The 44,598-nt window shown below is 63.5% G+C and carries 43 protein-coding genes and 1 pseudogene; 27 read left to right on the forward strand and 17 right to left on the reverse strand.

From position 1 onward, the window contains the following. The coding region (locus ACMV18_RS01330) for a PA2778 family cysteine peptidase (protein ID WP_420816392.1) at positions 1-737 on the forward strand (737 nt) is incomplete at its 5' end. On the opposite strand, the gene ACMV18_RS01335 is transcribed toward ACMV18_RS01330, so the two are convergent. Next, positions 726-1,892, reverse strand: a complete 1,167-nt coding sequence (locus tag ACMV18_RS01335; protein ID WP_420816393.1) for a GGDEF domain-containing protein — start codon at positions 1,890-1,892, stop codon at positions 726-728. The genes ACMV18_RS01330 and ACMV18_RS01335 overlap by 12 nt on opposite strands. Before the next feature lie 45 nt (positions 1,893-1,937). Between ACMV18_RS01335 and ACMV18_RS01340 the strand changes: the two genes are divergently transcribed. Beyond that, the gene (locus tag ACMV18_RS01340) at positions 1,938-2,726 is read left to right on the forward strand and encodes a 2-keto-4-pentenoate hydratase (protein ID WP_420816394.1); all 789 of its coding nucleotides are present in this window, start codon (positions 1,938-1,940) and stop codon (positions 2,724-2,726) included. A gap of 20 nt (positions 2,727-2,746) precedes the next feature. Here the strand turns inward: ACMV18_RS01340 and ACMV18_RS01345 are convergent, their stop codons facing one another. The 4 genes from ACMV18_RS01345 to ACMV18_RS01360 are packed head-to-tail and all read right to left on the reverse strand — an operon-like array spanning position 2,747 to position 5,169. Beyond that, entirely contained in the window at positions 2,747-3,208 is a 462-nt protein-coding gene (locus ACMV18_RS01345; RefSeq protein WP_420816395.1) for a putative zinc-binding protein, read from the reverse strand. Between the two features lie 32 nt (positions 3,209-3,240). Continuing rightward, positions 3,241-4,368: a hypothetical protein gene (locus ACMV18_RS01350; protein ID WP_420816396.1), complete on the reverse strand. Its 1,128-nt coding sequence runs from the start codon at positions 4,366-4,368 to the stop codon at positions 3,241-3,243. A gap of 4 nt (positions 4,369-4,372) precedes the next feature. Continuing rightward, entirely contained in the window at positions 4,373-4,726 is a 354-nt protein-coding gene (locus ACMV18_RS01355; RefSeq protein WP_420816397.1) for a metal-sulfur cluster assembly factor, read from the reverse strand. After that, the gene (locus tag ACMV18_RS01360) at positions 4,723-5,169 is read right to left on the reverse strand and encodes an Rrf2 family transcriptional regulator (RefSeq protein WP_420816398.1); all 447 of its coding nucleotides are present in this window, start codon (positions 5,167-5,169) and stop codon (positions 4,723-4,725) included. Before ACMV18_RS01360 ends, ACMV18_RS01355 begins: the two co-directional genes overlap by 4 nt. A 116-nt stretch (positions 5,170-5,285) precedes the next feature. Between ACMV18_RS01360 and ACMV18_RS01365 the strand changes: the two genes are divergently transcribed. From ACMV18_RS01365 to ACMV18_RS01390, 6 genes are all read left to right on the forward strand, one after another. Then, positions 5,286-8,909: a DUF748 domain-containing protein gene (locus tag ACMV18_RS01365; protein WP_420816399.1), complete on the forward strand. Its 3,624-nt coding sequence runs from the start codon at positions 5,286-5,288 to the stop codon at positions 8,907-8,909. 123 nt (positions 8,910-9,032) lie between these two features. After that, positions 9,033-9,332: a flagellar basal body protein gene (locus tag ACMV18_RS01370; protein WP_420816400.1), complete on the forward strand. Its 300-nt coding sequence runs from the start codon at positions 9,033-9,035 to the stop codon at positions 9,330-9,332. Between the two features lie 79 nt (positions 9,333-9,411). Beyond that, positions 9,412-10,632 carry a DNA polymerase IV gene (gene dinB, locus ACMV18_RS01375; RefSeq protein WP_420816401.1) on the forward strand — a complete coding sequence of 407 codons (1,221 nt, stop codon included), beginning with the start codon at positions 9,412-9,414 and terminating at the stop codon, positions 10,630-10,632. A 22-nt stretch (positions 10,633-10,654) separates the two neighbouring features. Then, entirely contained in the window at positions 10,655-10,876 is a 222-nt protein-coding gene (locus ACMV18_RS01380) for a hypothetical protein (protein ID WP_374257238.1), read from the forward strand. Positions 10,877-10,883: 7 nt separating this feature from the next. Next, positions 10,884-11,159 carry a 2Fe-2S iron-sulfur cluster-binding protein gene (locus ACMV18_RS01385; protein WP_374257240.1) on the forward strand — a complete coding sequence of 92 codons (276 nt, stop codon included), beginning with the start codon at positions 10,884-10,886 and terminating at the stop codon, positions 11,157-11,159. 75 nt (positions 11,160-11,234) lie between these two features. Further along, complete coding sequence (locus ACMV18_RS01390) at positions 11,235-13,097, forward strand: polysaccharide biosynthesis protein (protein WP_420816402.1); 1,863 nt, start codon at positions 11,235-11,237, stop codon at positions 13,095-13,097. Here the strand turns inward: ACMV18_RS01390 and ACMV18_RS01395 are convergent, their stop codons facing one another. Further along, the gene (locus ACMV18_RS01395) at positions 13,098-15,866 is read right to left on the reverse strand and encodes a CHASE domain-containing protein (RefSeq protein WP_420816403.1); all 2,769 of its coding nucleotides are present in this window, start codon (positions 15,864-15,866) and stop codon (positions 13,098-13,100) included. 161 nt (positions 15,867-16,027) lie between these two features. On the opposite strand from ACMV18_RS01395, the gene ACMV18_RS01400 reads away from it, so the two are divergent. From ACMV18_RS01400 to ACMV18_RS01450, 11 genes and pseudogenes are all read left to right on the forward strand, one after another. Beyond that, positions 16,028-16,996 (forward strand): MBL fold metallo-hydrolase, encoded by a 969-nt coding sequence (locus ACMV18_RS01400; protein WP_420816404.1) that lies wholly within the window; start codon positions 16,028-16,030, stop codon positions 16,994-16,996. A 198-nt stretch (positions 16,997-17,194) separates the two neighbouring features. After that, positions 17,195-18,634: a S41 family peptidase gene (locus tag ACMV18_RS01405; protein ID WP_420816405.1), complete on the forward strand. Its 1,440-nt coding sequence runs from the start codon at positions 17,195-17,197 to the stop codon at positions 18,632-18,634. A 37-nt stretch (positions 18,635-18,671) separates the two neighbouring features. Then, positions 18,672-19,460, forward strand: a complete 789-nt coding sequence (locus ACMV18_RS01410; RefSeq protein ID WP_420816406.1) for a HesA/MoeB/ThiF family protein — start codon at positions 18,672-18,674, stop codon at positions 19,458-19,460. Positions 19,461-19,486: 26 nt separating this feature from the next. Continuing rightward, entirely contained in the window at positions 19,487-20,392 is a 906-nt protein-coding gene (locus tag ACMV18_RS01415; RefSeq protein WP_420816407.1) for a TIGR00730 family Rossman fold protein, read from the forward strand. A 105-nt stretch (positions 20,393-20,497) separates the two neighbouring features. Then, complete coding sequence (gene rocF / locus ACMV18_RS01420) at positions 20,498-21,391, forward strand: arginase (RefSeq protein WP_420816424.1); 894 nt, start codon at positions 20,498-20,500, stop codon at positions 21,389-21,391. 47 nt (positions 21,392-21,438) lie between these two features. Beyond that, positions 21,439-22,680: a patatin-like phospholipase family protein gene (locus ACMV18_RS01425; RefSeq protein WP_420816408.1), complete on the forward strand. Its 1,242-nt coding sequence runs from the start codon at positions 21,439-21,441 to the stop codon at positions 22,678-22,680. Between the two features lie 52 nt (positions 22,681-22,732). Next, complete coding sequence (gene rplU / locus ACMV18_RS01430; protein WP_420816409.1) at positions 22,733-23,044, forward strand: 50S ribosomal protein L21; 312 nt, start codon at positions 22,733-22,735, stop codon at positions 23,042-23,044. 45 nt (positions 23,045-23,089) lie between these two features. Continuing rightward, positions 23,090-23,347 carry a 50S ribosomal protein L27 gene (gene rpmA / locus ACMV18_RS01435; RefSeq protein WP_374255878.1) on the forward strand — a complete coding sequence of 86 codons (258 nt, stop codon included), beginning with the start codon at positions 23,090-23,092 and terminating at the stop codon, positions 23,345-23,347. A gap of 159 nt (positions 23,348-23,506) precedes the next feature. Then, positions 23,507-24,613, forward strand: a pseudogene (cgtA, locus tag ACMV18_RS01440) (Obg family GTPase CgtA); the annotation flags it as partial. A gap of 607 nt (positions 24,614-25,220) precedes the next feature. Then, complete coding sequence (proB, locus tag ACMV18_RS01445; protein WP_420816410.1) at positions 25,221-26,339, forward strand: glutamate 5-kinase; 1,119 nt, start codon at positions 25,221-25,223, stop codon at positions 26,337-26,339. A gap of 111 nt (positions 26,340-26,450) precedes the next feature. Continuing rightward, the gene (locus tag ACMV18_RS01450) at positions 26,451-27,506 is read left to right on the forward strand and encodes a putative solute-binding protein (RefSeq protein WP_374255881.1); all 1,056 of its coding nucleotides are present in this window, start codon (positions 26,451-26,453) and stop codon (positions 27,504-27,506) included. Between the two features lie 100 nt (positions 27,507-27,606). On the opposite strand, the gene ACMV18_RS01455 is transcribed toward ACMV18_RS01450, so the two are convergent. After that, on the reverse strand, positions 27,607-28,221 hold the full coding sequence (locus ACMV18_RS01455) for an RNA pyrophosphohydrolase (protein ID WP_420816411.1): 615 nt from the start codon (positions 28,219-28,221) through the stop codon (positions 27,607-27,609). A 101-nt stretch (positions 28,222-28,322) separates the two neighbouring features. Between ACMV18_RS01455 and ACMV18_RS01460 the strand changes: the two genes are divergently transcribed. Both ACMV18_RS01460 and ACMV18_RS01465 read left to right on the forward strand, forming a co-directional pair. Then, positions 28,323-30,083 (forward strand): proline--tRNA ligase, encoded by a 1,761-nt coding sequence (locus tag ACMV18_RS01460; protein ID WP_420816412.1) that lies wholly within the window; start codon positions 28,323-28,325, stop codon positions 30,081-30,083. Positions 30,084-30,135: 52 nt separating this feature from the next. Beyond that, positions 30,136-30,816 carry a lytic transglycosylase domain-containing protein gene (locus ACMV18_RS01465; protein ID WP_420816413.1) on the forward strand — a complete coding sequence of 227 codons (681 nt, stop codon included), beginning with the start codon at positions 30,136-30,138 and terminating at the stop codon, positions 30,814-30,816. Positions 30,817-30,822: 6 nt separating this feature from the next. Here ACMV18_RS01465 and ACMV18_RS01470 read toward each other — a convergent pair whose 3' ends face one another. The 6 genes from ACMV18_RS01470 to hemA form a co-directional block, all read right to left on the reverse strand. After that, positions 30,823-31,392, reverse strand: a complete 570-nt coding sequence (locus tag ACMV18_RS01470) for a UbiX family flavin prenyltransferase (protein WP_420816414.1) — start codon at positions 31,390-31,392, stop codon at positions 30,823-30,825. Between the two features lie 6 nt (positions 31,393-31,398). Continuing rightward, a complete protein-coding gene (gene grxD / locus ACMV18_RS01475; protein WP_420816415.1) occupies positions 31,399-31,716 on the reverse strand; it encodes a Grx4 family monothiol glutaredoxin in 318 nt (105 codons plus the stop codon). 99 nt (positions 31,717-31,815) lie between these two features. Further along, positions 31,816-32,559 carry a hypothetical protein gene (locus tag ACMV18_RS01480; protein WP_420816416.1) on the reverse strand — a complete coding sequence of 248 codons (744 nt, stop codon included), beginning with the start codon at positions 32,557-32,559 and terminating at the stop codon, positions 31,816-31,818. A gap of 139 nt (positions 32,560-32,698) precedes the next feature. Further along, positions 32,699-33,514: a peptide chain release factor N(5)-glutamine methyltransferase gene (gene prmC / locus ACMV18_RS01485; RefSeq protein WP_420816425.1), complete on the reverse strand. Its 816-nt coding sequence runs from the start codon at positions 33,512-33,514 to the stop codon at positions 32,699-32,701. A gap of 7 nt (positions 33,515-33,521) precedes the next feature. Continuing rightward, positions 33,522-34,622: a peptide chain release factor 1 gene (prfA, locus tag ACMV18_RS01490; RefSeq protein WP_374255977.1), complete on the reverse strand. Its 1,101-nt coding sequence runs from the start codon at positions 34,620-34,622 to the stop codon at positions 33,522-33,524. Between the two features lie 8 nt (positions 34,623-34,630). Continuing rightward, entirely contained in the window at positions 34,631-35,980 is a 1,350-nt protein-coding gene (gene hemA, locus ACMV18_RS01495) for a glutamyl-tRNA reductase (protein WP_420816417.1), read from the reverse strand. Positions 35,981-36,142: 162 nt separating this feature from the next. On the opposite strand from hemA, the gene ACMV18_RS01500 reads away from it, so the two are divergent. From ACMV18_RS01500 to ACMV18_RS01520, 5 genes are read left to right on the forward strand one after another with little or no spacing between them, the layout of a single operon-like run. After that, positions 36,143-36,412: a hypothetical protein gene (locus ACMV18_RS01500; RefSeq protein WP_374255888.1), complete on the forward strand. Its 270-nt coding sequence runs from the start codon at positions 36,143-36,145 to the stop codon at positions 36,410-36,412. A gap of 1 nt (position 36,413) precedes the next feature. Continuing rightward, positions 36,414-37,076, forward strand: a complete 663-nt coding sequence (gene queE, locus ACMV18_RS01505) for a 7-carboxy-7-deazaguanine synthase (RefSeq protein ID WP_420816418.1) — start codon at positions 36,414-36,416, stop codon at positions 37,074-37,076. A gap of 18 nt (positions 37,077-37,094) precedes the next feature. After that, positions 37,095-38,477: an adenosylmethionine--8-amino-7-oxononanoate transaminase gene (gene bioA / locus ACMV18_RS01510; RefSeq protein WP_420816419.1), complete on the forward strand. Its 1,383-nt coding sequence runs from the start codon at positions 37,095-37,097 to the stop codon at positions 38,475-38,477. A gap of 37 nt (positions 38,478-38,514) precedes the next feature. Next, positions 38,515-39,237 carry a dethiobiotin synthase gene (gene bioD / locus ACMV18_RS01515; RefSeq protein WP_420816420.1) on the forward strand — a complete coding sequence of 241 codons (723 nt, stop codon included), beginning with the start codon at positions 38,515-38,517 and terminating at the stop codon, positions 39,235-39,237. A 13-nt stretch (positions 39,238-39,250) separates the two neighbouring features. Further along, complete coding sequence (locus ACMV18_RS01520) at positions 39,251-40,294, forward strand: NAD(P)H-dependent flavin oxidoreductase (protein ID WP_420816421.1); 1,044 nt, start codon at positions 39,251-39,253, stop codon at positions 40,292-40,294. A gap of 28 nt (positions 40,295-40,322) precedes the next feature. Here the strand turns inward: ACMV18_RS01520 and ACMV18_RS01525 are convergent, their stop codons facing one another. After that, positions 40,323-40,973: a Bax inhibitor-1/YccA family protein gene (locus ACMV18_RS01525; RefSeq protein ID WP_374255979.1), complete on the reverse strand. Its 651-nt coding sequence runs from the start codon at positions 40,971-40,973 to the stop codon at positions 40,323-40,325. A gap of 158 nt (positions 40,974-41,131) precedes the next feature. On the opposite strand from ACMV18_RS01525, the gene nhaR reads away from it, so the two are divergent. After that, positions 41,132-42,037 carry a transcriptional activator NhaR gene (gene nhaR / locus ACMV18_RS01530; protein ID WP_374255893.1) on the forward strand — a complete coding sequence of 302 codons (906 nt, stop codon included), beginning with the start codon at positions 41,132-41,134 and terminating at the stop codon, positions 42,035-42,037. Positions 42,038-42,100: 63 nt separating this feature from the next. On the opposite strand, the gene miaB is transcribed toward nhaR, so the two are convergent. The 3 genes from miaB to ACMV18_RS01545 all read right to left on the reverse strand — a co-directional run. Next, a complete protein-coding gene (miaB, locus tag ACMV18_RS01535; RefSeq protein WP_374255894.1) occupies positions 42,101-43,459 on the reverse strand; it encodes a tRNA (N6-isopentenyl adenosine(37)-C2)-methylthiotransferase MiaB in 1,359 nt (452 codons plus the stop codon). Between the two features lie 13 nt (positions 43,460-43,472). After that, entirely contained in the window at positions 43,473-43,856 is a 384-nt protein-coding gene (locus tag ACMV18_RS01540; RefSeq protein ID WP_420816422.1) for a hypothetical protein, read from the reverse strand. Positions 43,857-43,926: 70 nt separating this feature from the next. Next, on the reverse strand, positions 43,927-44,598 hold a 672-nt coding region (locus tag ACMV18_RS01545), incomplete at its 5' end, for a nucleotidyltransferase family protein (protein WP_420816423.1).

Consider the following 44,598-nt stretch of genomic DNA (forward strand, 5'->3'; position numbering starts at 1 on the left):
GTGCCGTGTTTTTGCCGGCGCGGCAGGGGAGCTTGCAAGTCGAGATGCTGGCGGCCGCGCGGCGTCATGCGTTGGTCGCGACCCGCATCGGCAGTGATCTGCCTTCTTTGCTTCGTGAAGTGGCTGCGGGCCATGCCCCCGTGGTGCTGCTCAATCTGGGCTTGAGTGTTCAGCCACTGTGGCATTACGCCGTGGTCGTGGGATACGACCTGCGCGCGGGTGAAGCGGTGCTGCGCTCCGGTACCACCGAACGACAGATCCTGCCTTTGTCGACCTTGGAGTTCAGTTGGGCGCGTTCGGGGAACTGGGCATTTGTGGTGTTGCCGCCAGGGCAGTTGCCCGTGACGTCGGACGAGGCGGCGGTCACCGAAGCACTGGTGGCCTTTGAGCGCGTGGCGCCGGCGACCGAAGCTGCGCGTGCCTATGAGCCGGCCCTGACCCAGTGGCCCGACAGCTTGCTGCTGGGCTTGGGGCGCGCCAACAGCCTCTATGCGGCGGGGCAAACAGACCTTGCGGCGCAGCAATACCAACGCGTGCTGCAAAAGCATGACAGTGCCGCAGCCTGGAACAACTGGGCCACCTTGCTCAGCGAACGCGGGGATTGGGACGCAGCTCACGATGCGGCCATGCGCGCCGTGTCGCGTGCACGCACAGCAGAGCCAGAGTGGCTGGGCGCAGCACAAGCCACCTTGGCCGATATCCTGGCGAAGCAGCCTGCCGCGGCCTCAGTGCGCTGACATGGGGGTGGCCATGACCACCTGGTCGCGGCCCATGCTCTTGGCAGAGTAGAGCGCTGCATCGGCGGCACGGATGAGGTCCTGAGGCTCCGATTGCGCTGCAGGATGGTGGCAATACATGCCGATGCTGACGCGCACGCCGATGTCTTCGCCGTCGTGGTGAACGTTTTGCTCGGCGATGGCTTCGCGCAAGGTTTCTGCCAACAGCTTGCCGCCCGCCTCATCGGTGTTGGGCAGCACGATGAGGAACTCTTCGCCCCCCAGTCGTCCGACCAGGTCTTGCGTGCGCAGGCGTTCGCGGATGGTTTGCCCGACGGTGGTCAGGACATGGTCGCCCGCGAGGTGTCCGTAGGTGTCGTTGACCTGTTTGAAATGATCGACGTCCAGCATCAGGATGGTCAGCGGATGCTGGCTCCGCTCGGCCAGTGCGAGCTGACGGCGCAAGGCATCCAGGATGGCGCGCCGATTGGGCAAACGGGTGAGGACATCCTCCATCGCCAGGGTGCGTGTGGATTCGCGGGCACGTTCCTCGGCCATCAAGATGAAGCCGGTCATGTAGAGCGTCAACGTCACGAAACTGGATGCGAACGTGATGATCAGGAGCCAGTCGCTGGTCAGCAGGGTGAACAAACGGGCCGGACCGGTGATGGCGGTGGAGATGCGTACCAGCAAGCCTACGCTGATCACCAGGGTGCCCAGCGCCACCAGATTGGCGCCGCGGCTGGGTTGCTGGCGCCCGTATTGAAACAGGGTGGCAAGGATGGCCAGGTGCTCGCACAGCACCACGGACGAGGTCAGGATCACCCGGTTGGGCGCATCGTCCATGAGTAGGATCAGGCCGGGCACCAAGAACAGAAGCGGGATGCCCACGATGGGAAGACGCCGGGGGCGCTGACCGTAGAACAGTCGCAGCGAGACCAGAATGCCGCTGACCGCCATGGCCAGCACAGTGTTGCCCACCACGATGGACAAGAAGTCCGGGATCTGGTCTCGGAGGATGAAGAGGATGTACGCCACGGCATTGCCCAGCATCGCCCAGGCGATCGGGGTCAGGCTGCGGCGAGCAGGCCCCCGCAACACATAGAGCAACGCCAAACCCACGGTCAGGCTGACCGTGATCTGGAGCAGCAGCAGGGTTGGCAGATGCAGTGTCATCCGGTCAGTCTCGCATAATCCTTCATGAACGGTTGAAGGTGATACATGGCTTACACGATCGAAATGGCAAACCAGGCCGCACAAGTGTTGGTGGCGCGTCGTCGCCACGGTATGGCTGGTGACGTGTTGCCGCCAGCTTGCCGCCCTCAGACGCTGGAGGCAGCGCTGCAAGTGCAGGCTGCCGTGACCGACTTGCTCGCCGCTGAAACGGGTGATGGGGTCTGCGGCTGGAAGTGCGGCCTACCTTCTCCCGATAAGGTGGTGGTTGCCCCGATTTACGGACACAGTCTGCAACATCACGAGCCTTGTTTGGTGTGGGCCACGCAGTCGCAAGTGAAGATTGAGCCAGAGTTGGCATTTCTGATGGGGCGCGACTTGCCGCCTTGTGGGCGAGCGTACACACCGCAAGACATTGACGCTGCCATTGCCTCCACGCACCTTGCCCTGGAATTGATCCATGACCGCTATGCGGCCGATGCCGGCGCACAGTTTGCGGATCGCCTGGCCGATGGTTTGGTCAATCAGGGCTTGTGGTTGGGGCCAGCGATTCCATCCGAACAGGGCGTGCAGGCGCATCAGATCGACATCCGGATGGATGTGGACGACTGCCCCGGAGAGGTGGTGAAGGGCGTGCATCCTGCCCCGCAGCCAAGGGACCCTCTGTATTGGCTGGTCAACCACCTGTGCGAACGGGGCCTGACCCTGAAGGCCGGGCAAGTGGTCATCACTGGTTCATACGCCGGTGCGCCTTGGGTGCCTGTCGATAAGTCAGTGCAAGTGCATTTCATGGGGTTGGGCGTGGTGTCCACGCGCTTCGTGGCGCGTGGGGCTTGACCCGGCCCTTAACCAAGCCCTTAACCGCTGCATCGGCACTGTCCTGTGCCTCCACATCCGCCAGAGGCCTGGCTGTGGTGTGGGTGTTGGTACAGCTCATTCATGACTTGTACGCGGTCACGCAGGTCGGCCAGAATGTCCTCTGCCTGCTGCGCGTCAAAGTCCGCGTGATACGCCTTTTTCACACCTTCCTGGCCAAGCTGGATGTGGACGGTTGGCCGGATGTCGTGACGCGCCAGGCAGGCGCTGGCGCATCCGAGGATGCAACCGTCGATGGCCATCACCGGTCTGCCGGTTTGCTGCGCTTCCTGGGCTTTGCGTACCAAGCTGGGGACGCCTCCGCCGACACCGGCGATGCATGACATTTCGGCGTAGCCCTCGCGGTCCAGCCGGACGGCCAGATGATTGGCCAATTGCGCGGCGCTGGAGCAACCCGAGCAGGCGTAGACCAGTGTGAGTGAATCGGTGTTGGCGGACGACATGGCAGGAAACTCCAGGCAGGTGTCAGGGAAGGCTAGCGTGGGTGTCGCTGTTGCCAAGACCGGGCTGCACTGGCAACCGTGAGGGCAAATAGCAGCAGCGACAATGCGTTCAGCGTGGCGCCCATGGCTTTCCATTCGGGCCGGAGTGCGCCGCCCCCCAAACGCCACAGCAGCGACAAGTGAAGGGCGAGGAGCGGGACATAGAAGCGGCGATCAAAGTGCAGCTTGATGCCTGCCACCGCCGGAAGGATGACCGGCGCGTGTCCCATCACCATGCTGACGATGAACCCCAGGCCCAGCCCATGCAAAGCGGCGTCTCGGGTGGGGGCGCCGTTGGCGTAGGTCATCCAGCTCAGACCCGCCGCGAGCAGCCAGATGTAGCCGCCGAGCAAACAAATGGCCATGTAGCGACTCAGCCCGTGTGCGCGCACGGTTTGCCGGGCGATGTCGAAGCATCCCAGCCAGCCGGCAAGCGCCACGAGGCTGAGGCCAAAAGCGACGCCACCTTGCCTGGGGTCGTACAGTGTGGTGATCACGCTGAGGACCTGCATGGCAACGATCAGCATCAGCAGCGGTGATGCCCAGGCTGGCCGCTTGAGCAGTCGCGACATTTCCAGTCGCTCGGCGGCGATGGTCAGGGTCAGAAAGCTGAACCAACTGGCCACGGTGACATCCTGCAGTCCGAGCCAGGCAAAACACAGGTTGCCGGCGCCCCACATGCCTCCTGCGATCAGCAGCAACCAGGTGTGTGTGGCGGCTTGCTTGCGCACGATGGCGGCGTTGACCACGGCAAACATCCCGCTGGCAAGCAGGGCGGCGGTGGTGCCCAGTGTGACCTGACCGGTCAACCAGGCGCCTGCCGCTCCAGCAGTCAGGAGTGGGGAAGCAAAGGCCCAGGGACGGCGCAGGGCGACCGCACGCTCCACGCCGATCACCGTGCCGAAGAAGCCGCACATCATCAGGGCGGCATGCAGGGCCACGGCTTGCCCGCCCCAGGCGGATGAAGCCAGCGATGGCGGCCATGACACGCCCGCTCGAAGCAGGCCACCGATGATGCCGCTGAACAGACTGATGGCCACCCATGCCATCAGCACCAGGCGCCAGATCCCTGCATGCGCGTGGTGAGCGGGCTGGGCGCGACGTCGAGCAGTCTCCACCATGGCGTCACCACTTCATGAAGCGGCGGGCCTGGGCGCTCATGCGTTCAGGCGTCCAGGCTGGGTCCCAGCACAACTCGATCTCGATGTCCATGTCGAGCGGCAGGACCTGTTCCAGCTCGGCATAGGCGTCATCCAAAATCACGTCGGTCACCGGGCAGGCTGCCGACGTCATGGTCATCAGGATGTGGGCATGGGTCTCCTGTACGGTGACGCGATAGACCAACCCCACATCCAGGATGGACAGCGCCACCTCGGGGTCCACCACCTTGCGCAGCGCACGAGCGATGGGTTCTTGCCAGTGCTCAGGGCCTTCGTAGGCGAACCGCGGTGCGTCGGTGAGTGATGGGGTCTCGCTCATGCTGTTTCCCGAGGGAAGAAGAGCACTTCGTGCAGTGCCGCGCGGTTACGCGTGATGTCGGCCAGGGTGTAGTGATTCAGTTGGGCGTAAAAAGCCTGAGTGGCTTCGCGCAGGGCGCCACGCAGCAGGCAGACCGGATCAATCACGCAGGTGTGACGTTCCGGATCGAAACACTCGGCGGGCATGGATGCACCCTCGGTGCTTTGCACGACGTCGCCAATGCGGATGTCTGACGGTGCGCGCCCCAAACCCATGCCACCGCCTTTGCCGCGTACCGTGCTGAGGTATTGGCTCTTGCTCAGGTGGTGTACGACTTTGGTCAGATGGCTTTCGGACACCTCAAAAGCTCGAGCGATTTCGGCAATCGTGGCGCGACGCTCCGGGTCGGTGGCCAGGTAGATCAACACGCGCAAGCTGTAGTCGGTGAACTGGGTGAGCTTCATGGTCCGCATCATAAGATTCATTTGAAAAGAATCTTTTGAGTTGACTCAAGCTTCATCATGCGCACCGGGGGTGAGGGGTACCATTCCCAATCTGACTGTTTGCTGCTTGTGTGCCCATGCGTGCCCCTGAAAAAATCACTGCTTTGTCTGCCCGATGGGTCAAGCCACTGGCGTTGGCGGGGGCGTTGGCCGCTGTCTGGACCGTGGGGGTGGGTGTCTGGTTGCCTGGCTTTGTTCGTACCAAGGCCGAAGTGGCTGCCACCGACGCGCTCGGGACACCGGTACACATCGGTGCGCTGCACATTCAGCCGTGGACCTTGTCCGTGTCCGCCGACGATGTGGTCATGGGGCCGCCCGGGGCGGAGTGGTTCAAGCTCAAGCAGGCACACGTTCAACTCTCGCTGGAATCGGTGTGGCGTCTGGCGCCAGTGGTGCGTCGTGTTCAGCTGACGGCGCCCGAGTTCTGGCTGGAGCGGCAGTCCGCGCAGCGGTTCAACATCAGCCCGGTGATCGACAAGCTGATGGCGCCGTCACCCAAGCCGAAGCCGGCGGGTGAGCCGGTTCGGTTCGCTGTGTTCAATGTGGCGCTGACCGATGGCGTCATCCGCTACACCGATCGGGTGCTGAAGCAAGAGCATGTGATCGACCAATTGCACCTGGGCGTGCCCTTTGTGTCCAATCTGCCCAGTCAGATCGATGTGGAGGTGGTGCCGGAGTTGAAGGCGCGCATCGATGGCAGCCCGCTGAGCCTTCAGGGCAAGGTGCTGCCGTTCCAGGCAGGGCACCGCTCCGAAATCAAGCTGGACTGGCAGTCGGTGGACGTGGCGCATTGGCTGGGTGCGGCGCAGCCCTTCCTGCCTGCTGCACTGGGCCTGAAGCCTGGGCAAGGCAAGCTGGACACCGCCTTGACCGTGCGATTCGAGCAGCGCCCCGCGCCAGCCGTTGCCTCGTTGTCCATCCAGGGGGGCGTGCAGTTGAGCCAGTTGGCCCTGACCGTCGCGCATGCACCGGCTTTGGGTCAGGTGGAGGTGGGCTGGCGCCAGTTCAAGCTGGACGGTCTGGATGCGCGTCCGCTGGAGCAGCAGGCCCGCGTGGCCTCGGTCATGCTGGATGGTCTGACGTTGAAGGCGCGGCCCGTCGTGGGCGCTGTGTCGCCCGCGTCTGACAAGGCTGCGCCGGTGGTCTCGCCCCCGGCTTCCTCCTCCTCGCCGGCTTGGCGTTGGTCGGTGGCCAAACTTCAGTTGGTGACCGATGCGGTGGATGTGCAGACCGAGGCCGATGCGCCTTGGCCTCGTCTGGATCGCATTCAGGTTCAGGCCGGCGGGTTGACCTCGGATCCCAAGTCCGCCCCCGCCACTTGGCAGGTGGATGTGGCCGATCAGCATGGGGCCAAGCTGCACGGGCAGGGCCAGATTCAGGTGGCACAGCAGCACGTGGTGGCCGCGTTGGCGCTGGATCATGCCCACATCCCCGCCTGGCTGGCGCCCATCGCACGCGGCTTGGCGCTGCCGGTCCAGATTCAGCAGGGCGAGTTGGCCGTGCAGACCAAGGTGGATGCCCGCTTTCAGCGGGATCCAGCCATCCAGTGGGCAGATGGCGTGATCCGCCTGCAGAACGTGCAGACCCAAGCCTCGTCATCGCGTGTCAAGGACCAGATCAAAGTGGCGGGCTTGGCGGTCGATGGCCTGGCGGGTGAGCTGTCTCTGGCGTCGGAGGCCAAGGGCTTGAAGCGACTGGACGTGGCCTCGGTGACCTTGGACCAATTGGATGCTCAGCTCACACGCGGAGCCCAAGGAACGTGGCTGGGCATGCCTGCCAGCCCGGCCAAACCGGCCAGTCGTGCCGCCGCGAACAAGGCGGCTTCGCCGGTGGTGGCGCTCAAGTTGTTGCGCTGTCAGACCTGCCGTGTACAAGTGACCGACCAGACGGTGACGCCTGCAGCGGTGTTGTCGGTGCAAAAGACGGATCTGTCCGTTCAGAACCTGTCCACCGATTTGTCTCAGACGCTGACCGTGGACCTGCGCGCGCTGGCCCAAGGGCAGGGTCGCATCAACGTGCAAGGAGATGTGCGTCCGCAGCCCTTGTTGGTCAAGGCCAAATTGGGCGTGGCGGGCGTGGATTTGCGTGCTCTGCAGTCCTACATCGATCCCCACGTCAACATTCAACTGGCAGCGGCCAAGGCGCAAGCCGACGGACGCCTGGTCTTGCAGGACGATGCGCGCAAGGGCTTGTCTGCGCGCTACCAAGGGCGTCTGGGCTTGACCGATCTGCGCGTGTTGGACCGTGTGAACGATGCGGACTTTCTCAGCTGGCGCAGCCTCACCCTGGACAAAACCAATTTGGGCTGGGCTGATGGGCAGATCGATGCCGACCTGGGCAAAATGGCGCTGCAATCCTTCTACGGTCGGGTGATCATCAACCCGAACGGTCAGCTGAATTTGGCCAGCATCGCCAAGCGCGAGGCCGGTGCTGCGCCCAAGTCCCTGACCACGCCGGAGCCTGCCGCACCCGCCCCCGTAGCCGTGTCGTCTGCGTCTTCGGCCGCGGCGCCGGCGGTCCCTGCTGCCGCACCGATGAAGCTGCGCTGGCAAGGCATTCAATTGTCCAAGGGCCGCATTGACTTCACTGACAACTTCATCAAGCCCAATTACTCGGCCGACCTGACGCGCATCGAGGGGGCAATTTCTGCGGTGGCGTCCGACAAGCCAGAACCCGCCACCGTGAGTGTGGCGGGCGCCGTGGACGACGGAGCTCCCCTGCAAATCACCGGTCAACTGCATCCCTTGGGGCCTCGGCTGTACACCGATATTCAGGGCAGTGCCAAAGGCATTGAGCTGACGCGCCTGACGCCCTATGCCGCCCGCTATGCCGGCTACAACATCGAGAAAGGCTCGCTGTCGGTCAATGTCCACTACAAGGTGGACGGCGGCAAGCTGGAGGCCGACAACAAAATCTTCTTGGACCAACTGACCTTTGGCGACAAGACCGACAGCCCGGATGCCACCAAGTTGCCCGTGCTGTTTGCAGTCTCTCTGTTGAAGAACACGCGCGGCGAAATCGACATCAACCTGCCCATTTCGGGCTCGTTGGATGACCCACAGTTTTCGGTCGGCGGCATCATCTGGCGGGTGTTCGTGAACCTTATCACCAAGGCCGTGACGGCCCCGTTCTCGCTGCTTTCCGGTGGCGGGGGCGACGAATTGGGTTTCGTGCCCTTTGAGGCGGGTTCGGCGGTGTTGTCCGATGCGGCGCGTCAACGTCTGGATGCCCTGGCGGGCAAACTCAATGACCGTCCGGCGCTGAAGCTGGAGGCCACGGGTCGAGCCGATCCGGCCGTGGATGTGGACGGTTTGCGGCAAGCCCATGTGGACCGGCTGATGCGCGTGGCCAAGGCCAAGGCGACCGGGCAGTCGCCCGATGACGTGAGCGTGGGCGCGGACGAGCGTGACACGTGGCTGACCGCTGCCTACAAGGCGGCCGACATCAAAAAGCCGCGCAATCTGGTGGGCCTGGCCAAGTCGCTACCCTCGGCTGACATGTTGGCTTTGCTGAAGGCGTCTGCCCCGGTGGGGCCGGAGGTGTTGCGGGACCTGGCTGACACGCGGGGCAATGCCGTGAAGGCCTACCTGTCCGCGCGGATCTCGCCTGAGCGTGTGCTGCTGACCGCGTCCAAGGTCGGGGTCGAGGGATTGGCCCAAGACAAGGGGCCCAGCTCGCGGGTGCAGTTCGATATCAAATGATGAAATGACCGCCGGGCGTGGGGCGTGATTACCGCACGGCCCCTGTCGGGTCTTGCGGGGATGGGACTTTCCTCTTGGTGCGCCGCTGCCGATAATGACTGCAAGCCATCCCTTGGGGTCATCATGAGTGCCATTTCATCCATTGCCTTATCGGGTGTGCAGGCGGCTTCGACCCGGCTCGATGCGGCCTCGCACAACATTGCGAACACGCAAACCGAGCGATTCCACCGTCAGGTGGTCAACCAGCAAAGCCAGGAGTCGGGCGGTGTGACGGCAACCGTTGCACAGGCCGATGAGGTGGGCGCAGATCTGGCGGCCGACTTGGTCGAACAAAAGATGGCCAGCTACACCTACCGGGCCAATCTGCGCAGCATCCAGACCGAAGAACAGATGATGGGCAGCCTGCTCGACATCAAAGCTTGAGCCCGCGGTGCGGCCTCACCGGCGAGTTGCGCGGTGATGCGTCAGAATCGACAGCCTCATTGCTGTGAATGTCTGGCCCGTGACCGCGCCCCGCCGATTGATTGCTCACCTTGACATGGATGCGTTTTACGCATCGGTCGAGTTGTTGCGTTACCCCGAACTGAAAGGCCAGCCCATCGTCATTGGGGGCAGCCGTCGGCAAGCGGGTGGGGCATCGAGCCCGAGCGGCGAACCGGTTCAGCACGCACGGTTGCGTGACTACGCCGGGCGCGGGGTCATCACCACAGCCACTTACCCCGCGCGTGCGCTCGGTGTGCATTCAGGCATGGGCTTGATGAAAGCGGCCTTGTTGGCGCCGGATGCCATCTTGCTGCCGATGGACTTCGAGTCCTATCGTCACCACTCGCGCCTGTTCAAAGCGGCCGTGGCCGAGATCGCCCCCGTGGTGGAAGATCGGGGCATCGACGAAATCTACATTGACCTGACCGACGTGCCGGGCGCGCAGGACGCCATCGACGGTGACCCGCTGGGCGGTGTACGCCAACTGGCCCGACGGCTCAAGGACGCGGTGACCCGGGCCACCGGCCTGACCTGCTCGATCGGGGTCACGCCCAACAAGCTGCTGGCCAAGCTGTGTTCGGACCTGGATAAGCCCGATGGCCTCACGGTGCTGATGGCCGATGAGATCCCGTCCCGCATCTGGCCGCTGCCCGCCAGCCGCATCAACGGCATTGGTCCCAAGGCCAACGAGCGTCTGGCGGCCCTGGGTATCCACACGATCGGCGAGCTGGCCGCCACCCCGCTGCACACCTTGTTGGCCGAGTTCGGCAGTCAGTACGGACACTGGCTGCACGATGCCGCCCATGGGCGCGATGACCGGCCCGTGGTGACCTGGCGTGAGCCCAAATCCATGAGCCGTGAAACCACCTTTGAGCGCAACCTGCATCCCCGTGAGGACCGTGCCTTGCTCACGCCCATCTTCACCCGCTTGTGTGAACAGGTGGCCGCTGACCTGGCGCGCAAGGACTATGTGGGCCGCACCGTCGGGGTCAAGCTCAAGTACGACGACTTCCGCACGGTGACCCGCAGCCTCACGATGCCAACGCCCACTCGCGAGGCGTCGGTCATCCGGCAGTGGGCGGGGCGTTGCCTCAAAACGGTGCCCCTGGACCAGCGCCTGCGCTTGCTGGGGGTGAAGATGGAAGGGTTGCTCAAGGCCGATGCCGCACAGGCCGAAGCCGACGTGGACCCGACGCCCGAGTTGCCGTTGTTCGAGCCCGCCATGGGCGACAATCCTTGATTCCCTGGTGATCGGAGTTCCCATGAAACGACTGAGCTTGTGCCTGTTGATGTTGCCCGCCTTGTCAGCGTGCTCGGTCCTGAGCGTGGCCGATGCCGCCGTCAGTGTCGCGTCGACCGCCGTGAGCGTGGGGGCGACCGTGGTGGGCACGGCGGTGGATGTGACCGCTGCAGGCGTCAAGGCCGCGACCGGCACGAATGAGGCGCCGCGATCTGACGAACAGTCCCCGGCTGCAGCACACTGAGCGGGCGATGCCGGTGCGCCATCGGGTTCAGATCCTGCCGGCTGGGACGGTGTTCGAGGTCCAGCCCGGGCAGACCATTCTGGAGGCCGCGCTGGCCGCTGGCCTGAACTGGCCCCGCTCCTGCCGGTCGGGTGCGTGCCGTACCTGCATGTGTCAGATCGAATCGGGGCGTGTCCGCTACCGCATGGAATGGCCCGGCGTCAGCCCGGAGGAAAAGGAATGGGGCTGCATGCTGCCCTGCGTGGCCGAACCCGACTCCGATCTGGTCTTGCGGCAGGTCTGACGTCAGGCGCCTGCCACAGCAGGCACAATGGCAGGTTGGCGTTCGTGTTCTGAAGTCTTCACCCTCTTGTCCACCATGTTTTGGACCTCTATTGACCGTTTGCTGGATCATTTGCGTCCCCGTCGCCAGTTGGCGGTGATGCTGGCCGATGCCCTGTTGATCCTGCTGGCCTGGCACACCACCTACCTGTTTCGCATGGGGGTCGAGCGCTGGCTGTACGAGCGTCCGGCTTACGACTGGGCTGTGGTGCTGGGCGTGATCGCTGTCTACAGCGCCGTATCCTGGGCCCTGGGCGTGCCGCGTGCCAGCTGGCGCTACGTCGGCTTCCACGACATCACGCGTTTGGCCTGGGTGTGCTTGGGCGCGGGTCTGGCCAGCGCGGTGGTGGTGCTGATGGCGCAACTGGTCGAGGTGCCCCGTGCGGTGCTGGCCTTGCATCCGGTGCTCACCCTCATCAACCTGGCCTTGGCGCGCATGACGGTGCGCATGCTCAGCGAATCGTCTCGGGCGCGGCGCACCGGGGCGCACACCAACGGCCAGCGGGCACTGGTCTTGGGGGCTGGCGCTGCGGGGAAGTTGCTGATTGCCGGCATCCAGCACCGTGGCTGGACGGTGGTGGGCTTGCTCGACGACGATCCACGCAAGCAGGGCGCCCGCATTGCCGGGGTGCCCGTGCTGGGCGGCCTGGACCTGCTGACCGATGCCCGCAACCTTGAAGACGCCACCCACTTGGTCTTGGCCATGCCCTCGGCCAGTGTCGAGCAACGCAAGCGGGTGCTGGCGCTGGCTTCAGCCACCGGTTTGCCCGTGGTCACCGTGCCATCGGCTGACGAGTTGCGTGAAGGTCGCTCCCGCGTGGACCGGGTCCGCGACATCGAGCCTGAAGATGTCCTGGGGCGTGAGCCCGTCAAGCTCGACGAAAACGCGGTCTCTAGTCTGATCAGCGGCCGTGCTGTGTTCGTGACCGGGGCAGGGGGCTCCATCGGGTCCGAGTTGTGCCGGCAAATCGCCCGGTTCGGTCCGAGCCGCATCATCCTGTTTGAACTCAGCGAGTTTGCCCTGTACCAGGTCGAGCAAGACCTCGGCGAGCGCTTCCCGCACCTGCCCCTGGTGCGCCTGGTCGGTGACGTCAAGGACCTGTCGGCCTTGCGTCGCGCCATGCAATTGCATCAGCCGGATCTGGTCTTCCATGCCGCGGCGTACAAGCACGTTCCCTTGATGGAAGACGACAACGCCTGGATGGCCTTGCGCAACAACACGCTGGGCACCTACCTGGCGGCGCAGGCCGCAGCCGAGTGCGGGGTCAAGCGATTTGTGCTGATCTCGACCGACAAGGCCGTGAACCCCACCAACGTCATGGGCGCCACCAAGCGTGCCGCCGAAATGGTGGTGTCGCACTGGGCCACCAAAGCGCCCGGCACCCGCTACATGGCGGTGCGCTTCGGCAACGTGCTGGGCTCCAGCGGCAGCGTCATCCCCAAGTTCAAAGAACAGATCGCCAAGGGTGGACCCGTGACGGTCACGCACCCCGAGATCACCCGCTACTTCATGACCATCCCCGAAGCCGCGCAATTGGTTTTGCAGGCAGCGGCCCTGGCCGAGTCGGGGCAGGTGTTCGTGATGGACATGGGGCAGTCGGTCAAGATCGCCGACCTGGCCCGCGAGCTGATTCGCCTGAGCGGTCACACCGAGGCCGAGAGCCCCATCGTCTTCAGCGGCCTGCGCCCGGGCGAAAAGCTCTACGAAGAACTGCTGGCCGATGCCGACACTACGCTGCCCACGCCTCACCCCCGCCTGCGTCTGGCGCAGTTGCGCGGTGAGTTGCCTGCCGACTGGATGGAGCGTCTCATGGCGTTGGCGTCGGATGATGCGGCCGCCACACCCTCGGTGCTGCGTGCCCGCTTGCACGACCTGGTGCCCGAATACGCGCCTCGCTGATCAGTGATCCAGCAGGTCGTTGATTTGCGCCAGCAGCTTGGGCATGTTGACCGGCTTGGTGATGTAGTCGAGGGCGCCGGCCTGCTTGGCTGCTTCGATCTGGGCGGGCAGCGCATCGGCTGAAATCACCAGAACCGGAATTTTGCTGGTCTCCGGCTGGGACTTGAGGATGTGCAGGACCTCCATGCCCGGCACATCGGGCAGGTGCATGTCGAGCAGGATCAGGTCTGGCCGACGTGTCTGCGTGTGCTGTTTCAGCAAGGCCAGGCCTTCTTCTGACGTGGGGGTGACGGTGACCGTCAGGTCGGGGCGCGTCATCAGGGCCACGCGGATCAACTCGCCATTGACCTGGTTGTCTTCGATGTACAGCACATGCTTGGGTGCTGGCGCGGCACGCGGTGCGGTCGTGGCGTCCTGAAACACGGCTGTTGTGGCAGGCGTCTCTGGCATCTGCACGTTGGCAGCAGGCAGCGTCAGCGTGAAAGTGCTGCCAACATGATCTTGGCTGCTGACCTCCAGCGTGCCGCCCATCAACGCGGCCAGGTGCCGACTGATGACGAGGCCGATGCCGGTGCCATCCGGCGTGTTGCGTTCACGGCCCAGGCGGTTGAACGGCTGGAACAAGGACGACAGCTGCTGATCGCTCATGCCCAAGCCTGTGTCCGCCACGATGAAGTGTGTGAGCGGGTGTCCCTGGGCATCACGAGATTGTTGAACTCTGACTGTCACGGAGCCGTCCGGCTTGTTGTACTTGATGGCGTTGCTCACCAGATTGGTCAGGATCTGACGGAGCCGGGTGGCGTCCGCCTGCACGCCCCAACTCGCCGGGACCTGGTCGGGCCAATTCAGATGGATGCCTTGTTTGCGGGCCATCTCGTCAAACAGGTTGGCAACGGATTGCAGCGCCTCTGTCAGCGGGATGGCGGTGGTTTCCAGCCGCAAGGTGCCGGTGTCCATGCGCGACAGATCCAGGACGTCGTCGATCATGTCCAGCAAATGCCAACCGGCTTGCTGGATCTGCTTGGTGCGCCGCAACTGCGCGCCCTCCAGCGGGTTTTGCTTGTCCAGTTCCATCACCTGCGCAAACCCGAGCACAGCGTTCAGCGGCGTCCGCAGTTCATGACTCATGCGAGACAGGAAGTCACTCTTGGCGCGATTGGCGGCTTCGGCCTGACGTGCCAACTCCTTGGCCTCGTCACGCGCCTGTTCCAGTCGGCGCGTGTGACCGGTCATGGCCAGCAGCAGTGCCGCCAGTGCCGTGCTGAGAAATGCCCCTCCTGCCGCCGCCAACCAATAGGTGCCACCGCCACCCGGAATCGGGATCGGTCCTTTGGCCCAGATGTCCAATTCCCATGTCCGCTGCGCAAACGAAATGGGGACAACGGTGCGGTGAACTTTGGCACTGGCGGGAACGCCCGCATGGCATGCCGCATCGCCGCCCAGCAACTGGCGCTGACCTTCGGCGTACTCGAAGAGGCAGGCATCGATGTACGCCGGTGCGCCCTCCATCATCGATTGCATCATGTCGTCCATGCGCACAGCCAGAAACACCGCACCGATCGCCGCGCGACGGCGCTCTTCAATCGACTCTGTTTTCCCTTGGTAAATCGCTCGGTAGACAGCCATGCCCCGCTGATGCCCGCTTTCCTGCGCCAGTTTCATGGCCTGCGACGCCACCGCCATGCCGGTGTCACGCGCCCGCTCATAAGCCTCGCGGGAGGCAGGTCGTGACAGCAGATTGAAACCAAACGCGCGCAGATTCTTGTCCTGAGGTTCGGCGTAGGTGATCGCGACCACCTCATCGCCCGCCGGCGGCACCCGTCCTTCGTCAAAGGTCCGATAGTCCGGCAAGCCAGACTGTCGCTGACGCGCTTCAAACGAAGCCAATGCCGAGGCCGCGACCCGCGCTTCCCATCCCAGAGCTTGCACGCCGCCCAAGGAGTTCAGCCAATAGTGGGACGCTTGCTTGAACTCGCTGCGCGTCACCTCGTCCGATGCTTCCATCAAACCTGCCATGCTTTCCAAGGCATGCAGGTAGCCGGTCAGCCGCAGCTCCACCGCCTTGGCGGTTGAATCAACCGCTTGCGCAAAGACGGCATCCTTGCGTTCGATCTCCCAGTCTTGTACCTGCCGGATGGACAAGGTCAGGGCCAGCGCCGTGATGGCCAGTGGCAGGGCTACGCGCCGACGACGAGGTCGCCATACTTCAGCAGGCTGCGCCACCAAGGGCAACATGATGGGAACGCCGACCAGCACGCCCAAGGCATCGCCCGCCCACCAGCCGACAAAAATGTGCGGGGCAGCCTGCCAAGGCAAACCATTGAGCATGACCATGGTCATGCACGCCACGCTGGCACTGGTCAGACACGCTATCGGTCCGACCAGCAGCAGAAACCGCACGGCCCGTGAAGGTCGGGTCAAATCCAGGGGGCCTGGCTCCACCCAACGTGCCAGCGCGCGCGCCACCAGCACCTGCAGCGCAGCGCCGCCTCCGATCAGCAGGGCCTGCCACAACGGTTTACCGAGCAGATCCGTGGCGCCGCTCATCCAGCTGAAGTGCAGTGTGACGATCGTGCCGGCCAGCCAGACCGGCCAGAACATGCTGGCGCCCCAGCCCAGTGCATAAGCCACCCCCAGGCCCGCCGCCAGATACACCGGCGAGACGTAGCCGTTCGGGGCGGCCAGTGACACACAGACCATGCCCGTGGCAGCGCACGTCGTCGCGGCCATCACGAACCGAAATAGCTTGGAGTCGAACTTCGAGGGCATGCGGGGCGGTGCCATGTGCGGCGGCAAGGTGACTACCTGTTTTCAGGACATACCTTAGCACCTGTAACGGCCTCTCTTTGTAGGGATTTGAGGTGATAACTGACGCATATCACGTTAAACACCTAGACTGGGCCGCTCTGATTGAAGGAGGAGAAGCAAGCATGAAGAGATTCAACCGCAGTTTGTCCACGCTGATTCTGGCTTTGGCAACCATGGGGGCGCCTACCCTGGCCTTGGCCGACGCCGCCCAGATCAAGACGCAGGTGCCGGGCTGGTACCGTCACATGGTGGGGCAGTTCGAGGTGACCGCGCTCTACGACGGTCAAATCATGCTCGATACCAAATTGCTCAAGGGCGCGACGTCCGCCCAGATTCGCCAGCATTTGCAGGACGCCTTCCGCACGTCGCCGACCCCCACGGCCGTGATTGCCTACCTGGTCAACACGGGCGACAAACTGGTGTTGGTGGATGCGGGCGCGGCCAAGGTGTTTGGTCCGACCTTGGGGAATGTGCTGGCCAATATCAAGGCGGCAGGTTACGACCCCGCTCAAATTGATGCCGTGTTGCTGACCCATTTGCACGGTGACCACGTGGGTGGCTTGCTCACCCCCGAGGGGCAGGTGGCGTTTCCGAAGGCACGTGTCTTCGTTGCCAAGACCGATGCAGATTACTGGCTGAGCGCCGACAACATGGCCAAAGCCCCTGAGTCTGCGCGAGGGTTCTTTCAGATCCCGCAGACCGCTGTGGCCCCCTACGCCAAAGACGGTCGCCTGACCACCTACGAAGGGACGGCTGAGATCCTGCCTGGCATCAAGCCCATCAGTACCAACGGCCACACACCTGGACACACCAGCTACCTGTTTGAGTCCCGTGGACAAAAGTTGCTGGTCTGGGGTGACATCGTTCACAACGTCGCCGTTCAGATGCCGCAGCCGGAGGTCACCATCGAGTTCGACACCTATCCCAAGCAGGCGTTGGCGACCCGGCTGAAGGTGTTGGGTTGGACGGCCAAGGACGCGCTCATGGTGGCGGGGGCGCATTTGCCGTTCCCGGGAATCGGGCACGTCCGTGCCGACGGACGTCATCGCTTCAGCTGGGTACCGGCAGATTTCGCACCGATTCAGCCGTGACCAGCGGGGCGCTTGGCGCCCCTTTGCCGCGCCTGCGCCCCCAATGCAGCGTCCGAGCAACGTGAAACTTTGCAACTAGGGGCAAGTTCTCTCGTTATTCCTCTGTGAGGGGCGCAGCGCGGTCCTATACTGACCGCTCAAGAAGACGGGCTCGTGCGGACAGCTCGTTGCGCGGGTTCCAAAGGGCTGACAAACGCCATGACTTCCAAATTGAAGATTGCAGGCTGGGTTGCGCTGGGTGCGCTGGCCGGTGGTTTGACCACCATGCAGTTCGGGGCGACCGCCCGAAATTCTGTGGCCCCCCTGCCGCTGGAAGAAATGCAGCAGCTCGCGGCGGTCTTCGGCATGATCAAGACCGACTATGTCGAACCGGTGGATGAGAAGAAGCTCATCAGCGATGCCATCGGTGGCATGGTGTCGGGGCTGGACCCGCACTCGGTCTATTTCGACAAGAATTCGTTCAAGGAATTCCGTGAAGGCACCACCGGCAAGTTTGTCGGGGTTGGCATCGAAATCGGGATGGAAGACGGTCTGGTCAAAGTCGTCTCGCCCATTGAAGGCTCCCCGGCTTTCCGTGCAGGCCTCAAGACGGGCGACCTGATCACCAAGATCGACGACACCTTCGTCAAGGGTCTGACCATGGATCAGGCCGTCAAGCGCATGCGCGGCGAGCCCAACACCAAGGTGATCCTGACGGTGTTCCGCAAGGCTGAAAACCGCAGCTTCCCCGTGACCATCGTCCGCGAAGAGATTCGTGTTCAGAGCGTGCGCGCCAAGATGGTCGAGCCCGGTTATGGCTGGGTCCGTGTCAGTCAGTTCCAAGACCGCACGGTGGAAGATTTCGTGGCCAAGGTCAATGCCTTGTACAAGGAAGATCCCAAGCTGAAGGGCTTGGTGCTGGACCTCCGCAATGATCCGGGTGGTTTGCTGGAAGGGGCGATTGCCATTTCGTCGGCTTTCTTGCCCAAGGATGTGCCCGTGGTGTCGACCAACGGCCAATTGCCAGAGTCCAAGGCGATCTTCAAGGCGCGAGCCGAAGACTACTCGCGCCGCTACGGCTCTGACCCGCTGGCCAAGCTGCCCGCCGCGTTGAAGTCCATCCCGCTGGTCGTGCTGGTGAACGAAGGGTCTGCTTCGGCGTCCGAAATCGTTTCCGGCGCGCTGCAGGATCACAAGCGCGCCGTCATTATGGGTGGCCAGACCTTCGGCAAGGGCTCGGTGCAGACCGTGCGTCAACTGACGGCCGAAACCGCGCTCAAGATCACCACGGCGCGTTACTACACACCGAGCGGCCGCTCCATTCAGGCCAAGGGCATCGTGCCTGACGTGATGGTGGATGAAAGCGCCGACGGCAATCTGTACTCGGCCCTGCGCGTGCGCGAAGCCGACCTTGAAAAGCACATCGGCAGCGGCCAAGGCACCGAAGTGAAGGATGAAGCGCGCGAAAAGGCGCGTGAAGAAGCCATCAAGAAGCTGGAAGAGTCCACCAGCAAGAAGGCCGAACCCAAGCCTCTGCCTGAGTTTGGCTCTGCCGAAGACTTCCCGCTGCAGCAAGCGTTGAATCAACTCAAGGGCAAGCCCGTTCAGGTGTCCAAGACCATGACCGAGCGCAAGCCTGAGGACAGCAAGGCTCAGTAATCACCATGGACCCGTGCCTGCGCACGGGGTGAGATTGTTGGACGACGATCAACAGCTTCGATACAGCCGCCACCTCCTGTTGGATGAGTGGTCGGAGGCCGCGCAAGAGCGCCTGTTGTCCGCGCATGCGCTGGTCATCGGTGCGGGCGGCCTGGGTGCTCCGGCATTGATGTATCTGGCGTCGGCCGGTGTGGGACGTATCACGGTCATGGATCCTGATACGGTCGACCTGACCAATCTGCAGCGACAAATTGCGCACACCACCGACCGCGTGGGGCAGGCCAAGGTGCTGTCTGCGCAGTTGGCCATCGCGCAACTCAATCCGGGTGTGCGGGTGCATGCCATCGCGCAAGCGGCGGATGACGCCTTGCTGGCCGAATGGGTGCCGCAGGCCGATGTCGTGCTGGACTGCACCGACCGTTTCGCCATCCGTCAGACCATCAACCGCGCCTGCCGTCAGGCGGGGGTGCCTCTGGTGTCGGCGTCTGCGGTGCGCTTTGATGGGCAAATCAGTGTGTTTGACCCGCGGGTGCCCGAGGCCCCTTGCTACGCCTGCCTGTTCCCTCCTGACGCGCCACCGGAAGAAACCCGTTGTGCCATGTTGGGCGTGTTCGCGCCCGTGGTCGGCATGATGGGCGTCATGCAGGCGGGCGAGGCCATCAAACTGCTGGCTGGGTTGACCGAGGCGGGGGCGCCCGGTCATCACCAAAGTCTGGCGGGCCGATTGTTGATATTCGATGGACGCGATTGGTCCTGGACCGCCATGCGCGCGCGCCGGAACCCCATGTGTCCGGTGTGTGGCACGCCGCCGCCCACCCGAGACTGACTTCACTACAAGAAGAGAGGCAGACGATGAACAATCCCAAAGAACTGCACGGCCGCAACTTCCCCACCGCTGGCCAGGATGCGCTCAACGCCAGTCGCCCTTCTTTGTATGGCGGTGATGACAGCAGTTACGAGTTGGCTTTCACGGACAGCGACTTTCTGCTTCACCCCGATCTGCGTCCTGTGCGCATGCAACTGGAGTTGCTCAAGCCAGAAATGGTTCAGCGTGAGGAGGGGGTCGAGTCCACCATCGTGGTGTTTGGCAGCGCACGCATCCTCCCCGCAGACGAATCACAAGCTCGCTTGCGTGCGGCCATGGATCTGCCGGACGGACCTGAGCGAGATCTGGCTGTTCGTCAGGCACAGCGTCAGGTCGACATGTCGCGCTACTACGAGGAGGCCCGAGCCTTCTCGGCGCTGGTCACCAACAACTCCGCCAAGCTCGACAACCCCATCTACGTCGTGACGGGCGGGGGGCCAGGTGTCATGGAGGCGGGTAATCGTGGCGCGCACGAAGTCGGTGGCAAGAGCATTGGGCTCAACATCGTGCTGCCCCACGAACAAGAGCCCAACCCTTACATCACCCCCAAACTGTGCTTCCAGTTCCATTACTTTGCCCTACGCAAGATGCACTTCCTGATGCGCTCGGTCGCGCTGGTGTGTTTCCCAGGTGGCTTCGGGACGCTGGATGAGCTGTTTGAAACCCTGACCCTGATTCAAACCGGCAAATGCCGCAAGCGTCCTGTGCTGCTGTTCGGGCGCGAGTTCTGGACCAAACTGATCAACTTCGATTACCTGGTCGAAACCGGCATGATCAGCCCCCAAGACTTGGGACTTTTCCACTACGTCGAGACCGCCGACGAGGCTTGGGCAACGTTGCAGAAGGTCTACGGCCTGGGTCAACCCGATGCGGATATCGCCTGCGGCTGGTAAGGTGAAGGCGTCTTGACTGAGACGTCCTGCGCCGTGACACAGATCCACTTGCCAGACGCTGCCAGCGTACGATTGATCGGGGTGCCGACAGACATCGGCGCGAGCATGCGCGGGGCCTCGCTGGGGCCCGATGCGTTGCGCGTGGCCGGCTTGCCGGACGCACTGGCCCGGCTGGGCCTGTCCGTACAGGACGCAGGCAATGTCCAGGGCCCCCCTAATCCATGCCACCCGCCCCAGGACGGCTATCGCCATCTTGCTGAATGTGTGGCCTGGAATCGGGGCGTCTATCAGCAAGTCGCAGAAGCTTTGGCGGCCCGAGACATCCCCATGGTGCTGGGGGGCGATCACAGCGTGGCGGTGGGCTCCATTGGCGCGGTCGCGCAGCATTGCCGCGCCACCGGGCAACACCTGCGGGTGATCTGGCTGGATGCGCACGCCGACTTCAACACCAGTGACATCACCCCCAGTGGCAACCTGCATGGCATGCCAGTGGCCATTTTGTGTGGGCATGGCCCGCGTGAATTGCTGGCTGTGGCGGCGGGTGTGATGGACCGGGATGCGGATTTGTCGCCTGCCTTGGCGGCGGAGCAGATCCGGCAGGTGGGTGTGCGCAGCGTGGATCCGCTGGAGCGCCGCTTTGTGCATGCGGCAGGGCTCGAGGTGTTCGACATGCGGCATCTGGATGAAGTGGGCATGCGCCACGTGATGCAGCAGGCTTTGCTCGGCGTCGATGAGCACACGCATCTCCACGTGAGTTTCGATGTCGACTTTCTGGATCCGGACATCGCGCCGGGGGTGGGGACGCCCGTGCGAGGCGGGCCGACTTACCGCGAAGCGCAGCTCTGCATGGAAATGCTGGCAGATACCGGACGGGTGGCGTCGATGGACATCGTTGAATTGAACCCGGCGCGTGACATTCAGAACCGAACGGCGGAACTGGTGGTGGATTTGGTGGAAAGCCTCTTCGGCAAGTCCACCTTGATGCGTCGTCGATCCTGAGGGGCGTTCCCGATTCAGTTCGGGCTGGCCGACCCGATTCAAACAGCATGCACTCAAATACCAAAACAGCCCTTGTACTCACTGGTGGTGGGGCGCGTGCGGCCTATCAGGTCGGGGTCTTGCAAGCATTGCAACTGATTCGCCGTGACGTGGGTGAGCGTCGGCGGGGCAACCCCTTCCAGATCATTTGCGGGACATCGGCTGGGGCCCTCAATGGCATGGCCCTGGCGTGTCAGGCCGATCATTACGAATTGGCCTTGCGCACCATGGTGGATGTGTGGCGCGACTTCCGTGCCGAGCAGGTCTATCGGGCCGACTCGCTTGGCATCATGCAGACGGGTGCCAAGTGGCTGGCGCTGTTCTCTTTAGGGTGGGCGGTGGCGCGGTGGCGGCGCATGCGGCCTCGGTCCTTGCTGGACAACAGTCCCTTGCAAGAACTGTTGCCGCAGTTGATGCAGGTCGACCGCTTGCCCAAGCTCATGGCTGAGGGACACCTGGATGCCGTGGCCGTGTCGGCCTCCAGTTACACCACAGGGGAGCACGTCACGTTCTACGACTGCGCGAGCGAAGTGTCGCCTTGGACCCGATCCCAGCGCATGAGCGTGCGTGACCAACTGACCGTTGACCACCTGCTGGCGTCGGCCGCCATTCCGTTCGTGTTTCCCTCCGTGCCGCTGACGGTGGGCGGGCAGCCTCAGTACTTTGGCGACGGCTCCATGCGCCAAGCCGCTCCGATCTCGCCGGCCATTCATCTGGGTGCCGACCGCATCCTGGTCGTGGGAGCAGGGCGCTTGCACGAGCCGCCTGCCACCCGTCCCACCGTGGCCGAGTACCCCAACCTCGCGCAGATCGCCGGTCACGCCATGTCCAGCATCTTTCTGGATGCACTGGCGGTCGACATCGAGCGCATGCGCCGCATCAATCACACCCTGAGCTTGCTGACGCCTGAGCAGCGTGCGCAGACCAGCTTGCGTCCGGTGGACATCCTGGTGATTGCACCCAGTCAGCGCATTGACGACATCGCCGCCAAACATTTGTGGGCCCTGCCGCCAGCGGTGCGTGCCATGCTGCGTGCGGTGGGTGTGTATGGGCAGGGCAAGACCGCACGCGGCACAGCCCTGGCGAGTTACCTGCTGTTCGAGTCGTCCTTCACCCGCGAGCTGATGCACCTGGGCTTCACCGACGCCCTGGCGCGCCGCGATGAGGTGGAGCGCTTCTTTGGTTGGCGGCAGGAGCAGCCCCAAGGTGAGGCGGCCCCTTTACATGGGATTGAGACAGTGCTAAAGTAGAGAGCTTCGCTTTGTAAAGGCGAGGATTAGTTCTTTCCTGAAAGGTCTCAACATGTACGCGGTCGTAAAAACCGGTGGCAAGCAATACAAGGTTGCTGCTGGCGAAAAGATTAAAGTAGAACAGATTGCTGCGGAAGTTGGCCAAGAGATCGTGATCGACCAGGTTCTGGCAGTCGGCTCCGGCGCTGAACTCAAGGTTGGTACGCCTCTGGTGGCTGGCGCAACCGTCAAGGCAGTCGTGGTGGCTCATGGTCGTCACGACAAGGTCCGCATCTTCAAGATGCGCCGCCGTAAGCACTACCAAAAGCGCCAAGGCCACCGTCAGAATTTCACCGAGCTGCAAATCAGCTCCGTGAACGCCTGATCTCGCGCCTTCATCGTCTAACTTCAGTCACCAAGGAGCAGATCCATGGCACAGAAAAAAGGCGGCGGTTCCACGCGGAACGGCCGTGACTCGCAACCAAAGATGCTGGGCGTGAAGGCCTTCGGCGGTCAAGTGATCTCCGCTGGTTCCATCATCGTCCGTCAACGCGGCACCCGTTTCCACGCTGGTGCTAACGTCGGCACCGGCCGCGACCACACGCTGTTCGCACTGGTCGACGGTACCGTGTCGTTCGCGACCAAGGGTTCTCTGAACCGCAAGACCGTGATCGTGACCCCCGTCTGATCTCGGCGATCAAGTGGCCCTTCAGTGGGCTGCTGAACCAAAGCCCCGGCATGCCGGGGCTTTTGTGTTTGGGTGCCACGTTCTGTGGCATCGATTCTGTTTTCTCTCTGTCAGAGGCGGGATAATCCCAGCTTCTGCTCAAGCAAGGACACCCGTCTCATGAAATTCGTCGATGAAGCCACCATTGATGTGGCCGCCGGTAACGGTGGTAGCGGATGCATCAGCTTCCGTCGTGAGAAGTTCATTCCCTTCGGCGGCCCCAACGGGGGCGACGGCGGGCGAGGCGGGCACGTCTATGTGGTCGCAGACCGCAACATCAACACGCTGATTGACTACCGCTACGCGCGCCGTCACGAAGCCCGCAACGGCGAACAAGGCCGTGGCTCCGATCAGTTTGGTGCCGCCGGCGAAGACATCGTGCTGCGCATGCCCGTGGGCACCATCATCCGCAACGCCGAAACAGGCCAATTGATGATGGAGTTGCTGGAGCACGGCGAAAAGCGCCTGCTGGCCAAGGGCGGTGACGGCGGCTTCGGCAACCTGCACTACAAGACCGCCACCAACCGTGCGCCCCGCAAGAAGACGCCGGGCTGGCCTGGCGAGGCATACAAGCTCAAGCTCGAACTGCGCGTGCTGGCCGATGTGGGCCTGCTGGGCATGCCGAATGCCGGCAAGTCGACCCTGATCGCTGCCATCTCGAACGCCCGTCCCAAGATCGCCGACTACCCCTTCACGACCCTCCACCCCAACCTGGGTGTGGTGCGCGTGGGGCCGGAAAAGAGCTTTGTGGTTGCCGACATTCCTGGTCTGATCGAAGGCGCCTCCGAGGGGGCTGGTCTGGGTCACCAGTTCCTGCGCCACCTGCAGCGCACCCGCGTGCTGTTGCACGTGATCGACCTGGCTCCGTTTGACGACACCGATCCCGTGCAGCAAGCCCGCGCCATCGTCAACGAGCTCAAGATCTACGACGATGAGCTGTACAACAAGCCACGCTGGCTGGTGCTCAACAAGCTGGACATGATCCCCGAAGCCGAGCGCATGACGCGCGTGCTGGAGTTCGTGCGCCGCTATGGCTGGAAGGGCCCTGTCTTCCAGATCTCGGCCTTGACCCGTCAAGGTTGCGAGCAGCTGGTGCAGACCATTTACCAGCACGTGGCCAGCATGCAGGAGCACCATGAAGAAGCGGACATTCGCTTTGACGTGGAGGCCAGCCTGCCCATGGCCAGCGATCTGGTGGCGCGTGCCGGCTTGGAGTACGACGACGATCTGACCGCTCTGATCAAGCCGAAACAGGCAGCCGGTGCGACCAAGAAGGCCGCTGCCAAGAAGCCTGCTGCGAAGAAGGCGCCCGCCAAGAAGGTCGCGGCAAAGAAGGTTGCAGCCAAGACGGCAGTTGTCAAAAAAGCAGCGCCGAAGGCCGCAGCGGTGACCCCGGTCGTGGCCAAACCGGCTGCGGACAAGGCCCCGGCCAAGAAGGCCCCCGCCAAAAAGGTGGCCGCTAAAAAGGCCGCAGTGAAAACTGCTGTGGTGAAGAAGGCTGCCGCGCCGAAGGTGGTGGCGACCCAGAAAGCCGCACCGGCCAAAAAGGCGGCTGTGAAGGTGGCATCAGCCATCAAGAAGGCCGCAGCCAAGCCTGTGACGCCCGCCAAGAAGGTCGCAGTGAAGCCGGCTGCCAAGAAGGCTGTGGTGACCAAGGTGGCAACGAAAAAGGCAGCCGCCCCCAAAGTGGCCGCGAAGAAAGCCGTTGCAGTCAAGAAGGCGGCCGTGAAGAAGGTCGCTGCCAAGAAGGTGGTCGCCAAGAAAGCAGCCACCAAGAAGACCGCACGCTGATCCCCTGTCCCTGATCCTTGCCTGACCCGACCGAGTCCCGCCCATGAACGATGTGTTGAAGAACGCCCGCCGCATTGTGGTCAAGGTGGGTTCCAGTCTGGTCACCAATGAAGGCAAGGGCGTCGATGCCGAAGCCATCGGCACCTGGTGCCGGCAGATGGCGGCACTGGCCCACGATGGTCGCGAGGTCATCATGGTCTCCAGTGGGGCCATTGCCGAAGGTATGAAGCGATTGGGGTGGGCCACACGTCCCAAGGAAATCCACGAACTGCAGGCCGCCGCCGCCGTGGGCCAGATGGGGCTGGCGCAGATGTACGAAACCAAGCTGCGTGAACACGGCATGGGCAGCGCTCAGGTGCTGCTGACGCACGCAGACCTGGCCGACCGCGAGCGTTACCTCAATGCCCGTTCCACCCTGCTGACGCTCCTGTCGCACAAGGTGGTGCCGGTCATCAACGAAAACGACACCGTGGTCACCGACGAGATCAAGTTCGGGGACAACGACACCTTGGGGGCCCTGGTGGCCAACCTGGTCGAGGCCGATGCCCTCGTGATCCTCACCGATCAGAAGGGCCTGTACAGCGCCGATCCTCGCAAGGACCCGGCGGCCCGGTTCATTGACGTTTGCACGGCGGGGGACCCCGCTCTGGAGCAAATGGCCGGTGGAGCAGGCTCGCGTGTGGGCACGGGCGGCATGATCACCAAAGTGCTGGCGGCCAAGCGCGCGGCTGGCAGCGGGGCCTCGACGGTCATCGCCTGGGGGCGTGAACCTGACGTGCTGGTGCGCCTGACGCAGGGTGAGGCCATTGGCTCCCTGTTCGTGGCCGATACCGCCAAACTGACCGCACGCAAGCAATGGATGGCAGATCACCTGCAATTGCGTGGCGCGGTCATCGTGGACGATGGCGCGGTGCGCAAACTGCGCGACGAAGGCGCCAGCCTGCTGCCCATCGGCATGACCGAGGTCGTGGGCGAGTTCTTCCGTGGTGATGTCATCGCCGTGCGTAACAGCCAAGGGCAGGACGTGGCCCGTGGCTTGGCCAACTACGCCAGCAGCGAGGCACGCCTGATCGCGCGCAAGGCGTCGGGCGAGATCGAGGCGGCGCTGGGCTTCAGCCATGAGCCTGAAATGATCCATCGGGACAACCTCGTCCTGGCCTGATCCCCCCGGAACAGGGTCATATCAGGGTAGATCCTGCCCTGTGAGCGCCACTTCTCCACGTAAAAAGCCATCCGTGCTTATTTCACGTGATCCTGCCCGAGGAGGCTCTCCATGTCCCTGATGACCCGCGTTGTTCTTCGTTCGACTCCCTTGGCCTTGGCTGCTGTTGCGCTCCTGAGCGCCGGTGCCGCACAGGCCAAGAGCCTGGTGTGTGTGTGGGACGTGGCTGGTAAAACCGGTGACGTGTACGCTGGCGCCACCGACTATGCCGTGGCCATGCAAAAGAACGGCGCCGATCTGGAGCTCAAGAGCTACGTGGACGAACGCGTTGCCATCGAGGACTTCCGCTCCGGCCAATGTGATGCCGTGATCGCCACCGCCTTCCGCACCCGTCCGTTCAACAGCGTGGCTGCCACGCTCGACAGCATCGGCTCCACCACCATCGTCAAGAACGGCAAGGTGGACATCGACGCCGGCTACGAAGTCGTGCGCAAGGTCATCCAGGTGTTTGCTGATCCCAAGGCTGGCAAGCTGATGGTCGAAGGCAACTACGAAGTCGGTGGCATCTTCCCGCTGGGCGCCGCGTACCCCATGGTGCGTGACCGCAAGATCAACACCGTCGAAGGCCTGTCGGGCAAGAAGATCGCTGCCTTTGACTACGACAAGGCCCAGGGCGTGATGATTCAGCGCATTGGCGCGCAGCCGGTGTCGGTGGATGTGACCAACATCGGTCCCAAGTTCAACAATGGCTTTGTCGACATGGTGACCCTGCCGGCCGTGGCTTTCAAGCCCTTCGAGTTGTCCAAGGGCATTGGCAGCCAGGGTGGCATTGGTCGCCTGCCCATCGTGATCCCCACGGTGCAAGTGATCCTCAACAAGGCCAAGTTCCCCGAAGGCTTTGGCGAGAAGTCGCGTCAGTATTGGCTGTCGCAGTTCGACCGCGCGCTGAGCATCGTGCGCACGGCCGAAAAGGGCATTCCCGCATCGATGTGGCAAGACCTGCCTGCCGAGAGCATCCCCAAGTACGCGCTGATGTTCCGCGAGTCGCGCATCGAGATTGCCAAGCTGGGCTTCTACAACAAGACCGGTCTGAACATCATCAAGAAGGCCCGCTGCAGCGTGAACCCCTCGGATGCCGAGTGCGCCACCCCACGTGAAGTGGAATAAGTCAGCCGGGTGTGCCGGGTCAAGGCCCGGCCCCTGACAAACAAAGAGCCCGTGTCAGCGATGACCGGGCTCTTGTTTTTGGGGCGGTGTCAGCGAAGGTTCAGCGCTCGGCCATGTGATCATGGTCCAGATGCAGGGCGTTCGCCTCTTCGGGGTGGGCGTCGTCGGGCATCAGCAAGTCCGTGTCCCGTCGCATGCCCATGCGCACATGGCCGCGCAAGAAGCGGTTGGTGTGTGGCTGAGGGCGAGGCAGGAAGCGAGCCAACTCTTGCAGGGCCATCTCGTAGACGCCCCGCTTGAACTCGATCACGCTTTCCAGCGGCACCCAGTATTCGTGCCAACGCCAGGCATCGAATTCGGGATGACTGGTGGCACGCAAATTCATGTCGGAATCCCGACCCATCAATTGCAGCAGGAACCAGATCTGTTTCTGGCCCTTGTAATGGCCGCGTGCATCCTTGCGAATGAAGTGCTGAGGCACCTCATAGCGCAGCCAATCACGGGTTCTGGCGATGATGCGGACGTGGTCGGGCAGCAAGCCCACTTCTTCGTGGAGCTCGCGGTACATCGCCTGCTCTGGCGACTCACCGTGTTTGATGCCGCCCTGAGGAAACTGCCAGGAATGGGTGCGAATGCGCTTGCCCCAGAAGACCTGGTTACGGTGATTGAGCAGGATGATGCCGACGTTCGGCCGAAAGCCTTCACGGTCGAGCATAATCAACTCCAAATTTTCAACTAGATTCATTATTGCACCGCATTGCCGTGCTCGACTAGAGCGATTGCCCTGACAGGCGGCCTGCGGTGCGTTTTCATGCCATGAAAGCCTCTCAGTTCTTCATTTCCACCCTCAAGGAAGCTCCCGCTGACGCAGAAATCGTCAGCCACAAGCTGATGATGCGTGCCGGCCTGATCAAAAAGCTGGGCGCCGGTCTGTACAACTACATGCCGATGGGCCTGCGCACCATCCGCAAGGTGGAAAACATCATCCGCGACGAGCTGAACAAGGCTGGCTGCGTCGAGCTGACCATGCCGGTGGTGCAGCCCGCCGAGCTGTGGGCGGAAACCGGCCGTTTCGAGAAGATGGGCGAGGAAATGCTGCGGTTCAAGGACCGCCATGGCCGCGACTTCGTCATCCAGCCGACGGCCGAAGAAGTCATCACCGACATTGCTCGCCAGGAGCTGCGCAGCTACCGTCAGTTGCCCAAGAACTTCTACCAGATTCAGACCAAGTTCCGTGACGAGCGTCGCCCTCGCTTTGGGGTGATGCGTGGCCGCGAGTTCACGATGAAGGACGCGTACTCTTTTGACCGTGATGTCGAGAGCGCAGGCAAGACCTACGACGCCATGTATGCGGCCTACACCCGCATCTTCGAGCGTCTGGGCTTGCAGTTCCGTGCCGTGGCTGCCGACACGGGCGCCATCGGGGGCGATCGTTCGCATGAGTTCCAGGTGATCGCCGACACGGGTGAAGACGCCATCGTCTACTGTCCCACCAGCGACTACGCCGCCAACATCGAACTGGCCGAAGCCGTGGGCCTGTTGGCCGAGCGTGGCGCCGCCAACGTGGCCCTGCAAAAGGTGGCCACCCCCGGCAAGAGCACCTGCCCGGATGTGGCAGCCTTGCTGGGCTTGCCCCTGAGCCAGACCGTCAAATCGCTGGTACTGGCCACCGACGACACCAACGAGCAAGGCGAGATCGTCAAGTCCACCATCTGGCTGCTGCTGGTGCGTGGCGACCACGACCTCAACGAAGTCAAGGCGGGCAAGATCCAGCTGGCCGATGGTTCGGGCCTCAAGGCGGGTTTCCGCTTTGCCACCGAGTCGGAAATCGTGGCCCATTTCGGCACCAAGCCGGGTTACCTGGGCCCCATTGGTGTCCAGAACGTCAAGGTCATCGCCGACCGCACCGTGGCCAATATGTCGGACTGGGTGTGTGGCGCCAACGAAGAAGGCTTCCACATCCAGGGCGTGAACTGGGGGCGTGACCTGCCCGAGCCCGATCTGGTGGCCGACATCCGCAATGTGGTGGAGGGCGATCCTTCGCCAGACGGCAAGGGCGTGCTGGCCATCCAGCGTGGCATCGAAGTGGGGCACGTGTTCTACCTGGGTACCAAGTACTCCAAGTCCATGAATGCCACCTTCCTGGATGTGGATGGCAAGCCCAAGCATTTCGAAATGGGTTGTTACGGCATCGGTGTGACCCGCATCCTGGGTGCGGCCATCGAGCAGAAGCACGACGACCGCGGCATCATCTGGCCGGATTCGATCGCCCCGTTCACCGTGGTGATCTGCCCGGTGGGCTACGACCGCTCCGAGGCCGTCAGGGCGGCGGCCGATGAGTTGCACGCGCAACTGCTGGCCCAGGGCGTGGACGTCATCCTGGATGACCGTGGCGAGCGCCCCGGTGCCATGTTTGCCGACTGGGAGCTGATTGGCGTGCCGCACCGCGTGGTCTTTGGCGACAAGGGCCTCAAGGAAGGCGTGGCCGAGTACCAAGGCCGTCAGGATGCCGAAGCCAGCAAGCTGCCTGTGGGCGATGTGCTGGGTCACTTGATGGCACGCCTGCAGAACGCCTGACAAGGCGGCCACCTGGGCGTACCATCTGGAAATGGTGTCAGTTTTGCGTGTGATGCGCGCGTGGCGCGCGGCCCTGCTTACCTCGATGTGGATCGCAGGTGGGCTGCCGCATGCCTGGGCTGGCGCCCAGATTGAAGAGCCCTTGGCCGACTCGGTGCGGTCGGCCCTGTCGGCGGCCGTGGGGCGGGGCGAGCCGCCCAAGCTGGTGTTTGCCGATGACGTTCAGCGTCGCCAGTGCGAGCGCTGGTCGGTGGCGCAGGAAGACCGCCTCATCAAACGCAAGCCCGAGCAACTGGTGCGCATGGAGTTCCTGAACACCGTGTGCTACGAGGCCAAACGCGCGGGGCTGGAACCTTCGCTGGTACTGGGCCTGATTCAGGTGGAAAGTGGGTTTCGCAAGTACGCCATCTCGCCTGTGGGGGCGCGGGGCTACATGCAGATCATGCCGTTTTGGGCGCGCACCATTGGCAACGGCGATCCGGCCAGCCTGTTTCACATGCAGACCAACATTCGGTTTGGCTGTGTGATCTTGCGGCATTACCTGGATCGCGAAAAGGGCAATCTCTTTTATGCGCTGGGCCGATACAACGGCAGCCGTGGGCGTGCCGAGTATCCGAACATGGTCACTGCGGCGGCGCGAGGCTGGCGTCAGCTTGACGGTTTGGTGGGCACACGCGTGGCAGACGCCCGCAGCGGTGCGGGCGTCAATACCATCGCCTGGTCTGGTCGCTGAACGGCGTCAGAGCCCCTGCCACGCCTGTGGTTGGGCTTGCTCGATCTGAACGAGGCTGAGCACCCTCTCCACCGTGTCCTGCACCAGTTCGTCAATGCTTTGCGGGCGGTGGTAGAACGCTGGCAGAGGCGGGAACACAATGCCGCCCATCTCGGTCACCGACGTCATGTTGCGCAGGTGCGCAAGGTTGAAGGGCGTTTCTCGCACCATCAGCACCAGGCGGCGGCGCTCTTTCAGCGTCACATCGGCCGCGCGGGTCAGGAGGTTGTCGCCCAGGCCATGCGCCACGGCGGCCAGCGTCTTCATGCTGCACGGCGCGATCACCATGGCATCGGTCATGAAGCTGCCACTGGCAATGCAGGCGCCCACATCACCCGGAGCGTGGGCCTGATCGGCCAAGGCTTCCAGGGCTGTGCGGTCCAGGCCCAGTTCGTGGTGCGCATTCAGGATGCCTGCGGGCGTGGCCACCAGGTGGGTTTGCACGCCCAGTTCACGGGCGCGCTGCAGCAGGCGCACGCCATAGACGGCGCCGCTGGCACCCGTGATCCCGACGATCAGTCGGCGGGGTCGTGTCATGGTGGCTTATTGGCCGCCAGCCAGGGTTTGTTGCAGTTCGCCAGCTTGGTACATCTCCATCATGATGTCCGAGCCACCGATGAACTCACCGTTGATGTACAGCTGAGGGATGGTGGGCCAGTTGGCGTACTCTTTGATGCCTTGGCGAATGGCTTCATCTTCCAGCACGTTGACCGTCTTCAGATCGGTCACGCCGCAGGCCTTCAGGATCTGGACAGCACGGCCCGAGAAGCCGCATTGGGGGAACTGTGCGGTGCCCTTCATGAACAGGACCACGTGATTGCCCTTGACCAACTCGTCGATGCGTTGTTGAACGTCGCTCATAAGAAACCAATGTCAAAAAAGAAAACAGGCCCGGTTATATCAGGCCTGCGGGGTTTCGGGGCGAGTGGGGCTGTTGATTGATGCGGCAGAAGGTGTAGTTCAGAAGGCGTATCCCACGGAAACCTTCACCAGCGGGCGCAGGCCCAGCCCTTGCACCAACTGACTGGTGTTGAGGTTGCCCTGCAGGGCATCGCCCAGACGATTCAGGGCGCCTGAGCGGGTGCCGATCAAACCCAGGTCGGCGTTGAACTGCCAGGCCGTGCTGGCCCCCGGTTTCTGAAAGCTGGCGGAGTAGCCCGCGCCGATGTAGGGGCTGGGCTGGTTGGTGGCGTCACCCGCTTGAGCATGCCCCAGAGACAGGCTGTCAAGGCGCTGCAAGCTGAGGTTGAGTCCCCCACCATGATCGGAGCCCGACCACCAGGCCTGGCTGGCGTCGCCTTGCACCACGCCCGCAGTGGCCCGGAACCCACCTTCCATGTAGTAGTCGGACAGGATGTGGAGGCTGCGCATGCGCAGGCCGGCCGGAACGGGTTGGGTCAGCACGAAACTGTCCTTGAGCGGGTTGACCGGTCGATCGATCACCACCCCGACGCGGCCTTCCCATTGTGGCCACAAGGTCTGGCCGGCCGCCTGCAGGCCGTTCGCGGCCTCTTTGCCTTGCACTTGCTGCCAGCCAATGCGCACGGTGGTGAGGCTGCCGGAGGTGGCCTGACGCAGGGCGTGTTCGGGACGGGGCACCATTTGGGCATGGGCCGCTGAGAGTGCCACAAGACTCAGGCACAGCGCCGGCAGCGCGCCACGCATCGGGTGCGGACAGGGCGGTGTGGTCGTGGTGTGTGCCATGGCGATCTCCTCAGGGACGTCTGGATGCTACGCCCCGGCCTGACCTTTGTGTGTGAGAGATGTGAGCGTTCGTCACCCCATTTTCAGTGTCTGGAAATGCCCCCGGTAGCAGGGCTTTCCCAGTGGGAGGGGGGAGGACTCAGGCAGGCCGGCGGCCGCCGGTGCAGCGTGGCTGCCCGCCCAGATCGAAGCGGGTGCTCACTTCTTCAAAGCCTTGCTGGCGCAGCAGGGCACCCACTTCGGGGGCCTGGTTGTAACCATGCTCCAGCAGCAGCCAGCCGCCTGGGGCCAGATGCGCGGGGGCTTGCGCCACGATGAGGCGAATGTCGTCCAGTCCATCGGGGCCAGAGGTCAGCGCCGTGATGGGTTCGTGCCGCAGCGCGGGGAGGTGAGGATCCCCCTCGGCGATGTAGGGTGGGTTGCTGACAATGAGATCAAAGCGCTCACCCGCCAGCGGTGTCAGCCAGGATCCCTGCAGGCCTCGCACTCGAAGGCCCAGTTGCCGGGCGTTGTCCAGCGCCACGGCCAGCGCACCGGCACTCGCGTCCACGGCTGTGATGTTTGCCTGGGGGCGAGCATGGGCCAAAGCCAGGGCAATGGCGCCGCTGCCGGTGCCCAAGTCCACCACACGGGCGGGGCCGGCTTCCGGGATGAGGCTCAAGGCCCACTCGACCAGTGTTTCGGTGTCGGGGCGGGGAATCAGGGTGTCGGGCGTGACCTTGAGGGTGAGACCGAAAAACTCTTTGTCGCCCAGCAGGTAGGCCAATGGTTCGCCGTCGGCGCGACGGCTCAGCCAGGACAGATAGCGGGTCAGGGGCCCTTCCGGCATGGCGTCCTGATCGTGCGAGAGCAACCACGTGCGCGTGCAGCCCAGCACCGTGCACAGCAGCAGGTGCGCGTCCAGGCGGTCCACACCCAAGGTGTGAGCGTGCGCCAGCGCACCGCCCACGGTCATGTTGACGTCAGACACCGGTTGATGCCTCCAGCTCCGCCAACTGGTCGGCCGCCTGCGCACCCAGCAGGGCGGCGACCACGTCGTCCAGATCACCTTCCATGATGGCAAGGAGCTTGTAAAGCGTCAGGTTGATGCGGTGGTCGGTCAGGCGCCCTTGCGGGAAGTTGTAGGTGCGGATGCGGTCAGAGCGGTCGCCGCTGCCGATCAGGCCTTTGCGCAAGGCCGCTTCCTTGGCAGCACGCTCGCTGCGTTCTTTTTCTTGCAGACGGGCTTGCAGCACCTGCAGGGCCTTGGCCTTGTTGCTGTGCTGGCTGCGGCCATCCTGGCATTCGGCCACCAACCCGGTGGGCAAGTGCACCACGCGCACGGCCGAATCTGTCTTGTTGATGTGCTGACCGCCCGCACCACTGGCCCGGAAGGTGTCGATGCGCAAATCGGCCGGGTTCAGGGTGATGGCGGCGGCCTCGTCGGGCTCCGGCATCACGGCCACGGTGCAGGCGCTGGTGTGGATGCGGCCCTGGGTCTCGGTGGCGGGGACGCGCTGCACACGGTGTCCGCCCGACTCGAACTTCATCTTGCCGTAGACGCCATCGCCTTCAAAGCGCAGGACCACTTCCTTGTAGCCACCCAGGTCGGACTCGCTGGCCGACATGATCTCGCTGCGCCAGCCCTGTCGTTCGGCATAGCGGGTGTACATGCGGGCGAGGTCGGCTGCAAACAGCGCCGACTCGTCGCCACCGGTGCCCGCACGGATTTCGATGAAGGCGTTGCGGACGTCGTCGGGGTCCTTAGGGAGCAGGGCGGTTTGCAGTTCGGCCACCAGGCGGTCGAGATCGGCCTCGGCTTGCGTGATCTCGTCTTGCGCCATGGCGCGCATGTCGGCGTCGTCGCCTGAATCGGCCAGCATGTCGCGCGCCGTGTCCAGATCCTGCTGGCGTTGGGTGTGGCGGCGAGCGAGGTCGCACACCCCGCTGACTTCGGCATGCTCGCGAGACAGCTCACGGAAACGCTTGTTGTCGGCCGCAACGACCGGGTCGGACAACGCCATGTCCAGCTCTTGCAGGCGGTGGGCCAGGCGTTCGAGCGAGGAGGCGAGAGACGGCGCCAGCACGGCGCTCACGCGACGCCCTCGTCCGACGTGTCAGGGCGCACGGGAGGGCGCTCGGTAGCCGGGCTCGCGAGCACGGTTTCTCCCCGCAGGAACAGGCGCGACAAGGAGGCCGCCACCTGAGGGCGCGTGTGTGCATCGGCGCTGTGCAACTCGGCCATGGCACCGTGCAGCATCTTTTGGGTCAAGCCGCGTGACAGGGCTTCGAGCACAGCTTCGATGTCGTCGCCCTTGCTCAGCATCTTGCGTGCGCGGGCCAGTTCGGTGGCGCGCCAGTCGTCGGCTTGGGCGTGCAGGGCCTTGATCAGCGGCACGGTGGTGCGCTGGTCCAGCCAGTGCACAAAGCCTTGCACCCCGGTTTCGATGATGGCCTCGGCCTGGGCCACGGCCGCTTGGCGCTTTTCGCCCGCGGTTTGCACCATGGTCGACAAGTCATCCACGGTGTAGAGGTAGACGTCACCCAGTCGGCCCACTTCGGGTTCGATGTCGCGGGGCACTGCCAAGTCCACCATGAACATGGGGCGACGCTTGCGGGCTTTCAGCGCGCGCTCGACCGCGCCCAGCCCGATGATGGGCAGGCTGCTGGCGGTGCAGGACACCACGATGTCGAATTCGTGCAGGCGTTGCGGCAGGTCGGCCAAACGCATGGCCTGGGCACCCAGGTGGGTGGCCAGCTTCTCGCCACGCTCCAGTGTGCGGTTGGCCACGGCCATGCCACGCGGGTTGCGTGCGGCAAAGTGCGTGGCGGTGAGCTCGATCATTTCGCCGGCGCCCACAAAGAGCACGCGCGTCTTGCTCAGGTCTTCAAACAGTTGCGAGGCCAGGCGAACGGCTGCGGCCGCCATGCTGATGGAGTGCGCACCAATTTCGGTCGAGGTGCGAACCTCCTTGGCCACCGCAAAACTGCGTTGGAACAATTGATGCAGCGTCGTGCCCAGTGTGCCGGCGTTGTCAGCCTCGCGGACGGCTTGCTTCATCTGACCCAGGATCTGGGGCTCGCCCAGCACCATGGAATCCAGCCCGCTGGCCACGCGGAAGGCATGGCGGGCGGCCTGTCCGCCTTCCAGCACATAGGTGTGGCGCATCAGCTCATCGGCCGACACGCCGCCGGTGCGGCTGAGCCAGTCCACCGCCGCATGGCGCAACTGGTGAATGGGGCCGCCAATGCCACCCGCCGCGACGTACAACTCGGTGCGGTTGCAGGTGGACAGCAGCGCGGCTTCAGAATGAGGCGTGCCCGTCAGTTGCTGATGCAAAGCTTGCAGCGCCGGGGCCAACTGATCCACCGCAAATGCGAAACGGCCGCGCAGATCAACAGCGGCAGTGGTGTGGTTGAGGCCCAGGGTCAAGACGGTCATAGGCCGCGATTATAAAATCGCCCCGTTTGCATTGGGGACGAACCTGGTTTTGCCCTTTGCAGGAATTTTCGGGTACCTCGCCACGAGATCGCTGCCTTTTTGATGCAGCGCAATGGCAAGAGCCCCTTTTCCGCCCGCTTGCCTTGCCGGACCAATCTGCCCATGGGTTTTCTCGACGCACTCGACCACCTAGTCAACTTCCTCTTGCCCGCCCTGGGCATGGCCGTGCTCGTGCCCTCCCTAGCGAGGCTGGTTTGGTGGAAGGAACTGAAGGGCAAGGGCTGGACCCTGCAGGTCACGCGCACCGCGCTGGCCAATGGTGTGGTGCTGATCCTGGGGCTGTTGGTGCTGGGGCGAGACGGTGCCATGATGACTTATGCCGCCTTGGTGCTGAGTTCGGCCCTGATGGTCTGGTGGACAGGACTGCGTTGACATGACCTACAGCGTCAAAGAAATTTTCTACACCCTGCAAGGCGAGGGCACCCACGCAGGTCGCCCCGCCGTGTTCTGCCGCATGGCTGGATGCAATCTGTGGACGGGCCGTGAGCAAGATCGCACCAGCGCCATCTGCCAGTTCTGCGACACCGACTTCGTGGGCACCGATGGTTTGGGGGGCGGCAAGTTCGACACGGCCCAGGCGCTGGCCGCGCGCATCGCCTCGTTCTGGCCTGACACCCCGGCGGGACAGCGAGGCCAGCGCTTTGTGGTGATCACCGGGGGCGAGCCCCTGCTGCAAGTGGATACGCCCTTGATTGACGCCTTGCATGCGCAGGGTTTCGAGATCGCGGTGGAGACCAATGGCACCGTCGTGGCGCCGGAGGGGGTGGACTGGATTTGTGTGAGCCCCAAGGCGGGTTCCAAGCTGATTCAGACGCGCGGTCATGAACTGAAAGTGGTCGTGCCCCAAGCCGGCTTCACCGAGGCCGACTTGCTGGCCTTTGAGCAACTGGACTTTCAGCAACTGCGTGTGCAAGCGATGGACAGCGCCCAGCCCGAGGCCCGTCGTCAGGCCATGCAGTGGGCCGTGCAGTGGTGCCTCGACCATCCACGCTGGATGCTCAGCGTGCAAACGCACAAATCCCTTGGCATTCGCTGAGCCCCGGAGTCACGCGACATGAATTGGGCGGAACGCAGTCGTCAGGCCGTCTGGCACCCTTGCACCCAGATGAAGGTGCACGAGCACTTTCCGCCCCGCGCCATCGTCGCGGCCGACGGCCCGTGGCTGATCGACGACCAGGGGCATCGCATTCTGGACGCGGTAAGTTCGTGGTGGGTCAACCTGTTTGGGCACAACTTTGCGCCCATCAAGGCGGCGATCACCGATCAACTCGGCAAGGTGGACCACATCATGCTGGCTGGTTTGACGCACCCGCCGGTGGTTGAACTGTCGGAGCGTCTGGCTGCGTTGACCGGGCTCGGCCATGCCTTCTATGCCAGCGATGGCGCCAGCGCCACCGAAATCGCGCTGAAGATGAGTGCCCACAGCTGGCGCAACCGTGGGCGCGCCGAGAAGAACCAGTTCATCGGCCTGCAAGGCGGCTACCACGGTGAAACGGCCGGTGCGCTGTCGGTGACCGACATCCCCTTGTTCCGCGAAGCCTATGCGCCTCTGGTGCGTCTGAGCGCCACACTGCCATCGCCGGATCCCCGTCATGCGGCACCGGGTGTCAGTGCGCCGACTCACACGCGCCATGCCATCGAGGCCTTGGCAAACTATTTGGCAGCCCATCACGCCCAGACCGCCGCGTTGATCCTCGAGCCACTGGTGCAAGGCGCTGCCGGCATGGCCATGTATGCCCCCGAGTACCTGGTCGCCGTGCGTGACTTGTGTGATCAGTACGAGGTGCACTGGATCGCCGATGAGATTGCCGTGGGCTTTGGCCGCACGGGCACCTTGTTTGCCCACCAGCAGGCGCGTCGTGCGGATGGCGAGCACGTCAAGCCCGATTTCATCTGTTTGAGCAAAGGGCTGACCGGTGGGGTCCTGCCTTTGTCAGCGGTGCTCACGACGGATGCCGTGTACCAAGCGTTTTACGACGATCGCACGGTGCATGGCTTTTTGCATTCGCACTCGTACACAGGCAACCCGCTGGCCTGCCGGGCTGCGCTGGCCGTGCTGGACACCTTTGCCGAGCAAGATGCGCAAGGCCGTGATGTGCTGAGCCGCAACCGTGAGGCGGCCGAACGCTTTCATGCCTTGACGGCCCCCTTGCGTGCACACCCACGGGTCAAGGGGCATCGGCACCTGGGCATGATCTGGGCGTGGGACATCGACTGTCAGGAGCCTACGTTTGCTGCACGCTATCACCGGGCGGCACTGGACGCGGGCCTCTTGTTGCGCCCCATCGGGACGACCTTGTATGTGATGCCCCCGTACGTGCTGACGGAAGCGGACCAAACCCATCTGGCACACGGCCTGGTGCGTGTGCTGGACCGTGTGCTGGCCGACATCGACGCCTTGCCGCAGGCCCAGGCGCCCGTGGTGCCGGTGCCTTGATCTCTCGTCTGTCCACATTCTCTTTGCTGGAGTTGCCATGAACGCACTTCCCCCGGCCTATTTCGTCACCGGGACGGACACCGGCGTGGGCAAGACCCGCACCAGTTGTGCCCTGATCCATGCCCTGCGGCACGCGGGTCATGCCAAGGTGGTGGGCATGAAGCCCGTGGCGGCCGGTTGCGACTGGGTGGACGAAACCGTTGCTCAGCCTGGTCACTGGCTCAATGAAGATGTGGCGGCCATGCGTGCTGCCGCCAGCTTGCAGGTGCCTGCGTCGTTCGACAATCCGTATGCCTTGCCCGATGCGGTCTCACCGCACATCGCCGCCCGGCGTGCGGGGGTGGTGATCGAGTTGGATCATCTGGAAGCCTCCTTCCATGCGCTGCGCAGCCACGCGGATGCTGTGGTGGTGGAAGGCGCGGGCGGCTTCATCGTGCCGTTCTGCGAACCCGACCCGGATCTGGGGGGCGACTGGGCCACCAGCGCCGATCTGGCTCAACGTTTGCGCCTGCCCATCATCCTCGCGGTGGGGGTGAGGTTGGGGTGTCTGAACCATGCCCTGTTGACGCAAGAGGCCATCTTGTCGCGTGGCTTGCACTTTGCCGGTTGGGTGGCCAATGTGGTCGATCCTGACATGCCCGAACAGGCGGCCAACCTGGCGACCTTGCAAGCCCGCTTGCGCGCCCCCATGCTGGCCCATTGGCCTTGGGACCCATTGGCCGCACCTGCGGACCTGGCGCACCGACTGACTTTGCCTTGAAACCCGATTGACCATGCAAACCCGTTTGACGCGCCTGCTCGGCATTCAACATCCCATCGTCCTGCCCGGGATGACCTACATTGCCGTGCCGCGTCTGGTGGCGGCGGTGAGCCATGCCGGTGGCCTGGGCATTCTGGCATCGGGGGCGCTGTCGCCCGAAGAGTGCCGCGCGGCCATCCGCGAAGTGCGCCGCCTCACCGACAAGCCGTTTGGTGTGGGGTGCAGCCTGATGTTGCCGGGCGCTGCCGAGTGTGCCAAGGTCGCCCTGGAAGAAAAAGTACCCGTCATCAACGTGTCAATGGGCAAAGGCGAGTGGGTCACAGAAGCCGCGCATGCCTATGGTGGCAAGGTGGTGGCCACGGTGTCTACCGAAGCCCACGCCCGTTCGGCGCTGGCGGCCGGTGTGGATGGCCTGATCGTGACCGGGCATGAGGCGGCAGCCCATGGCGGCAAGGTGACGTCCATGGTGCTGATCCCGGCGGTGCGGGACATGACCGATCTGCCCATCATCGCGGCGGGTGGTTTTGCCGATGGCCGAGGTTTGATGGCGGCGCTGGCGCTGGGTGCCGATGCGGTGGCCATGGGGACGCGCTTTGCCAGTTCATTGGAAAGCCCCATGCACGCCGATACCAAGCAACTGGTGCTCAGCAAAGAGGCGGAAGAGACCATCTACTCGTCGAACTTCGACACCTTCCCGTGCCGCGTCATGCGCACGCCCGGCGGGCGCAAGTACACGGCCCGCAAGCTCAGTCCGCCTGTGGCCATCACCCGTTCTCTGGCGGCCGCCCGCGAACTCAATACACCGCTGACCGCGCTGGCCAAAGATGCCATGGGGCAAGGTTTGGTGGGGGCAGTCAAGGTGGCGTACTTTGGCGCAGCCACCCTCGCCATGAGAAAAGCCATCCACGAGGCGAACCACGAGGATGGCGTGCAACTGATCGGTCAGTCACAAGGACTGGTCCACGACATCGCCAGTGTGGCCGACATCGTGGACCGCGTCATGAAGCAGGCGCAGAGCGTGGCGACCAGCCTCTCTGCGCTGCAGACCGCCCCCTGAGCAGGCAGGGGCGGTCGACCCCAAACGTTTACTCGTCGCGACCACCCAGGCCGAACAGCATCAGCAGGCTGGTGAACAGGTTGTAGATCGAGACAAACAGGCTGACGGTGGCCATCACGTAGTTGGTCTCGCCACCGTTGACGATGCGGCTGGTCTCGAACAGGATCATGCCGCTGGCGATCAGCACAAACAGACCGGACACGGCCAGGCTCAGGGCGGGCACTTCAAAGAAGATCGCGCCCAGACCCAGCACCACACCGACCAGCGAACCCACGAACAAGAACTTGCCCATGAAGCTGAAGTCGCGCTTGGTGACCAAGGCCACAGCCGACAAGCCCAGGAAAGCTGCCGCGGTGGCGGCCAGGGCGTTGGTGATGGCCGAGGCGCCGCCGGGAATCGCCATGACGGCATTGAGCGTGGGGCCCAGGGTGTAGCCCATGAAGCCGGTCAGCGCAAACACAGCCAGTACGCCCTTGCCGCTGTTGGCGAACTTGTTGACCAGGAAGAACAGGCCGTAGAAGCCCACCAGGGTCAGGATCAGGCCGGGCGCGGGCCAGTTGAAAGCCATGGCGGCGCCGGCGGTGGCGGCACTGAAGGCCAGGGTCAGGCCCAGCAGAGCATAGGTGTTGCGCAGCACGCGTTGCGCGCTGGCCGGCATCACGGTGGTGACGTCGCCCATCGACAGGGTGCGTGAACTGGGATGGTCGTAGGACATGGTGTCTTCTCCTCAAACACGGGTGGCTCGCACTGGAACCACTCCGGATGACTGGCATTGTGAGGATTTCATCATTTCGGGTAAATTCGAATTTATGACTCTGATCATTCGATAAAACCGATATGAACTACAAGCACCTGCAGTACTTCTGGACCGTGGCCAGAATGGGGGGCGTGGTGAAAGCCAGTGAACACCTGCATGTCACGCCTCAGACCATCAGTGGACAGATCCAGTTGCTGGAGGATCATTTCGGGCGCCCGCTGTTTCAGAAGAAAGGGCGCAAGCTGGAGTTGACGGAAACCGGCCAGTTGGCCTTCAGCTATGCCCAGGACATCTTCAACCTGGGGGCTGAGCTGGATCAGGTGGTGCGGCAACCGCGTGGGGTGGCGCGCCCCATCGAGTTGCGTGTGGGCTTGGCCGATGCGGTGCCAAAGTTGGTGGCCTGTCGCCTGCTGGAGCCGGTGTTGCACAGCAAGCAGCGGTTCAAGGTGGTGTGCCGGGAGTGGAAGCTCGACAGCTTGTTGGCCGAGTTGGCGGTGCACCGGCTGGATCTGGTGCTGTCTGACACGCCCTTGCCGCCGACGCTGAGCGTACAGGGCTTCAATCACCGGTTGGGCGGTTCAACCGTGGGCTTTTATGCCACGCCAGCCTTGCTGCCCAAGATCAAGGGGGGCTTTCCGGCGTGTCTGGACGACGTGCCCTTGCTGATTCCGGGCACCGAGTCGGCCCTGGGGGTCAAGCTGCTGCAATGGTTGGGCAAGCACAAACTCAAACCCCAGGTGGTGGGCGAGTTCGATGACGGGGCCTTGCTGCAGGCATTGGGTCAGCATGGTCACGGCGTGTTCATGGCCCCCATGGTGCTGGATGAGGAAGTGCGTCGCCAATATGGCGTGCATCTGGTGGGGGAGGCGCAAGACCTCATCGAAGAGTTTTACGTGATCACCGTGGATCGCCGCTTGACCCATCCCGGTGTAGCCGCCATCGCCCAAGCGGCCCGTGAGGGGCTGTTTGCAGCGTGGAACCGCTGAGCTGCGCGCATGAAAAAGGGGCTCCTGCAGGAGCCCCTTTGGGTGTGACGGATGCTGAGGGTGTCAGGCCACGATCATTTCAGCGCGCAGCGAGTGCGGGAATGCCTTGGTGATCTTCACGTCGATCAGCTGACCCACCAGGCGGTCGCGCAGGGCTTGCGTGGGGCCGGCCGGGAAGTTGACGATGCGGTTGCACTCGGTGCGGCCCATCAGTTCGGACGGATCCTTGCGGCTGGGGCCTTCCACCAAAATGCGCTGGGTCTTGCCCACCAGGGCCTCGCTGTAGCGCAGCACATTGGCTTCCAGATAGGCTTGCAGCGTTTGCAGGCGCTTGAGCTTGACCTCATACGGGGCATCGTCTTGCAGCGAGGCGGCCGGCGTGCCGGGGCGGGCGCTGTAGATGAAGCTGAAGGACGCATCGAACTCCAGGTCGGTGGCCAGTTTCATGAGCTTGTCGAAGTCTTCATCGGTTTCACCGGGGAAGCCGACGATGAAGTCGGTCGACAGGCTGATGTCCGGGCGCACGGCGCGCAGCTTGCGGATGGTGCTCTTGTATTCCAGCGCGGTGTAGCCACGCTTCATGGCCATCAGGATGCGGTCCGAGCCGTGCTGAACCGGCAGGTGCACGTGGTTGACCAGCTTGCTGGTCTTGCCATAGACGTCGATCAGGCGCTGGCTGAACTCGTTGGGGTGGCTGGTGGTGAAGCGGATGCGCTCGATGCCGGGGATCTCGGCCACGTATTCCAGCAACATCGCAAAGTCCGCGATCTCGGCGGTGTCGCCCATCTTGCCGCGGTAGCCGTTCACGTTCTGGCCCAGCAGGGTGACTTCCTTCACGCCTTGGTCGGCCAGGTCGGCGACTTCGGTCAGCACGTCTTCAAACGGGCGTGAGACCTCTTCGCCGCGGGTGTAGGGCACCACGCAGTAGCTGCAGTATTTCGAGCAGCCTTCCATGATGGACACGAAGGCTGATGCCCCCTCCTTGCGTGGCGGAGGCAGGTGGTCGAACTTCTCGATCTCGGGGAAGCTGATGTCGACCTGCGGGCGCTTTTGCTGCTGGCGCTTTTCCAGCATGGCGGGCAAGCGGTGCAGGGTTTGCGGGCCAAACACGACGTCCACATAGGGCGCGCGCTCGATGATGGCCGCGCCTTCCTGGCTGGCCACGCAACCGCCCACGCCAATCATCACACCCTTTTCCTTGAGGTGCTTGACACGGCCAAGGTCGCTGAACACCTTCTCTTGCGCTTTTTCGCGGATGGAGCAGGTGTTGAAGAGGATCAGGTCGGCTTCTTCAGGGTTGTCGGTGGGCTCGTAGCCTTTGGCCGCATTCATGACGTCGGACATCTTGTCCGAGTCATATTCGTTCATCTGGCAACCATAGGTCTTGATGTAGACCTTCTTGGTCTGTGCGTCGGTACTCATGTGCGGGCGGGGATCAGGACTTGGTCCAGGTGGAGGTGAGGGGGTTGAAGGTCCACTTGGCGGCTTCTTCGGCCGTGGTGGGCCACAGGCGCGCGATTTCGTCGCTGCGCAACACCCAGACGTTGAAAAGCAGACCGTAGGGGTCGAGCGTGTAATTGACTTTCAGCTTTTGCCCCGCCAGCGTGCCGGACAGGACCAGCATGTTGTTGGTGTCGCGGATGCGGGCGCCAGGTGCCAGACGCATGGCTGTGCCGTTGAGGGTCACCTCGGGCGGTTGACCGAAGGTGACTTCGCCGCGCAGCGAGTTGAGGGGCAGGGCACGGGCGATTTGGGCACTGGCCAGGACTGGCATGGCCAAGGCCATGGTGGCCAGGGCCATCGAGAGACAGCGGGGCATGGTGTAGATCCAGGGGCTGTTGATCAGGCTGCCGATTTTACCCGTGCCCCTGGCTGCTGTGGCGGAATCTTCAGCCCTGGGAGGTGGGGCGGCGATTGAGTTCAGCCAGACGCTCCGGTGTTCCCACATCCACCCAGGGTCCGGTGTAGAGGGTGCCGCTGAGTCGGCCCGCATCAATGGCGCGTTCCAGACTGGGGCGCAGGGCCGCTTTCTGGCCCACGGTGAGGTGGTCCACCATCGCGGGGCGGTACAGCCCAATCGTCGAGTAGGTATAGGCCGGCGTGCCGCTGGGTGCCTGGTCTTTGCGCAGGATGCGACCTTCTGCGTTCAAGGCGAAATCGCCCGTGGGGACATGGGCCGGATTGGGCACCAGCCACATACGGCCCCAATCCGTCTGCGCGGCAAAGTCGCGTGCGGCCTGCGGATCAAACCGGAAGCCGGGCACGAACACATCGCCGGCCAGCACCCAGAAGGCGTCGCCCAGCAGCGGCAGGGCATTGGCCATGCCGCCAGCGGTTTCGAGGGCGCCACCGTGGTCGCGCCCCTCGTGTGAGTAGTGAATGCGCAGGCCCCAGCGTGTGCCATCGCCCAGCGTGGGCTCAAACTGTTCTTCCAGGTAGGCGGTGTTGATGACCACCTGCGTCACGCCGTCGCGTGCCAGGGCTTCCAGGTGCCACTCGATCAGTGGCTTGCCTTGCACGTGCAGAAGGGGCTTGGGCGTGTGGTCGGTCAGGGGGCGCAT

Source organism: Aquabacterium sp. (assembly GCF_048860245.1).
Lineage (GTDB): Bacteria > Pseudomonadota > Gammaproteobacteria > Burkholderiales > Burkholderiaceae_C > Aquabacterium.

Bases quoted from the DNA above. Each gene is read 5' to 3' on its own strand.
- ACMV18_RS01335 (WP_420816393.1), bottom strand. From the start codon at position 1,892: ATGACACTGCATCTGCCAACCCTGCTGCTGCTCCAGATCACGGTCAGC.
- ACMV18_RS01340 (WP_420816394.1), top strand. From the start codon at position 1,938: ATGGCTTACACGATCGAAATGGCAAACCAGGCCGCACAAGTGTTGGTG.
- ACMV18_RS01345 (WP_420816395.1), bottom strand. From the start codon at position 3,208: ATGTCGTCCGCCAACACCGATTCACTCACACTGGTCTACGCCTGCTCG.
- ACMV18_RS01350 (WP_420816396.1), bottom strand. From the start codon at position 4,368: ATGGTGGAGACTGCTCGACGTCGCGCCCAGCCCGCTCACCACGCGCAT.
- ACMV18_RS01355 (WP_420816397.1), bottom strand. From the start codon at position 4,726: ATGAGCGAGACCCCATCACTCACCGACGCACCGCGGTTCGCCTACGAA.
- ACMV18_RS01360 (WP_420816398.1), bottom strand. From the start codon at position 5,169: ATGAAGCTCACCCAGTTCACCGACTACAGCTTGCGCGTGTTGATCTAC.
- ACMV18_RS01365 (WP_420816399.1), top strand. From the start codon at position 5,286: ATGCGTGCCCCTGAAAAAATCACTGCTTTGTCTGCCCGATGGGTCAAG.
- ACMV18_RS01370 (WP_420816400.1), top strand. From the start codon at position 9,033: ATGAGTGCCATTTCATCCATTGCCTTATCGGGTGTGCAGGCGGCTTCG.
- ACMV18_RS01380 (WP_374257238.1), top strand. From the start codon at position 10,655: ATGAAACGACTGAGCTTGTGCCTGTTGATGTTGCCCGCCTTGTCAGCG.
- ACMV18_RS01385 (WP_374257240.1), top strand. From the start codon at position 10,884: ATGCCGGTGCGCCATCGGGTTCAGATCCTGCCGGCTGGGACGGTGTTC.
- ACMV18_RS01390 (WP_420816402.1), top strand. From the start codon at position 11,235: ATGTTTTGGACCTCTATTGACCGTTTGCTGGATCATTTGCGTCCCCGT.
- ACMV18_RS01395 (WP_420816403.1), bottom strand. From the start codon at position 15,866: ATGCCCTCGAAGTTCGACTCCAAGCTATTTCGGTTCGTGATGGCCGCG.
- ACMV18_RS01400 (WP_420816404.1), top strand. From the start codon at position 16,028: ATGAAGAGATTCAACCGCAGTTTGTCCACGCTGATTCTGGCTTTGGCA.
- ACMV18_RS01405 (WP_420816405.1), top strand. From the start codon at position 17,195: ATGACTTCCAAATTGAAGATTGCAGGCTGGGTTGCGCTGGGTGCGCTG.
- ACMV18_RS01415 (WP_420816407.1), top strand. From the start codon at position 19,487: ATGAACAATCCCAAAGAACTGCACGGCCGCAACTTCCCCACCGCTGGC.
- rocF (WP_420816424.1), top strand. From the start codon at position 20,498: ATGCGCGGGGCCTCGCTGGGGCCCGATGCGTTGCGCGTGGCCGGCTTG.
- ACMV18_RS01425 (WP_420816408.1), top strand. From the start codon at position 21,439: ATGCACTCAAATACCAAAACAGCCCTTGTACTCACTGGTGGTGGGGCG.
- rplU (WP_420816409.1), top strand. From the start codon at position 22,733: ATGTACGCGGTCGTAAAAACCGGTGGCAAGCAATACAAGGTTGCTGCT.
- rpmA (WP_374255878.1), top strand. From the start codon at position 23,090: ATGGCACAGAAAAAAGGCGGCGGTTCCACGCGGAACGGCCGTGACTCG.
- proB (WP_420816410.1), top strand. From the start codon at position 25,221: ATGAACGATGTGTTGAAGAACGCCCGCCGCATTGTGGTCAAGGTGGGT.
- ACMV18_RS01450 (WP_374255881.1), top strand. From the start codon at position 26,451: ATGTCCCTGATGACCCGCGTTGTTCTTCGTTCGACTCCCTTGGCCTTG.
- ACMV18_RS01455 (WP_420816411.1), bottom strand. From the start codon at position 28,221: ATGCTCGACCGTGAAGGCTTTCGGCCGAACGTCGGCATCATCCTGCTC.
- ACMV18_RS01460 (WP_420816412.1), top strand. From the start codon at position 28,323: ATGAAAGCCTCTCAGTTCTTCATTTCCACCCTCAAGGAAGCTCCCGCT.
- ACMV18_RS01465 (WP_420816413.1), top strand. From the start codon at position 30,136: ATGCGCGCGTGGCGCGCGGCCCTGCTTACCTCGATGTGGATCGCAGGT.
- ACMV18_RS01470 (WP_420816414.1), bottom strand. From the start codon at position 31,392: ATGACACGACCCCGCCGACTGATCGTCGGGATCACGGGTGCCAGCGGC.
- grxD (WP_420816415.1), bottom strand. From the start codon at position 31,716: ATGAGCGACGTTCAACAACGCATCGACGAGTTGGTCAAGGGCAATCAC.
- ACMV18_RS01480 (WP_420816416.1), bottom strand. From the start codon at position 32,559: ATGGCACACACCACGACCACACCGCCCTGTCCGCACCCGATGCGTGGC.
- prmC (WP_420816425.1), bottom strand. From the start codon at position 33,514: ATGACCGTGGGCGGTGCGCTGGCGCACGCTCACACCTTGGGTGTGGAC.
- hemA (WP_420816417.1), bottom strand. From the start codon at position 35,980: ATGACCGTCTTGACCCTGGGCCTCAACCACACCACTGCCGCTGTTGAT.
- ACMV18_RS01500 (WP_374255888.1), top strand. From the start codon at position 36,143: ATGGGTTTTCTCGACGCACTCGACCACCTAGTCAACTTCCTCTTGCCC.
- queE (WP_420816418.1), top strand. From the start codon at position 36,414: ATGACCTACAGCGTCAAAGAAATTTTCTACACCCTGCAAGGCGAGGGC.
- bioA (WP_420816419.1), top strand. From the start codon at position 37,095: ATGAATTGGGCGGAACGCAGTCGTCAGGCCGTCTGGCACCCTTGCACC.
- bioD (WP_420816420.1), top strand. From the start codon at position 38,515: ATGAACGCACTTCCCCCGGCCTATTTCGTCACCGGGACGGACACCGGC.
- ACMV18_RS01520 (WP_420816421.1), top strand. From the start codon at position 39,251: ATGCAAACCCGTTTGACGCGCCTGCTCGGCATTCAACATCCCATCGTC.
- ACMV18_RS01525 (WP_374255979.1), bottom strand. From the start codon at position 40,973: ATGGGCGACGTCACCACCGTGATGCCGGCCAGCGCGCAACGCGTGCTG.
- nhaR (WP_374255893.1), top strand. From the start codon at position 41,132: ATGAACTACAAGCACCTGCAGTACTTCTGGACCGTGGCCAGAATGGGG.
- miaB (WP_374255894.1), bottom strand. From the start codon at position 43,459: ATGAGTACCGACGCACAGACCAAGAAGGTCTACATCAAGACCTATGGT.
- ACMV18_RS01540 (WP_420816422.1), bottom strand. From the start codon at position 43,856: ATGCCCCGCTGTCTCTCGATGGCCCTGGCCACCATGGCCTTGGCCATG.